General features: G+C 36.2%; 49 protein-coding genes. 45 read left to right on the forward strand and 4 right to left on the reverse strand.

What is annotated here, in order from left to right; genetic code table 11:
* Nucleotides 1-76: 76 nt before the first annotated feature.
* The 28 genes from map (at nt 77) to IGJ11_RS03845 (ending at nt 34,202) form a co-directional block, all read left to right on the forward strand.
* Nucleotides 77-841 (forward strand): type I methionyl aminopeptidase, encoded by a 765-nt coding sequence (gene map / locus IGJ11_RS03710; protein ID WP_010719751.1) that lies wholly within the window; start codon nt 77-79, stop codon nt 839-841.
* Nucleotides 842-867: 26 nt separating this feature from the next.
* Complete coding sequence (locus tag IGJ11_RS03715; RefSeq protein ID WP_010719750.1) at nt 868-1,791, forward strand: YihY/virulence factor BrkB family protein; 924 nt, start codon at nt 868-870, stop codon at nt 1,789-1,791.
* A 68-nt stretch (nt 1,792-1,859) separates the two neighbouring features.
* Entirely contained in the window at nt 1,860-2,990 is a 1,131-nt protein-coding gene (locus IGJ11_RS03720) for a glycosyltransferase family 4 protein (protein WP_010719749.1), read from the forward strand.
* The gene (locus tag IGJ11_RS03725) at nt 2,990-3,790 is read left to right on the forward strand and encodes a glycosyltransferase (protein WP_010719748.1); all 801 of its coding nucleotides are present in this window, start codon (nt 2,990-2,992) and stop codon (nt 3,788-3,790) included. The genes IGJ11_RS03720 and IGJ11_RS03725 overlap by 1 nt, the downstream gene beginning before the upstream one ends.
* The gene (locus tag IGJ11_RS03730) at nt 3,787-4,611 is read left to right on the forward strand and encodes a glycosyltransferase (protein ID WP_178306105.1); all 825 of its coding nucleotides are present in this window, start codon (nt 3,787-3,789) and stop codon (nt 4,609-4,611) included. Before IGJ11_RS03725 ends, IGJ11_RS03730 begins: the two co-directional genes overlap by 4 nt.
* Before the next feature lie 13 nt (nt 4,612-4,624).
* Nucleotides 4,625-5,341, forward strand: a complete 717-nt coding sequence (locus IGJ11_RS03735) for a glycosyltransferase family 2 protein (RefSeq protein ID WP_178286540.1) — start codon at nt 4,625-4,627, stop codon at nt 5,339-5,341.
* Between the two features lie 88 nt (nt 5,342-5,429).
* Nucleotides 5,430-6,296 carry a glucose-1-phosphate thymidylyltransferase RfbA gene (rfbA, locus tag IGJ11_RS03740; RefSeq protein WP_010719745.1) on the forward strand — a complete coding sequence of 289 codons (867 nt, stop codon included), beginning with the start codon at nt 5,430-5,432 and terminating at the stop codon, nt 6,294-6,296.
* A 14-nt stretch (nt 6,297-6,310) separates the two neighbouring features.
* Nucleotides 6,311-6,883: a dTDP-4-dehydrorhamnose 3,5-epimerase gene (gene rfbC, locus IGJ11_RS03745; RefSeq protein ID WP_010719744.1), complete on the forward strand. Its 573-nt coding sequence runs from the start codon at nt 6,311-6,313 to the stop codon at nt 6,881-6,883.
* Between the two features lie 21 nt (nt 6,884-6,904).
* Nucleotides 6,905-7,933, forward strand: coding sequence for a dTDP-glucose 4,6-dehydratase (rfbB, locus tag IGJ11_RS03750; RefSeq protein WP_010719743.1), 1,029 nt, complete (start codon nt 6,905-6,907; stop codon nt 7,931-7,933).
* 185 nt (nt 7,934-8,118) lie between these two features.
* Nucleotides 8,119-8,967: a dTDP-4-dehydrorhamnose reductase gene (rfbD, locus tag IGJ11_RS03755; RefSeq protein WP_053766096.1), complete on the forward strand. Its 849-nt coding sequence runs from the start codon at nt 8,119-8,121 to the stop codon at nt 8,965-8,967.
* 51 nt (nt 8,968-9,018) lie between these two features.
* A complete protein-coding gene (locus IGJ11_RS03760) occupies nt 9,019-11,070 on the forward strand; it encodes a DUF7657 domain-containing protein (protein ID WP_207433125.1) in 2,052 nt (683 codons plus the stop codon).
* A gap of 222 nt (nt 11,071-11,292) precedes the next feature.
* The gene (locus tag IGJ11_RS03765) at nt 11,293-12,546 is read left to right on the forward strand and encodes an EpaQ family protein (protein WP_034698855.1); all 1,254 of its coding nucleotides are present in this window, start codon (nt 11,293-11,295) and stop codon (nt 12,544-12,546) included.
* A gap of 213 nt (nt 12,547-12,759) precedes the next feature.
* Nucleotides 12,760-13,566: an ABC transporter permease gene (locus IGJ11_RS03770; protein WP_063626787.1), complete on the forward strand. Its 807-nt coding sequence runs from the start codon at nt 12,760-12,762 to the stop codon at nt 13,564-13,566.
* 11 nt (nt 13,567-13,577) lie between these two features.
* A complete protein-coding gene (locus IGJ11_RS03775) occupies nt 13,578-14,798 on the forward strand; it encodes an ABC transporter ATP-binding protein (protein ID WP_010719738.1) in 1,221 nt (406 codons plus the stop codon).
* Nucleotides 14,788-16,374, forward strand: a complete 1,587-nt coding sequence (locus tag IGJ11_RS03780; protein ID WP_207433127.1) for a class I SAM-dependent methyltransferase — start codon at nt 14,788-14,790, stop codon at nt 16,372-16,374. The genes IGJ11_RS03775 and IGJ11_RS03780 overlap by 11 nt, the downstream gene beginning before the upstream one ends.
* A 37-nt stretch (nt 16,375-16,411) precedes the next feature.
* A complete protein-coding gene (locus tag IGJ11_RS03785; RefSeq protein ID WP_063626791.1) occupies nt 16,412-18,550 on the forward strand; it encodes a glycosyltransferase family 2 protein in 2,139 nt (712 codons plus the stop codon).
* 206 nt (nt 18,551-18,756) lie between these two features.
* The gene (locus IGJ11_RS03790) at nt 18,757-20,148 is read left to right on the forward strand and encodes a sugar transferase (RefSeq protein WP_010738174.1); all 1,392 of its coding nucleotides are present in this window, start codon (nt 18,757-18,759) and stop codon (nt 20,146-20,148) included.
* Nucleotides 20,149-20,165: 17 nt separating this feature from the next.
* Nucleotides 20,166-21,206 carry a glycosyltransferase family 2 protein gene (locus IGJ11_RS03795; protein ID WP_010738173.1) on the forward strand — a complete coding sequence of 347 codons (1,041 nt, stop codon included), beginning with the start codon at nt 20,166-20,168 and terminating at the stop codon, nt 21,204-21,206.
* 252 nt (nt 21,207-21,458) lie between these two features.
* On the forward strand, nt 21,459-22,304 hold the full coding sequence (locus IGJ11_RS03800; RefSeq protein ID WP_207433129.1) for a LicD family protein: 846 nt from the start codon (nt 21,459-21,461) through the stop codon (nt 22,302-22,304).
* 12 nt (nt 22,305-22,316) lie between these two features.
* Nucleotides 22,317-25,034 (forward strand): DUF5776 domain-containing protein, encoded by a 2,718-nt coding sequence (locus IGJ11_RS03805; RefSeq protein ID WP_207433132.1) that lies wholly within the window; start codon nt 22,317-22,319, stop codon nt 25,032-25,034.
* Between the two features lie 234 nt (nt 25,035-25,268).
* Nucleotides 25,269-25,970 carry an IspD/TarI family cytidylyltransferase gene (locus IGJ11_RS03810; protein WP_010719731.1) on the forward strand — a complete coding sequence of 234 codons (702 nt, stop codon included), beginning with the start codon at nt 25,269-25,271 and terminating at the stop codon, nt 25,968-25,970.
* A gap of 9 nt (nt 25,971-25,979) precedes the next feature.
* Nucleotides 25,980-27,041, forward strand: coding sequence for an NAD-dependent epimerase/dehydratase family protein (locus tag IGJ11_RS03815; protein ID WP_010719730.1), 1,062 nt, complete (start codon nt 25,980-25,982; stop codon nt 27,039-27,041).
* Nucleotides 27,034-28,008, forward strand: a complete 975-nt coding sequence (locus IGJ11_RS03820) for a glycosyltransferase family 2 protein (RefSeq protein ID WP_010719729.1) — start codon at nt 27,034-27,036, stop codon at nt 28,006-28,008. Before IGJ11_RS03815 ends, IGJ11_RS03820 begins: the two co-directional genes overlap by 8 nt.
* A gap of 40 nt (nt 28,009-28,048) precedes the next feature.
* On the forward strand, nt 28,049-29,485 hold the full coding sequence (locus tag IGJ11_RS03825) for an O-antigen ligase family protein (RefSeq protein WP_094940979.1): 1,437 nt from the start codon (nt 28,049-28,051) through the stop codon (nt 29,483-29,485).
* A 138-nt stretch (nt 29,486-29,623) separates the two neighbouring features.
* Nucleotides 29,624-30,448, forward strand: coding sequence for a LicD family protein (locus tag IGJ11_RS03830; protein ID WP_034698873.1), 825 nt, complete (start codon nt 29,624-29,626; stop codon nt 30,446-30,448).
* Nucleotides 30,449-30,528: 80 nt separating this feature from the next.
* Nucleotides 30,529-31,500 carry a glycosyltransferase gene (locus IGJ11_RS03835; protein WP_096709483.1) on the forward strand — a complete coding sequence of 324 codons (972 nt, stop codon included), beginning with the start codon at nt 30,529-30,531 and terminating at the stop codon, nt 31,498-31,500.
* Nucleotides 31,501-31,509: 9 nt separating this feature from the next.
* Nucleotides 31,510-32,934, forward strand: a complete 1,425-nt coding sequence (locus tag IGJ11_RS03840; protein ID WP_010738167.1) for a lipopolysaccharide biosynthesis protein — start codon at nt 31,510-31,512, stop codon at nt 32,932-32,934.
* 323 nt (nt 32,935-33,257) lie between these two features.
* Nucleotides 33,258-34,202: an NAD-dependent epimerase/dehydratase family protein gene (locus tag IGJ11_RS03845; protein WP_010719724.1), complete on the forward strand. Its 945-nt coding sequence runs from the start codon at nt 33,258-33,260 to the stop codon at nt 34,200-34,202.
* 219 nt (nt 34,203-34,421) lie between these two features.
* Here IGJ11_RS03845 and IGJ11_RS03850 read toward each other — a convergent pair whose 3' ends face one another.
* Complete coding sequence (locus tag IGJ11_RS03850; RefSeq protein ID WP_411860197.1) at nt 34,422-35,591, reverse strand: serine hydrolase domain-containing protein; 1,170 nt, start codon at nt 35,589-35,591, stop codon at nt 34,422-34,424.
* Nucleotides 35,592-35,787: 196 nt separating this feature from the next.
* Between IGJ11_RS03850 and mltG the strand changes: the two genes are divergently transcribed.
* The 8 genes from mltG (at nt 35,788) to IGJ11_RS03890 (ending at nt 42,386) form a co-directional block, all read left to right on the forward strand.
* Nucleotides 35,788-36,966 (forward strand): endolytic transglycosylase MltG, encoded by a 1,179-nt coding sequence (gene mltG / locus IGJ11_RS03855; protein WP_010738164.1) that lies wholly within the window; start codon nt 35,788-35,790, stop codon nt 36,964-36,966.
* A 142-nt stretch (nt 36,967-37,108) separates the two neighbouring features.
* The gene (gene greA / locus IGJ11_RS03860; RefSeq protein ID WP_010719721.1) at nt 37,109-37,588 is read left to right on the forward strand and encodes a transcription elongation factor GreA; all 480 of its coding nucleotides are present in this window, start codon (nt 37,109-37,111) and stop codon (nt 37,586-37,588) included.
* Nucleotides 37,589-37,818: 230 nt separating this feature from the next.
* Nucleotides 37,819-38,550 carry a cell wall-active antibiotics response protein LiaF gene (gene liaF / locus IGJ11_RS03865; RefSeq protein WP_010719720.1) on the forward strand — a complete coding sequence of 244 codons (732 nt, stop codon included), beginning with the start codon at nt 37,819-37,821 and terminating at the stop codon, nt 38,548-38,550.
* Nucleotides 38,547-39,614, forward strand: coding sequence for a two-component system sensor histidine kinase LiaS (gene liaS, locus IGJ11_RS03870; RefSeq protein WP_010719719.1), 1,068 nt, complete (start codon nt 38,547-38,549; stop codon nt 39,612-39,614). Before liaF ends, liaS begins: the two co-directional genes overlap by 4 nt.
* A gap of 6 nt (nt 39,615-39,620) precedes the next feature.
* Nucleotides 39,621-40,253, forward strand: coding sequence for a response regulator transcription factor (locus tag IGJ11_RS03875; RefSeq protein WP_010719718.1), 633 nt, complete (start codon nt 39,621-39,623; stop codon nt 40,251-40,253).
* Nucleotides 40,254-40,338: 85 nt separating this feature from the next.
* Nucleotides 40,339-41,004 (forward strand): potassium channel family protein, encoded by a 666-nt coding sequence (locus IGJ11_RS03880; RefSeq protein ID WP_010719717.1) that lies wholly within the window; start codon nt 40,339-40,341, stop codon nt 41,002-41,004.
* A gap of 12 nt (nt 41,005-41,016) precedes the next feature.
* Nucleotides 41,017-41,310 (forward strand): HesB/YadR/YfhF family protein, encoded by a 294-nt coding sequence (locus IGJ11_RS03885; RefSeq protein WP_010719716.1) that lies wholly within the window; start codon nt 41,017-41,019, stop codon nt 41,308-41,310.
* Between the two features lie 128 nt (nt 41,311-41,438).
* Entirely contained in the window at nt 41,439-42,386 is a 948-nt protein-coding gene (locus IGJ11_RS03890; protein ID WP_207433134.1) for a phosphoglycerate dehydrogenase, read from the forward strand.
* Nucleotides 42,387-42,486: 100 nt separating this feature from the next.
* Here IGJ11_RS03890 and IGJ11_RS03895 read toward each other — a convergent pair whose 3' ends face one another.
* The gene (locus IGJ11_RS03895) at nt 42,487-43,284 is read right to left on the reverse strand and encodes a DUF1189 domain-containing protein (RefSeq protein ID WP_025480226.1); all 798 of its coding nucleotides are present in this window, start codon (nt 43,282-43,284) and stop codon (nt 42,487-42,489) included.
* Nucleotides 43,285-43,524: 240 nt separating this feature from the next.
* Between IGJ11_RS03895 and IGJ11_RS03900 the strand changes: the two genes are divergently transcribed.
* The 3 genes from IGJ11_RS03900 to IGJ11_RS03910 all read left to right on the forward strand — a co-directional run bounded on the left by IGJ11_RS03900 (nt 43,525) and on the right by IGJ11_RS03910 (nt 45,019).
* On the forward strand, nt 43,525-43,989 hold the full coding sequence (locus tag IGJ11_RS03900; RefSeq protein WP_010719713.1) for a GtrA family protein: 465 nt from the start codon (nt 43,525-43,527) through the stop codon (nt 43,987-43,989).
* 97 nt (nt 43,990-44,086) lie between these two features.
* A complete protein-coding gene (locus tag IGJ11_RS03905; protein ID WP_207433136.1) occupies nt 44,087-44,695 on the forward strand; it encodes a superoxide dismutase in 609 nt (202 codons plus the stop codon).
* A gap of 123 nt (nt 44,696-44,818) precedes the next feature.
* Nucleotides 44,819-45,019 carry a cold-shock protein gene (locus tag IGJ11_RS03910; RefSeq protein ID WP_010719711.1) on the forward strand — a complete coding sequence of 67 codons (201 nt, stop codon included), beginning with the start codon at nt 44,819-44,821 and terminating at the stop codon, nt 45,017-45,019.
* Nucleotides 45,020-45,117: 98 nt separating this feature from the next.
* On the opposite strand, the gene IGJ11_RS03915 is transcribed toward IGJ11_RS03910, so the two are convergent.
* Entirely contained in the window at nt 45,118-46,566 is a 1,449-nt protein-coding gene (locus IGJ11_RS03915; protein ID WP_207433138.1) for a helix-turn-helix domain-containing protein, read from the reverse strand.
* Between the two features lie 511 nt (nt 46,567-47,077).
* Here IGJ11_RS03915 and IGJ11_RS03920 point away from each other — a divergent pair.
* The 5 genes from IGJ11_RS03920 to IGJ11_RS03940 all read left to right on the forward strand — a co-directional run bounded on the left by IGJ11_RS03920 (nt 47,078) and on the right by IGJ11_RS03940 (nt 55,190).
* On the forward strand, nt 47,078-50,092 hold the full coding sequence (locus IGJ11_RS03920; RefSeq protein WP_438772347.1) for an adhesive domain-containing protein: 3,015 nt from the start codon (nt 47,078-47,080) through the stop codon (nt 50,090-50,092).
* A 91-nt stretch (nt 50,093-50,183) separates the two neighbouring features.
* A complete protein-coding gene (locus tag IGJ11_RS03925; protein WP_207433167.1) occupies nt 50,184-51,848 on the forward strand; it encodes a hypothetical protein in 1,665 nt (554 codons plus the stop codon).
* A gap of 22 nt (nt 51,849-51,870) precedes the next feature.
* A complete protein-coding gene (locus IGJ11_RS03930; protein ID WP_034698894.1) occupies nt 51,871-52,110 on the forward strand; it encodes a hypothetical protein in 240 nt (79 codons plus the stop codon).
* Nucleotides 52,111-52,141: 31 nt separating this feature from the next.
* A complete protein-coding gene (locus IGJ11_RS03935; RefSeq protein ID WP_207433177.1) occupies nt 52,142-53,626 on the forward strand; it encodes a Mur ligase family protein in 1,485 nt (494 codons plus the stop codon).
* Between the two features lie 346 nt (nt 53,627-53,972).
* Nucleotides 53,973-55,190 carry an LCP family glycopolymer transferase gene (locus IGJ11_RS03940; protein ID WP_010738153.1) on the forward strand — a complete coding sequence of 406 codons (1,218 nt, stop codon included), beginning with the start codon at nt 53,973-53,975 and terminating at the stop codon, nt 55,188-55,190.
* Nucleotides 55,191-55,244: 54 nt separating this feature from the next.
* Here the strand turns inward: IGJ11_RS03940 and IGJ11_RS03945 are convergent, their stop codons facing one another.
* Nucleotides 55,245-55,715 (reverse strand): TspO/MBR family protein, encoded by a 471-nt coding sequence (locus tag IGJ11_RS03945; protein ID WP_053765637.1) that lies wholly within the window; start codon nt 55,713-55,715, stop codon nt 55,245-55,247.
* Between the two features lie 329 nt (nt 55,716-56,044).
* On the opposite strand from IGJ11_RS03945, the gene IGJ11_RS03950 reads away from it, so the two are divergent.
* Nucleotides 56,045-57,598, forward strand: a complete 1,554-nt coding sequence (locus IGJ11_RS03950; protein ID WP_178286514.1) for a carbohydrate-binding protein — start codon at nt 56,045-56,047, stop codon at nt 57,596-57,598.
* The last annotated feature ends 73 nt before the right edge of the window (nt 57,599-57,671 follow it).

Genomic DNA, 57,671 nt, shown 5'->3' on the forward strand with positions numbered 1-57,671 from the left:
GTGAAGAGAATCTGATTTGGCGAACGACCGGACACTATGGTAAAATGAGGAAGATTTGTAAAAAGGAGACGAAAATATGATTACATTGAAATCAGCACGAGAAATTGAAACAATGGCTGAGTCTGGCGCGTTGTTAGCGGATGTACATAAAAATCTGCGAGATTTTATCAAACCAGGCGTGACGAGTTGGGATATTGAAGTTTTTGTTCGTAACTATATTGAAAGCCATGGTGGGATTGCGGCTCAAATTGGATTTGAAGGCTATGAGTATGCGACTTGTATTAGCATCAATGACGAAATTTGTCATGGATTTCCACGTAAAAAACCGCTGAAAAATGGCGATTTAGTGAAAGTGGATATGTGTATCGATTTAAAAGGCGGCATATCTGATTCTTGTTGGGCTTATGTAGTGGGAGAGTCAACACCGGAAATTGACCGCTTGATGGAAGTGACAAAAAAAGCTTTGTATCTAGGAATCGAACAAGCGCAAGTTGGGAACCGAATTGGCGACATTGGTCATGCTATCCAAACTTATGTTGAAAGTGAAAACTTAGCGGTTGTCCGTGACTTTATTGGTCATGGTGTGGGTCCAACGATCCATGAAGAACCTGCTGTCCCTCATTATGGTGAAGCAGGAAAAGGTCTACGGTTAAAAGAAGGGATGGTTATTACCATTGAGCCAATGGTTAATACTGGAACTTGGAAAATGAAAATGGATCCAAATGGCTGGACTGCTTATACAAGAGATGGTGGCTTGTCTTGCCAATATGAACATACACTGGCAATTACGAAAGATGGACCAAGAATCTTAACTTCTCAAGGTGAAGAAGGTACGTATTGAGAAGCTAGATCAATAAGGAGAATTTGATGAAATTATTAGGGAAAATAAAGCAAAACGAAAATTTAATGCGTTTTATTGCAACAACAAAAAAACGGATCACTGATTCAGAAATGGGTACCACGTCAGTTGTTGTGGCGTATTATTTATTATTGTCTTTATTTCCCCTAATTATTGCGTTTGGTAATATTTTGCCATTTCTAAAGATCGATCAAGAGACAGTATTGACTTATGTGCGGCAAATCATCCCTGAGACGGTCTATCAGTTTATCGGTCCTGCGATTCGAAATTTGTTAACGCAAAGTTCCGGTGGCTTGTTGTCGTTATCTGCTTTAGCTGCTTTGTGGTCTGCCAGTCAAAGTATCAACGCTTTACAAATTGCCATGAATAAGGCTTATGGTGTAGAAAATAGAAAGAATTTTTTGATCGTCCGTTTCTTTTCATTAGTAGTGATTTTGCTTTTCATGATTGCGATTAGTGGAGTAACGATTTTTTTAGGACTGGGTCAAATGATACTTGAAGCGCTCCAACCGATTTTTAATTTTTCTGGCAATGTGATCATCCAGTTCCAAACTTTGAAATGGCCGATTACCTTAGTTGTCTTATTTATCATTATGTTTTTGATTTATGTGATAGTACCGAATGCGCAATTAAAACTAAAAGCAGTGATTCCGGGAACGATTTTTGCTACTGTCGGCTGGATGTTGCTATCTCAGGTGTTTGGAATCTACGCAAAATACTTTGCAACAAGAGTCAGTGGATACCAAATCATCGGGAGTTTCATCGTCTTGATGCTATGGCTCAATTTTGCTGCTACAATCATTATATTTGGCGGAATCATCAATGCTGTTGTGCAAGAATACATAACAGGTAACGAAATCAAGAAAAGACGAGTTTCCACAAATAAATGGTGGATTCGTTTCAAAAATAAATTTTCTCATAAAAAAAAATAGAACTGCGAGTTTTTATTGCTTGAGTGTTTTATAATAATTCTAGACTCTTAATTAAAGTAGGTGCCAATATGCTTGTTTCATTTAGTATGGTTGTCAAATTTTTTTTAACAATCTTGTTATCTTTAGTACTAACGCCCATATTTAAAATTATTTCTGTCCAAACCGGAATGGTGGATAAACCGAATGCGCGACGTATTAATGAAATACCTATGCCTTCAGCTGGGGGACTACCCATTTTTATTTCATTTGTCGTATCCACCTTATTGTTTTTTCGTGACATCATTCCCAAATTTTATATCATTCCTATTTTACTAGCTTCCTTAGTGATCATTCTAACGGGAGTACTGGATGATAAATACGAGTTGACGCCTAAACAAAAGTCCGTCGGGATCTTATTAGCAGCGTTGATCGTCTATTTTGTGGCAGATATTCACATTGATTCAGTAACATTGCCCTTTTTTGGTTATATCGAATTGGGTTGGCTGAGTTTTCCTGTGACCATTTTTTGGATTTTCGGTATCACTAATGCAATTAATTTGATTGATGGATTAGACGGCTTGGCAACCGGAATCTCGTTGATCGGGTTGATTACAATTGGTATTATCGGATATTTTTTCCTACATGCTTCTACAGTATACATACCAATCGTCATATTCTGTTTAGTGGCAAGCATTATTGGCTTTTTTCCTTATAATTTTTATCCTGCCAAAATTTACTTAGGAGACACTGGGGCATTGTTCTTAGGATTTATGATGGCTGTTCTTTCTCTACAAGGTCTGAAGAATGTAACATTTGTTTCTTCTATCTCATTATTGATTGTGATGGGCGTTCCAGTAACAGATACATTTTTTGCGATTATTCGCAGAAAAGCGAACCGTGTCTCTTTTTCTACAGCAGATAAAAAACACCTACATCATCGATTATTGAGTCTAGGTTTTACGCATAAAGGAGCAGTTTTGACCATTTATGCTATGGCATTGATGTTTTCATTCACTGCCATGATCATGAACTATACTGGGCGTCTCGGTTCGATTGTTTTGATCGTTTCGATGCTATTTGCGGCTATTTTATTGTTTGAGTTGATTGGATTGATCAACGAGAAGCATCAGTACATTCTTAAAACTTTACGTTTTTTAGGCAATAAAGAATATCGAACACAAGTCATACAGAAATATAAAAGGAAATGGACTAGACACTAATGAAAATAAATCAAAAACAACCGATTTTAATTAGCATCGTAACGGCTAATAGTCAAAAGATTTTTCAAACGTTAGATACGCTTCTAGCCAGCATAAATGACCAAGCCATGGTTGAGATCTTGATTTTCGATAATGCTTCGTCGATTGACTACCAAGAACGATTGAAAGAATATCTAAAGTATCCGTTTGTCAAAATCTATTTTAATCAGGAAAATAAAGGATTTGGTTATGGACATAACCATAATTTATTAACGAGTGACTTTTCTTATGCTGTGATCTTTAACCCAGATATTCTGGTGGATCAGCAGACAGTCGTTGACTTGGTCAAACTTTTGCAGGAACATCCAGAATGTGCCATGTTAGCACCTAAAATATTGAATGAAGATGGAACGACACAACATTTGATTCGCCAAAAATTAGATGTATTCGATTATGTATTGCGGTTTATTCCGGCTCGTTTTGTCAAGCAGTTGTTTGCTCAACGTTTAGCAAAATTCGAATGCCATGATTTGTCAGAAACAACCAATAGCTACGTGCGTATGATCTCTGGTAGTTTTATGGTCGTTGATGTCAATAAATTTAAAAAAGTCAACGGGTTTGATAATCGCTATTTTATGTATTTTGAAGATAATGATCTTTGCTTAACTTTTGAAAAAGCAGGAGAAAAACTCCTTTATACGCCGTTATATACGATTGTTCATTTATATGGAAAAGGCGCTCATCGCAATTTTAAACTTTTTCGTATCTTTTTACAGTCAATGGTGAAATTTTTCAATAAGTGGGGGTGGACTTTCTTTTGACCATACCCAAAATAGTAGTCGTTATCGTATTATACCAGCAGCGTTTTAGTCAATCGCCTTCTTTTGATCTGCTCATGAAAGCTGTCAAAGAGAAGAAGATCCAACTGGTTGTTTATGATAATAGTCCCGTTATGCAATTGGAGCCATTATTAGAACAAAACGAAGATATAAGCTACTATCATGATCCATCAAATCCTGGTCTGGCTACGGCTTATAATTATGCGTTGAATCATGCACAGCAGAATATTCGCTATTTCGTTACACTCGATCATGATAGTCAATTGACTGCAACGTATTTTGATACGCTATTAACGATTGATTGGACAGATGAATTGGTTGCAGCAGTTCCGTTGGTTTATGCTGGAAGCAACCAAATATCGCCTGTTTTTGCGGATCGCTATATCAATCGTCAAGTTGAAAAGGTTGAGCGATCACAGCTCAGTCAAAGACGAATCATGGCGATTAATTCGGGCGCTGTTTTTTCTATCAAATTTTTAAAGGAAATTGGCGGTTTTAATTTAGATTTTCCCCTTGATTTCTTGGATCATTGGCTTTTTTGGACGATCTATCAGTTCAAAAAGACGGTTTTTATCTTACCTGAAAAAATGGAACATGATCTTTCAGTTCTTGATTATCAGAAAGTTTCTGTTACAAGGTATCAGTCGATACTGAAAGCTGAAAAAACTTTTTATCAAAATTATGATAAAGAAATGTTACCGCGTCATCGAAAACAATTATTGTTACGTACAGTAAAACAATTTTTAACAGTCAGAAATCGTAAAATATGGCGTTTGACATTACAATCATTTACTGAAAACTGAAGGGTGTGAATTTGTGCGATCAGTTTGTATGGCTACCTTTAATGGTGGCAGATATTTAAGAGAACAATTGGATAGTATTTTAAACCAACTGACACTTGAGGATGAATTGATTATTTCAGATGATGGATCGACAGATGAAACTTGTCAAATTATAAAGGAATACACGCAACTAGACAATCGAATCAAATTTGTTGAAGGACCAAGGCAAGGTGTCATTGCCAACTTCAACCATGCCATTCAACAATCTAAAGGTGACATCATTTTTTTAGCAGACCAAGATGATGTTTGGCTACCTAATAAGGTGGCTAAGATCACCGCATATTTTGAAGAAAATCCGCAACAATTAGTAGTAGTGAGTGATCTAGTGATTGTGGATGGTCAACTCAATGAGATACACGCGTCGTATTTTTCCTATCGGCATTCCCGAACAGGCTGGCTCAATAATTTGATTCGAAGTAATTATATCGGTGCCGGCATGGCTTTTCGATCTTCATTAAAGAAAAAAATAGTACCGATTCCTTCTGAAGTACCAATGCATGATATGTGGATTGGAATGTTAGGTGGAACTCGTGTTGGGTTTATTAGAGAAACATTGACACTTTATCGTAGACATGATTTTAATGTGAGTGAAATCAAAACAAACACTAAACTAACCCAAAAAATTACCTGGCGGTTGAATCTGATCAAGGCGCTTGTGAAGAGAAAATGGTTTGGAATTAATAAAAGATAGTTAAATCGTTAATAATTCCATGACAAATAACAAGTTTGATGAGATAATAACAAGGTGAATTTTAAATTGAAAAGGAGAATTTATACTCATGAAGGGAATCATTCTTGCTGGGGGAAGTGGTACACGCTTATACCCTCTAACTAAGGCAACTTCAAAACAGTTGATGCCAGTCTACGATAAACCAATGATCTACTATCCAATGTCTACACTAATGCTAGCGGGTATCAAAGAAATCCTGATTATCTCTACTCCTCAAGATACACCAAGATTTAAAGAACTGTTTGGTAATGGGGCAGAGTTAGGATTACAAATTGAGTATGCAGTGCAAGAAAGTCCAGATGGGCTAGCACAGGCTTTTATTATCGGTGAAGAATTTATCGGTGATGATAGTGTGTGCTTAGTTTTAGGAGATAACATCTATTACGGTGGTGGCTTATCTAAAATGCTTCAACGCGCTGCTTCTAAAGATACTGGAGCAACAGTGTTTGGTTACCACGTTAATGATCCAGAACGTTTTGGTGTTGTAGAATTTGATGAAAAGATGCAGGCTCTGTCAATCGAAGAAAAACCTGCACTACCAAAATCAAATTATGCAGTAACAGGGTTATATTTTTATGATAATGATGTTATTTCGATTGCGAAAAACATCAAACCTTCTGAACGTGGTGAATTAGAGATCACTGATGTAAACAAAGTCTATCTAGAAAAAGGAAAACTATCTGTTGAATTGATGGGTAGAGGTTTTGCTTGGTTAGACACTGGCACGCATGAATCTCTTCTAGAGGCATCCACATTTATTGAAACGATTGAAAAACGTCAAAATCTCAAGGTAGCTTGCTTAGAAGAAATCGCCTACCGAATGGGATATATCACTAAAGAGCAATTACTTGCATTAGCTCAACCGTTGAAAAAAAATCAATATGGTCAATATCTTTTACAGTTGGCCAACAATTAAGGGAGTCTGAAGTAATGAAAGTAACTGATACTAATTTAACAGATGTGAAGATCATTGAAATGGATGTTTTTGGTGATCATCGTGGCTTTTTTACCGAAAGTTATTCCAAAGCAAAATTTGTTGAACATGGTTTAGATTTTGATTTTGTTCAAGATAATCATTCATTATCGGCAGAAGCTGGTGTTATCCGCGGACTGCATTTCCAAAAAGGAGAAGCAGCACAAACGAAATTGATTCGGGTAACTTCTGGTGCTGTTTTAGATGTGATTGTCGATATTCGTAAAGGAAGTCCAACCTATGGTAAATGGGAAGGCTTTATCTTATCTGAACACAACCATCGACAACTTTTGGTGCCTAAAGGTTATGCTCATGGATTTGTGACATTGACACCAAATGTCAATTTTCTTTACAAATGTGATAATTACTACAATGCACAAGCTGATGGTGGGATTGCCTTTGATGATCCAGACTTAGCGATTGATTGGCCTATCGATCTTTCCAAAGCGATTATGTCTGAAAAGGATCAGCATCATCCAACTTTAAAAGAGTTTGAAGCAGAAAATCCATTTGTTTATGGTGAAATTTAGGATTGCAAGGAGAATTTTTATATGAAAAATATCATTGTTACTGGTGGTGCCGGATTTATCGGCTCAAATTTCGTCCACTATGTGGTCAATCATCATCCAGAGGTTCATGTTACGGTGTTAGATAAATTGACTTATGCTGGGAATAAAGAGAACTTAGCAGGGCTACCTAGTGACCGTGTAGAATTGGTCGTTGGTGATGTTGCGGATGCAGAATTAGTGGATCGTTTAGTCAAAGAAGCAGACGCCGTAGTCCACTATGCAGCAGAATCACATAACGATAATTCGCTAAAAGATCCATTTCCTTTTGTCCAAACCAATATTATTGGTACGTACACCCTGTTAGAAGCTTGTCGTAAATACAATGTTCGTTACCATCATGTATCCACCGATGAAGTGTATGGGGATTTACCTTTACGTGAAGATTTACCAGGTCATGGAGAAGGCGAAGGGGAAAAATTTACAGCTGAAACACCTTATAATCCATCAAGTCCATATTCTTCAACTAAAGCGGGCTCTGATCTATTAGTGAAAGCTTGGGTTCGTTCATTTGGGTTGCAAGCAACGATCTCAAATTGTTCAAACAACTATGGACCGTATCAACATATTGAGAAATTTATTCCTCGTCAAGTTACTAATATTTTAAGTGGTATACGTCCAAAACTATATGGTGAAGGAAAAAACGTTCGTGATTGGATCCATACGAATGACCATTCATCTGCGGTTTGGTTGATTTTGACTAAAGGAAAAATCGGTGAAACTTATTTGATCGGTGCCGATGGGGAAGAAGATAACAAAACAGTCATGGAATTGATTTTGGAACTTATGGGACAACCCAAAGATGCTTACGACCATGTCAACGATCGTGCAGGACATGATTTACGTTATGCAATTGATTCGACAAGGTTACGTGAGGAGCTAGGTTGGCAACCTGAATTTACCAACTTCCGTGATGGTTTAGCTGATACAATCAAATGGTATGAAGAACACCAAGATTGGTGGAAGAAAGAAAAAGAAGCTGTGGAAGCAGCCTATGCCAAAAATGGTCAATAAATGATGATAAATAAGCCGGATTTAATGAACTCTCAAAAAATTCGGGTAAAAAAGGCACGCATGAAGTTGTAAAACGTGCAGAAAAAAATTAGTATAAAAATAGGAATTGTTTATTGGCAATTGTAAGGGGAGCTGTGACAGATGTTGCAGACCCCTTTTTAAAACAAAAAAGAGGAGAGATCAGAATGTTCTTATTAACCGGAGGAAATGGTCAACTTGGAACGGAATTACGCCATTTATTAGATGAAAAAGGAATGGCTTATGTGTCAACTGATGCTGCTGAGCTGGATATTACTGATGCAGAAAAAACAATGGAGTATATTACAAACTTAAAGCCAGAAATTATTTTTCATTGTGCAGCGTATACAGCCGTTGATAAAGCAGAAGAAGAAGGCAAAGAATTAGATGAGAAGATTAACGTTGATGGAACTAAAAATGTGGCATTGGCTGCAAAAGCAGTGAATGCTAAATTAGTATATATCAGTACGGATTATGTCTTTGATGGCAAAAAGAAAGACCAAGAATACCGCGAAGACGATCCAACTAACCCATTGAATGAGTATGGTCGCACAAAATTACTAGGGGAACAAGCAGTTCAAGAAATCTTAGAAGACTATTATATTATCCGTACTTCATGGGTATTTGGTGTTTATGGACATAATTTTGTCTTTACAATGCAACGTTTAGCCGAAACGCATGATCGTTTAACTATTGTTAATGATCAATATGGTCGCCCAACTTGGACTCGAACACTTGCTGAATTTATGGTATATGTGATTGAAAAACAAGCACCTTATGGCGTATATCAGTTATCCAATGATAATAGCTGTTCATGGTATGAATTTGCCAAAGAAATCTTAAAAGATACGGATGTCGAAGTAGCACCAGTCACTTCAGCAGAGTATCCACAAAAAGCAGTTCGCCCACAATATTCTGTGATGAGTCTAAAGAAAGCAGAAGATCTAGGCTTTGTCATTCCGACATGGCAAGAAGCATTAGCAAAAATGTTGGAAGCAGCTGAAAGTTTGAAATAGCAAACTTGTTTTTCCGTAAAAAAAAGAACAAACTAGAAATTGGAGAATCGCATGGAAAAACAAACAAGACGCGCGCAACGAACAGCCGCGAAGCCTGAGCGCACAGATCATTCTGTTCTTGATGTCTTTCTAAAACTTCGTTACCTCATCGGATTGCTAGTCATTGTAGTTATTGTAACGTTTAATTTGAATGGTAGTTCATTGGGTGTATGGGATAAATATGTATCGCAACGAGATGACGGAAAGAAAACTGATGTCATCTTCGGGCAAAATAGGGAAGTTCGTTCAGATGAATGGCTCGTGCAAACACCTTTTTATCTTTCACAAGCTGAAAATGACTATCCTTTAGTAAATCCCGATTATTCCTTAAATGGACAAAATATGATCATTGCTTATAATTCTCCTGTTAAAGATATCACAGTTATTGGTAAACCATTCAATTGGGGATTCTTTTTCTTGGGAAGAGATCGTGGGCTTTCGTTTTATTGGGCAATGAAATTAGTGGTCATGGTTTTATTGGGATATGAAGTTTTAATGATTTTGACAAAAAGAAAAAAAGCTTTATCACTCATAGGCGCCTTTGCCTTAACTTTCTCACCAGCAGTCCAGTGGTGGTTCATGCAACACGTGGGAGATCTGATTTTCTTCACATTAGGACTAATGGTTGCTTTTTATCATTATTTTTACCAACATCAAAAAAAATGGGTACGAGCAATGATGATGAGTTTGATCGTCATATTTGGTCTAGGTTTTATCCTGGTGATTTATCCAGCCCATCAAGTTATGCTTGCTTATTTTCTTGTCTTTTATTTTGTTGGGTTATTGCTCTATTATGGGAAGCGAATCACTTGGGATTGGTTTGATGCAGTACTGATCATTGGGGCAATATTATTTATAGGTGGCGTACTGATCCACTTTTGGTTAACCTCTAAAGATGCGTTACTGGCTTCTTTAAATACCTTATATCCAGGAAAACGAGTAAGTACAGGAGGAAAATGGCATTTAGGAGAGTTCTTTTATTTTCTGACAAACTGGAAAATTTCGTTTAAAGATATCAATTTTTCTAATAATTCTGAAGTTGCTCTGTTTTATCATTTCTTCCCGACCGTCTTTTTAGCAAGCCCATTTGTTTTATTTGGTAAAAAAAATAGTGAACAAAAACTGTTTGGACGGATTTTAATGCTCTTTTGTCTGTTTTCAATTTATTGGATTACTTTAGGATTACCAAAATGGCTCGCTGAACTCACTTTATTATCTTACGTGCCACCTTTTAGAGCAATCTTAACCTTTAGTTTTGCAGCTTGCCTCTTAACCATATGGTTTATTGCCTATATTTGGCAAGAAGATGTGATCCCAACATGGTATAAATTTTTCCTATTGTTGGCGAACGCGGGAATCTTTGCGTATGCTTTGGTCAATTCCAAAATGACAAAATACTTTACCGAATTAGAGATCACCATGATTGTGATTGTTGGTACGTTAATCCTAGCATTTATTCTGTTCCGACGTTGTCGATTGTTCTATCTTTCGTTTATCGCTTTGATTGTAGCTTCAGGTTTCTTTGTGAACCCAGTTGTAGAAGGAACTGGTGCGATCTTTGAAAAGACTCTGGCAAAAGAGATAAAAGCAATTGATCAGGCAGATCCACAACAAGTATGGTTAACAGAAGATGAGCTGTATAACTTTACACCAACATTAGGCGTAAAAGCTTTTAATTCGGTACGCTTTTATCCAGACATGAAGGCATGGGCTAAAATTGATCCAGATAAAAAATATGAAAAATATTATAATCGATATGCCCACACACGTGCCTTTATTGCTAAGGAAAAAACTTCATTTGTTTTAGATCGTCCAGATATGTTTTCTGTGACCCTCAACTTTAAAGATGCTGAAAAGCTTGGAATCAAATACGTGGTCAGCAAACGCCCGTTAACTGATTATAATCAATTGTACCAAGCACAATTCACTCAACTATACGGTCCTGATAAAGATGGTTATATGATTTTTGAAGTAACCTATCCTGAAAACGATCCATCTACAGCCAATAATGCTGTGAATAATACGGATAACCAAGTAGATGAATGGTCGTATACAGGCGGTTGAGAAAGTAATTATTAGGTATTGAGTAATTGATATGGGAGTGTAAGGAAGTAAATTTCTTTACTGCTTCTTCTGAAATTGCTCAGTACCTATTTTTAGGTTCCATGTTTTTTCTTTTAAAAAGAATGGATGAAGCACTAAAAGTGAGTTTTTTATCAATTAATCTAAAAATAGCATTGCCGTTTGTTTTTAAAAAACAGTATAATAAAACAGTATGAAAGGAGGATGGAGATTATTCAGACGGTTATTGGAAAATTAATAAATAAAATGAGTGTTGGATTACTGATTCTATTTCTTTCTGCTATTTATTTTGTATGGACAGCAGGCCTAGGCAATGCTCAAGCGCTTTTTTTATATGACAACAGTGCGCAATTTGTTACGTTTGGCATTGTCATTTTATTTATTTTAAACGTATATAAAGGACGAAGAGCTGACTTTATTTTTTTAGCAGCGGCAATGCTTATTTATTTTCTGTTTGATCATTTCCGTGAAGTAAGAGCAAGTTCTATGAATGTAGATCTTTTGATCCCGCTAATCATAGTCTTTTGTTTGACGGTTAAATGGATTCAGTTTGATAAGTTAGATCGTTCGATTTTTATTTTAGTATGTTATGTCTTTCTTGGCATTACGTTATACCGCATTTTTACTGAAATAAAAATTCCTGATGGTGAAAGTATTTGGTTGCCTGATAATAAAGTTTCCGATATTTGGATCAACACGAATACGATTGGTAGTACTTTAATGACCCTCTCCTTACTGATCAGTGGGTTTGCCAGTTCATTTGAGCGCTGGTATGTTCGGGTATTCGTTGGATTTCCGAGTGTGATTGCTGGGATTATTGGTATCTGGGTCTGTCAATCAAAAGGTGCTTTAGTTGCGATGATCGTATTTGTTTTACTGGATATTTGGCCAAAGCAATTGTACAAAGTAATACGAGCGCCATTTTTAGCCTACATGATTGTCACGATTTTTGCGTTGCCAGTTTCTTACTTAGCAGCTCATTCCGAGCATCTAAATCTCTTTACTGGTCGTGAAGAAATTTGGTTGAAATTCTATGAGACTATTTCAGAAAAAAGTGAACAAGTCTGGGTTGGAATGAAACCGTTCATTTTTCAACGTGGAAATCAATTTTTAGGAAATCACAATAGTTATAATTCATTTTTAAATCTATATGGATTGCTGGGTGTCATCATCGCAGGGGTACTAGTATTAATCTATGTAGGTCGATTGACCTTAAAAGCAGATTTATCGAATGGACAAGTAACCTTTTTATGGGCATTCTTTGCAGTGATGATCCAATCCTTTATGGAAGATACTTTAACTTCTTTTCCGTGGGTACCTATCATCTATCTGTTATTGGGAATGGCAAGTCACCGGTATGATGATTTAAAAAACGTTGCAAACAAGCGGAAAATAGCGAATCAACAAACGAGGGAAACGACAGACGGCTCTCTATCAAGAGTGGCACGCCGACATTAAATATTTAGATAAGAGCTAGTTGAAACAAGTTATTCTTGGGTCAGCTAGCTTTTTGCTTCATTGCAATTAAATTATTTCTTATGTAAAATAAAAATGTTAGCGTAAAGTTGCTTAATAGAAAATTAAGAAACTAAGAATATCACAGTCCGTGAGTAAAAGTGTGGTAAAATGGCACATGACTGTAATTAACAGAATTTGCTTGGAGGAACACAAATGTTTAAAGATCTGTTTTTATTTATGAAGGATATCTACCAGAATAGAAAGCTCTTGCTTCAGTTTTCAGTGAATGACTTTAAGTCTCGCTATGCGGGCTCTTTTTTGGGAATTTTATGGGCATTCATTAATCCTGTCTTTACCGTATTGATTTATTGGCTGGTCTTTGGTTTTGGATTAAAGGCAGCGATGACAGATGGAAAATATCCTTTTATTGTTTATTTGATTACGGGAATGATCCCATGGTTCTTTTTTTCTGACGCGTTTACATCAACGACGTTAGTTTTCAGAGAATACACTTATTTAGTAAAAAAAGTTGTATTTAATATCCGCATTTTACCAACTACAAAAATTTTATCGAATCTATATGCACATCTTTTCTTTATTTTCGTTGGTTTAGTGGTGGTTATTGGACATGGAATCTATCCAACCTGGATGACGCTCCAACTGATTTATTATTTATTCTGTATGTGTGCTTTTTTAACCGGCTTGACATGGTTGACAGCATCGATTCAACCATTTCTACCAGATATCGTGCAATTGATTACGATTTCTCTACAATTGATTATGTGGACATTGCCGATCCTTTGGAGTCCGAGTCAGTTCAATCCAGTGATCGTTCAAATCTTAAAACTAAACCCACTTTATTATGTCGTGCAAGGATATCGTGAGTCTTTCTTAGGACAAGCTTGGTTCTGGGAACACGGAATGTATACTCTCTATTTCTGGGTATTTACGCTAGCTATCTTCGTTATTGGATCTGCTGTGTTCCGTAGATTGAAACCACATTTTTCAGATGTGCTGTAAGGAGTATGAATATGACTGAATATGCGATTAAATTAAAAAACATTACAAAATCTTATAATATGTACGCAAAACCATCTGACCGTTTTCGTGAAGCTTTGAATCCCTTCAAAAAATCTTACCATGACGTTTTTTATGCGTTGAAAAATATCAATGTGGAAATTAAAAAAGGGGAAATGATCGGCTTTGTCGGAGAAAATGGTTCAGGAAAATCCACCATGCTCAAAATCATTACTGGCGTTTTGACGCCCACATCTGGAACAATGGAGATTGAAGGGAAAATATCTGCACTATTAGAACTAGGTTCTGGGTTCAACCCCGAATATTCTGGCTATGACAATATTTATTTGAATGGCATGGTGTTAGGTTTTTCTCGTGAAGAAATCGATGGAATGGTCGGAGACATCATTGAATTTGCTGATATCGGCGAACATATTTACCAACCAGTAAAAACATATTCCAGTGGGATGTTTGTTCGTTTAGCCTTTGCGGTAGCTATTAATGTCAATCCAGATATCTTGATTGTCGATGAGGCTCTAGCTGTAGGGGACCTTGAGTTCCAGTTGAAATGTATGGAGAAATTTACTGAAATCAAGAACTCAGGTAAAACGATCTTATTCGTTTCCCATGACATCAGTTCGATCCGCCGTTTTTGTGATCGATCCTATTGGCTAAAAAATGGTGAAGTAGTTGAATATGGGGATACCATGGATGTCACAACAAACTATGAAAACTTTTTAAAGAAAAAATCAGTCAAAACAGTTGATCGAAATAAAAATCAAATGGAACGTTTTGCAGCGCCTGACATCGTTGATGTACTGAGTGCGGAATTATTGGATAAAGAAAAAAATCCTGTTGACGTGCTTGATCAAGGCGAAACACTGTATGTCAAAGTAACCTATGAAGTAAAAGATGATTCGATCAAGAATCCTGTTTTAGGGATTGCCTTACGGACCGTCGATAATTTTTACGTTTGTGGTTTAAATACACTGTTGGACGGCATCAAAATCCCTTGGAAAAAAGGCAAAAATGTTTTCTATTTAGAATATGAAAAACTAGGCCTGCTAGCTGGTGAATATTATTTTGATGTGGCAATTTTTGAAGAAAATGCCACCGTACCTTTAGTTTACAAAACAAAATATATGAATTTATTTGTTAATGGCTCATATATTGGGGAAGGAATCGTGGTCTTAGACCATAAATGGGAAGAAGGTTATCTAGCCGATGAAGTATGATTTTGAAATGGACTTAGATGAACAAAGTAGTGTAGGGAAAATTGCTGCCCAAATTAAACCAGGCAGCAAAGTCTTGGAATTTGGACCGGGAAACGGCCGATTGACCAAACATTTAATCGGAGCCAAAAATTGTCAAGTAAGTATCGTCGAATTAGATAAAGAATTATTCGATTTTGTCAGTGAATTTTCACAAGATGGTTTTTATGGAGATATTGAAAGTTTTGAGTGGGCAAACTATTATGCAGGGCAAACCTTTGATTATATCCTTTTTGCCGATGTTTTAGAACATTTAGTGAACCCAGCTGAAACATTAAAAAAAGTGAGAGAATTTCTCAATGAAGACGGAGAAATTTTAATCACATTTCCGAATTTAGTCCATAATTCTGTGCTGATCCATTTATTCAACAATGAGTTGCCATGGGCTTCTTATGGCTTATTAGATGAAACACATAATTCTTTTTACACACACGAAGGTTTTAAAAAAGTGTTTGAAAAAGCTGGTTTATCTATTAATATTGAGGATTACCTTTACTTAGCTGTCGGAGACACAGAATTAAATTCAACTTATGAAGAATTACCCGAAGCAGTTCGCTATGAGTTCAAAATGCGACCTTTCGGAGAAGTTTATCAATACTTCTTTTCTTTGAAAAAACACACTGAGAATAGTCACATCTCACAACCACAAAATTCGAATTTTGTTCGAATGGTGGAAGTGATTCAAAAGACTGCAAACAAAGAAGTCTCCCAAAAATATCCTTTCAACAATTATACGGGAGAAAACCAAACATTGACTTTTCCAATTGCCGGGGATGTCGAATCGGTCATTTTTAAATTTGCTGATCAACCAAGTTTTATCGAATTTAGCGGGGAGTTGGCGGGGAACAAAATTGATTTCATCCAATCTAATGCAGTAATCAAAACACAAAATGATTGCTATTTATTTGATGGTGAAGTAACGCCACAATTTACTCTATTTGATGTCGCAGGTCAAGAATTGACGATCCATTGTCATTATCGGTTTATCGGGGAATTGACACAAACCATGAAAGAACTACTTGAGGCAGTCAAACCTTTAGCGCAGATCGAGCAACGTCTAATGGCACAAATCACTTCGCTGAAAAAAGAAAATGAACAAGTGCGATTGACAAATGAAAAATTAGATAACGAATTACAGATGACGACTGACCGTTATTGTAAACTGATAACTGAGGAAGAATTCGCAATTAAACCAAGAAACCGCAAGCTTCGATCGAAAGAAACAGCAAAGAAAATTCAAGCAAAGGCGATTTCTCTATGCGTGGATAGCAAGCATTGGGATCCAGAAACGAAAATTTTGACAATCAATGGTTGGGGAATTTCTAACGCACAACGTCAGCCGTTATCCTATAAGTTATCTGTGAACCAAGCACCATTTTTTCAAGCCTTGCAGTTTGAACGACCAGAAGTAAATGAGGCGGAACAATTGCCAGCGGGAACAAAAGCTGGTTTTGAATTGCAAATAAGATGTGAACGAGAAAAATCTTTTTTAATTGAAGCTGTTGCTGAAAATGGCGAATCCTGGTTTATCGAGATATAAGAACGAACTTATTTTTAATAAAGGAGAACAAAAGCTCGTGCAAAAAAAAGAGATTGCTGTATTTATAGACCGAATTACTCGTGAAAGAGCAACTGGGGATTTATTGATTGTTGGCTGGGCGGTCGATGAGGTGACGAAAGAAATTCCGATCATCAAAGTCGATAAGGACAAAGTATCTGCCGAAGTCACCAATGTTGTTCGTTTGGATATCAATCATTTATACAATCTGGATGTGAAAACACCAAGTGGTTTCAACATCCGATTATCTGGAAGAATGAAAGGTAAAGCGATTTTAGATTTCCAAACAAAATCCCATCAAAATGGGATCGCGGTGAAATTGAATGGTCGTTATCCGTATGACGATGGCCTTGAAACAAACTGGGAAAAGAAAAAAAGATTGCTTCAAAAAGGATTCAATTATGCACGGACACACGGAGTGAAAAAAGCGATCCGACGTGTCAAGTTTGAAATGAAACCAGCTTCTGTGGATTATACCGAATGGATCAAACGTCATGAACAGTTTGATCTCCAAAAGCAACGTCAAGATGCTAAAGGATTTGAATATCGTCCCTTAATCTCAGTACTTATGCCAGTCTACAATGTCGAAATCAAATGGCTGGAAAAATGTATTGATTCTGTTTTAAAACAAACGTATGATCACTGGGAACTATGTATCAGTGATGATGCATCAACTGATCCTAAAATCAGAAAATGTTTAGAAAAGTATCAAGCTAAAGATCAACGAATCAAAGTCGTTTTTAGAGAAAAAAATGGGCATATCAGTCTAGCGACCAATTCTGCTTTGGAAATGGCAACAGGGGAGTTCATGGCGTTGTTAGATAATGATGATGAACTACCGCCTTATGCGTTGTTTGAAGTCGCAAGCGTCTTGAATCAGCGTCCTGAACTTGATGTCATTTATAGCGATGAAGATAAGATCGATGCAGAAGGTCAGCGTTTTGATCCTCATTTTAAAGCGGATTGGTCACCAGATACTTTAATGGGCAATAATTATATTTCACATTTAGGGGTTTATCGTACCAGCTTAGTTAAAGAAATCGGTGGATTTAGAAAAGGATATGAAGGTTCTCAAGATTATGACTTGGTACTACGAATCACTGAGCAGATCCCAGCTGATCACATTTATCACATTGATAAAGTACTGTATCACTGGCGCACGATTCCGGGATCTACTGCCAGCAATGGTGAAGCGAAGAGCTATATTTATGATTCTGGAGTCAAGGCATTGACTGATGCACTCGATCGTAGAGGAATTAAAGGAAAAGTTCGTCCTGGACGAATCTCTGGTTTCTACGAGGTCAATTATGAAGTGCTGCAAGAAGACTTAGTTAGTGTCATTATTCCCACTAAAAACGGATATGATGACTTAAAATTATGTATCGACTCAATTATTGACAAAACAACCTATTCCAACTATGAGATCATTGTTGCTGATAACGGTAGTACCGATCCTAAGATGCAGGAACTATTTAAGGAATACCAGCAACGACTAAATGAACGTTTTATAGTGGAATTGATCGATATACCTTTCAATTATTCTAGGATCAACAATCTAGCGGCAGAAAAAGCAAGTGGCAAATATTTATTGTTCTTAAACAATGATACGGAAGTTATTGAGCCTGAGTGGATGACCAATATGGTTGCCTATGCGCAATTTGATCGAATTGGCTGTGTCGGTGCCAAACTTTACTACCCAGATGATACGACACAACATGCTGGTGTGTTAGTTGGTATTGGTGGCGTTGCTGGTCATGCGTTGAACAACTATGACCAAACACACTGTGGTTACTTTGGTCGGTTAGTCATCGATGTCAATTACTTAGCGGTAACAGCTGCCTGTATGATGGTCAAAGCCAGTGATTTTCATGCGGTCCATGGCTTTGATGAAACATTAGCAGTCGCTTTCAATGATGTGGATTTATGCCTGAAAATTTATGAGCTAGGTCGATATAACGTTTATGCCCATCAAGTTGAACTTTATCATTTTGAATCAAAATCAAGAGGCTATGAAGATACGCCTGAGAAGCAAAAACGTTTTGCAGGTGAGATAAAGAAAATGCAAGTGAAATGGCCAGGATATATCAACCATGATCCTTTTTATAACGATAATCTGACAAAAGAAGGAATTGGAGATTTTTCATTAAGACCAGATTAATTAAGAAATGAAAATAGAAACTATCATGCAATCAGTTAAGAAAGCATGGTAGTTTTTTTTTCGTAAAATGAGATATTAAAAGCAAGCGTTATAATTGTAGAGCAGTAGTTTTTTGTAATTCTGTTACAATTTGTTTATTCACTAGGCTTTTAAACCCTGCTATGGTAAGATAATAGGTGCATTATTTTGTGATTAGGAGTGTATATATGAATAAAAATGGGGAATGGAGTGCTGCAAGACGAATATTCATTATTTTAATGGATGTTTTGATGTACAATGTAGCCATATATAGCAGTTTCTTACTGAAATTTCATGGGGAAATACCCATGCGGAATTTTGAAACTTTTCAACATTCAGCAATCTTTATTTCTGTTATATTTATTGCCTTGAATATCTTATTGGGCGTATATGTTTTTTATAATCGAACGGTCAGCGATATCGTGTTTGTCACGGTTATTGGTCAAGTCTTAATGACATTGGGGATCATGGTCGTCACCTTTGCTGGACGCTGGTTTGCTTTCCCACGAGGCGTAATTTTATTGTCATTTGTGCTAGCGACCATTTTATTGAGTCTTTACAGAATATTAATTTATAAGTTGTACTTGAAAGTCAGTCGTGATAAGAAAGTCGTGATCGTTGGATCAGAAAAAGATGTGGCACCGGCCATACAAAATTTCAGTTCTAAAAAAAATAATAAGCATAAAGTAGAAGCGGTTGTCATCGATCACTACTATGAAAATGTGAAAAAAATGATTGATCAAATGGATATCGTCTATCTGGCTTCACATATTGAAGAAGCAGAAAAAGTAAAAATCTATCAACTAGTGACAAAAAATGAGAAGAAATTATTTCTCAATACGACATTTGAAAACTTAACGATGATCAATCCAAACATCATGAACTTTGAAGATGAAAGTATTATTGAAGCTTCAGGATTCAGGATTCCACCAGAATATGAATTATTCAAGCGGTTGTTTGATATTATCGTTTCGTTGATTTTACTGATCATAGCCTCACCTTTCATGTTATTAACTGCTATTTTAGTAAAAGTTACTTCACCGGGTCCGGTTATTTATAAACAAATTCGGATCACTAAAAATCAAAAAGAATTTTCAATCTATAAATTTCGCTCGATGACTGCGACTGCAGAAGCCAAATCAGGACCTGTTTTGGCTAAGAGCAACGATGCTCGTGTCACTCCAGTGGGTAAATTTATCCGAGCAGTTCGTTTTGATGAATTACCACAAATCTTTAATGTATTAAAGGGAGACATGTCGATCGTTGGTCCTCGACCAGAACGTCCTTTCTTTGTTGATCAATTTAATGCGGAAAATCCTTATTACTATTTGAGACACAATGTACGTGCTGGGATAACGGGTTATGCGCAAGTTTATGGGAAATACGTATCAGATTACAACAGTAAATTACGGTTTGATTTACTTTACATCAAGAAATATTCTTTATTGCTCGATTTAAAAATATTATTACAAACCATTAAAATTCTTTTTGATAAGATGTCTTCTCAAGGCTTGGAAGAAGATGAGAATGTTCATTCATTGGCAGAGATTGCTTTTCCAAAAGAGAAAATCTTTCGCTAGTTGAGAGGTAGTGAAAAATGAGTAACCCAAAATTTAGTATCGTCATACCCATTTATAATGCTGAAAGCACGATTGCTCGTACGATCGCATCTTTAAAAGAATTTGATTTTACTGATTATGAAGTTTTGTTAATCAATGATGGTTCGACAGATCAAACGGAAGCAATCATTACGAGACTTATTGAGAACGACCCTAAATTTCGACTGATCACAACGGCTAATCAAGGGCCTGGTTTAGCAAGAAATGAAGGGATTATGCAAGCCCAAGGAACTTACATCTTATTTTTTGATGCGGATGATACGCCGAAAAAAGAAGTTTTATCTGATTATGACAAGCTTTTAGCTAAACATCCAGACACCGATTTGATCGTTAGTTCGTTTATCTTTCGAACGATGGACGGAGAACAGATTATTTCAGAAAAAGAAAATTTAGTGACGGAGCATCATTATCAAAGTCATGATAGTTTTATAAAAGACATGTATCGATTAATGAACGATCAGTTGATGTATGTAGTTTGGAATAAATGTTATCGAAGGGATATTTTAAAACAGAATCAGCTTCTTTTTAAAGGATACAATAGCTGTGAAGACCGTATTTTTAATTTGCATTATTATAAATATTGTCAAAATGTCCTGATGAACCCGAAAATTTCTTATATCTATGAATTTGAAGGTGGCAAAGGAATCACGAATCAGTACCGTCCCAATAAATTTAGTACCTTCAAAGAGTTCTACCAATTAGCAAATGAAGTGACGAATGAAGTCGATAAGCCAGGAATGGCAGCTCTCCATTTAAAAGGAACGACGTCGGTCATCTTTTCTATCTATGGCACTTCGACACGGACAGCAAAAGAAAAAAAAGCTGAAGCAAAGCAAATATTAACGGATCCAACTATTGTTGAGGCGAAAAAAATTGCTTGCACCGACTCTACAGTAAAAAAAGTAACGAAGCAATTGTATAACCTGCCTTGTTCATTCTTTTTAACTGCTGTACGCATCGGAAGTTTTGTTGAAATAAAGATGCCAGGATTGATGGCAACACTAAAACGAGTGTATTAAATAAGCGACCGGAATAGCAGGGTGATATCATTTGCTTTTCAATCGAAATAAAAAAGCAGTGACAGCTGTCATGGCTTTATTCTCACATTTATAAAAGTGTTAGGATAAAAGTTTCTTCTAACACACTATTTATTCGAGTTTGGGTCTTTAGGTTTTCCTTTTGACCCACACTCTTTTTTTGCAAATTTAGACAGATTCTATTTCGGATAAAAAAATAGTTATGATAAAATAAAAATAGAGGGAGCTGTAAGTATGTATAGTAATGATCCTGAATTAAGAAATGTCCAGCAGGTAGTGTTAGAGATCGCTCAATATTTTGTCGATTTTTGTAATAAACACGACCTACTTTGTTATTTTTGTGGCGGTGGCTGTATTGGCTCTATCCGTCATCAAGGTTTTATTCCTTGGGATGATGACTTGGATTTTTTTATGCCTAGACAAGATTATGAAAAAATAAAAGAACTATGGCCAAAATATGCTGATGTTGAACGTTATCCGCTATTGGTTGCTTCTGAGAATTACAATGATCATAATTCATTTATGACCATCCGAGATGCAAATACCACATTTGTCAAAACGTATCAAGAAGGAATGGCTATTCCTCATGGTATACCGATTGATATTTTTCCTTTGGACGGTGCGCCTGAAAAAAGTGCGCAACGGAAAATCCAAAAAATGTGGGCGCTCGTTTATGCATTGTTTTGTTCTCAGGTTGTACCCGAAAAACATGGGGGAATGATGGCAACAGGTAGCAAGGTGCTTTTAAGTACGTTCTCTTCGCCCAAAATCCGCTATAAGATTTGGCGTTTTGCAGAAAAACAAATGAGTAAGTACTCATTCGGATCGACACCTTATGTCACAGAATTATGTGTCGGACCTAAATATATGGGAAATATTTACCATTTGGAAGATTTTAAATCAGCGATTGTTGTTCCCTTTGAAGAGACAAAAATGCCAATTCCTGTTGGGTATGACCGCTATTTGAAACAGGTCTTTGGTGACTACATGCAATTGCCCCCTGAAGAAGAACAACAGCCTCATCATGAAGCTGTTATTGTTGATACTAAAAAAGCTTACAAAGTAAACGATACAGTATGAAGGAGAAAAGAGATGAAACGGATTTTTTCTGGTGTACTTTTATGTACATTATTATTAAATAGTTCTATTTCCAATACTTATGCAATTGAAAATATAGCTAAAACTTCTCAATCTAGTCAAGAACAGAAGGCTATGAATGAAGTGGGAACTGAAGAAAAGCAAATGAACGACTCGTCTGATTCAGCAACACTTACCACAACTAACGATACAAAACAATCGGATAGTTCGACAACTACGGAAACATCTACGGCTGAGACTTCTTCGACAGAATCCAGTATGACCAGCAGCTCGACAATCCCCACTCAAGAAAGTACCAGCACTTCGGGTTCCGAGACCACCAATTCTACGAGTGATTCTATCCAGGACCAGACAGATGCCAATCAAGTTGATCCAAGAGAAGATGCTGAACTCGGGAAAAGAGGGACAAATCATAAAAAAGGTACTTATGCCATGCAACCGTCTGGAAATCAGTATGGGATTATGTCGAGAACGCTGCATCCTGATAATGTATATGCAGATAATCCCAATTTACCAAGAAAAGACTTCATTGATGTCGCTAGTTGGAATGGGACAATCTCTGTTGCTGAGTATCAAAAAATTAAAAGTTACGGGGTTACGGGAGTAACCGTCAAGCTCACCGAAGGAACATCATATACTAACCCGTATGCGCAAAGCCAAATCAACAATGCTAAAGCTGCGGGGCTCAGTGTGTCTGCTTATCATTACAGCGTGTATACATCTGTTCAAACAGCTCAGGCAGAGGCAAAATATTTTGCACAAGCAGCGTCAAAATTAGGTTTGCCCAAAAATACGATCATGTTTGATGATGCAGAAGATCCGCACTTGATTTCCGAAGGACGTGATACACAAAAAAATGCTTTGGCTTTCAATCAACAACTAAAAAATCTTGGGTATTCTAATGCTGCACTATATCTTAGTAGAGGTTGGCTAGATAGTGGGTACATCAATCCTGCTCCCTTTAATAAAGAACGTATATGGGTCGCACAATATCCTTATACACCAACACAATCGATGCAGTGGAACAATGATTATGGTGCTTGGCAGTGGTCGTCTCAAATGTTTTTCCCAGGTTTGGCAAATTATCAATCTCGTCCTTTTGACATGTCGATGATTTACAGTTCTTTTTTTGGAACACCAAATACAGGAACCGGACCTGACCTAAATAAATATTATACGACAAATCCTGGAAGAGTCATCGTCAAGAAGGATGATTGTTTTTACAATGATGTGAATTTTACCAGTCCTGGAATGACTGTTAAGGAAAATACTTTAGTTACTGTGAAAAGTATTCAAACAACCGCTAGTGGGATTCCACGCTTATTTACAGATCACGGTTATTTAACAGCAAATAAATCATATGTTGTAGCGGCTCAAAGCAATATTGATTCTTATTTTACAACGAATCCTAAAAAAGTCCGTTTGAAGACAGATGATTATTTTTATGCAGATACAGCTTTTACCCAGCGTTTGAATAAAGTCACGAAAGGTACAGTGGTGGAAGTAGAAAGCTTAGCTTACACGGACTCTGGTATTTTCCGATTAAAAACAAAAAATGGCTATTTGACTGCGAATAAAAATTTGGTCGAACAGTATCGTGATATCTCTGATATGTACTATATGACAAATCCAGGACAAGTCATTGCTCAGACAAATGATCGTTTTTACCAAGATGTCGAGTTTACAAAACCAGGAGAATCAGTCTCAGCTGGTACGGTCATCAAAGTAACGGGAATTGAAAAAACAAAGAGTGGGATACCTCGATTAAAAACAAATAAAGGCTTTTATACAGCAAATAGAGACTACGTGATCGCAACTGTAGCATCAATTGATAATTACTATACGAAAAACCCTGTTCGAATCGTCATGAAAGCCAATGATACTTACTATCGAGACACAGACTTTCTCCATAAAGGAAAAGCAGTGACGAAAGGGTCGCTTGTATCTGTTACAGGTGTCGTATACCGTGAAGGTCAAGTACCACGATTGCTTACGCCCGATGGCTATTTGACGGCTAATAAAGAGTATGTGCAAGAAGTGCCAGATAATATCTCAAACTATTATTATAGTAATCCAGGATATGTGGTCATGAAGACAAATGATACGTATTATCATGATGTCAATTTCAGTCAAAAAGGGGATGCAGTCTCTAAAAATGAATTGATTGAAGTGCAAAATGTGGTATTTACAAGTGGTGGAATCCCACGGTTAAAAACGGCAAAAGGCTATTTGACAGCTAATAGAGGTTATGTAACACAATTAGTGAGTGACAGTGATAATTACTTTATCGAAAATCCAAGAAAAATTGTTATGTTGAGGGATGATCGCTATTATTCTGACATAGACTTTAAACAACCAAGTACCGCAATTGCGAAAGGTACGGTGATCGATGTCTTAGGTATCGAGTATACAGCTGGCGGAATCCCACGATTAAAAACCAATAAGGGATATGTTACAGCTAATAAAGGGTATGTTACAGCTGCTGCGAATGCAAATGATAATTATTTTGTGACGAATCCTAAAAGAGTTCAACTGTTGATGAATGATTACTACTATAAAGATCTCAGTTTTACGCAAAAAGGAGCAGCAATTAGCAAAGGAACGATCGTAGAGATCCAATCAATCGAATATACTCCATCAGGACTTCCACGATTAAAAACAGCTGATGGTTATGTGACTGCAAATAAAAAGTATGTTCAAAAAGTAAACTAAAAATAAATAAATCAACACATCAATCGAATGTTCTATCATTCTTTTGATGTGTTGTTTTTTTGTATAATACTTATATTTCACCGAGGCTCAGTGGAAAACATTGAAAGTTATTGGCAGTTGTGAGAAAATGTAAAAGGTTAAATATGGTTTTTATTGAACGGATAGTGAAATAATAGGCAAGTTTTCAATACCTATTTAGTATAAATACACATAAAAGAAAGGAATTTATCTCATATGATTACAGCTATAATTATTGCCGGTGGCGTTGGCAAACGAATGGGGCAGGATATACCAAAACAATTTATTAATATCGAGGGGAAGCCCATCATTATTTATACATTGGAGTCATTCCAACACCATCCACAGATTGATCGAATTCTTGTTGTATGTAAATCAGGTTGGGAAGAAACCATGTGGGCTTATATCAAAGAGTTCAATATCAGTAAAGTCCAATGGGTGATTACTGGCGGATCTAAAGGACAAGAATCAATCAATAACGGTGTACAATTTTTAAAAGATTATTCAGAGGATGATGACACAATTATCATTCATGACGGTATCCGTCCATTGGTGGATGAACTCGTCCTATCAGATGTGATTGTGAAATGTAAGGAATATGGAAATGGTGTGACTTCATTACCGTATAATGAACAGATTTTTATTAAGAAAACCGAAGAAACGACACAACAATATGTGGATCGTAATACGTTACGACGTGTTTCAACTCCACAAGCATACCAATATGGTAAATTACTTTCTGCTTATAATCGGGCGGTCAAAGAAAATATTGGAATGACAGACTCATCTTATACCAATACGATGATGGTGGACTTAGGTGAAACCTTGTATTTTGCGGCTGGTTCTGATAAAAATATCAAATTGACCACAACCGATGATTTAGAGCTTTTCAAAGCATATTTAAAAATGAAAGATTAGGTGAAGAGGATGTCTTTAATAAATAATCCACTATATAAAGATGATTTGCTGAAGGTAGTCGAACATACTCCTGATTTAAAAAGTTTGGATGGTCAATCTTTACTCATGATTGGTGCCTCAGGTATGATTGGTTCTTTTTTAGTCGATACGTTAATGTTAGCAAACCAGTATTTAGGGGTTAATATTAAAGTATATGCAATGGGAAGAAATCGTCAAAGATTGGAAGAACGATTCTCTCCGTATATCTCTGATCAAAATTTTGAGATCATCGAAGGAGACGTGACAGATCCGTTGCCTTTTTCTATTAAGGCTGACTATATCATCCACGGTGCAAGCAATACCCATCCAAAAGCTTATGCAACCGATCCAATTGGCACGATTATGACGAATCTTGCTGGTACAGAACAAGTATTGAAACATGCTGTAGCAACAGAACCGAAAAGAGTGCTTTTCCTTTCAACTGTAGAGATCTATGGCGAAAATCGTGGAGACGTTGAAAAGTTTTCGGAAGATTATTGTGGTTATATTGATTGCAATACTTTACGTGCCGGCTATCCGGAAGGTAAGAGAGTCAGTGAGTCCCTTTGTCAGGCATATATTGCGAAGCATCAATTAGATATTGTGATTCCAAGATTATGCCGTACATTTGGCCCAACGATGTTGTTATCTGACTCTAAGGCTTCTTCTCAATTTATCTTGAATGCAGTGCATGAAGAAGATATTGTATTAAAGAGTGAAGGAAACCAGTATTTTTCCTATATTTATGTAGGTGATGCTGTTTCAGCGATGCTTCATCTCCTTATTCACGGTCAGATTGGAGAAGCTTATAATATCTCTAATGACAGTTTTGATTTGCATCTAAAAGAGCTTGCTCAAAAACTTGCTGAAATTAGTGGGAAGCAAGTCATTTTTGAATTACCTGATGCAATTGAACAACAAGGCTTTTCTAAAGCAAATACGGCTATTTTAAATAATGAAAAAATTAAAGATACTGGCTGGTTCCCGATCTTTAGTCTAGAAGAATCACTGAAGCATACAGTACAGTTAGTTAAGGATGAAATACATGTGTGAAATTAGTATCATCGTACCTGTTTATAAAGTTGAAAAATATTTAAAAAAATGTGTAGATTCCATTCTCGCTCAGACTTTTTCCGATTTTGAACTGATTTTAGTGGATGACGGTTCACCTGATAATAGTGGACGTATTTGTGATGACTATGCAAAGAAGGATGCTCGTGTACGGGTCGTCCACAAACAAAATGGTGGATTGAGTAGCGCAAGAAACGCGGGAATCGAAGTAGCCAAAGGAAAATATTTGGGCTTTGTTGACAGTGACGACTATATCGCAGAAGATATGTATGAACTTTTATATAAAGCAATCATCAAGGAAGAGGCAGACTTATCGATCTGTGGTATTTATGATGTCTACGAGGGAAAAGATCCGATAATCAAACCCACAATCAAAAAAACAGTAACCGCTGAAGAAGCGTTATTATTAATTTTACAAGGAAATATCATCTCTGTTCATGCAGTGAACAAACTCTATAAGCGAGAACTGTTTTCAACTATCCGCTATCCAGAGGGAAAATATCATGAAGATTCTTTTATTATTGTAGATTTATTGAATCAATGCCACAAAGTAGCCATTGACTCTGAACAAAAGTACTATTATTATCATCGTCTTGGAAGTATCAATACAGAAAGTTTTTCAGAAAAACAATTTGAATTTATTGAAGCTTGGGAAAACAATGAAATAAAGCTCAAAGACCGAAGTCAAGAAATCAAAAAAGCAGCACATCAACGTGTTTGTTTTGCTAACTTTTTAGTTCTCGATAAGATTATAGTAGCAAACGTAACGGATCGTCCGGAAACAAAAGAAATCGTAAGTTATTTAAGACATAACTTTCGATTCATTATGGAGAATGAGATATTTACCAAGAGTCGTAAGTTTTCTACATTACTCTTAATGATTAGCTTACATTTATATAAGTTTCCAGTAGAATTTAGAAGGAAACATATAACTAAAACTAAAGATTAACCGTTACGGTGATTGATCTTTTATACTAATGGAGGATAAAATGTTTACTAAATTTTCAAAGCAATTCCATAGTATAGGACAAAAAATAGCATTGCCCTATATTGTTTTTTTTGAGCTTGTCTTAATCTGTCGGATGGTTAGTGTTTATTCCACACTACCACCAAAAATCGATTCCATCTTTTCGATGATTATCATGTTATTATCAGGAATCATTTTCCTTAGCCACTTTTTACCAATGATTCTCGAAAAAAAGAAAATAAAAATTGAATATTGGTTAATTGTTTTTATAGTGATTCTAGCAATCAGTACATTGTTGAATCGAGAATATGCTTTCACGGAAAACATCAAACTGATTATTTGGCAATGTATCTTTTTCTTTTGTGTATTTGAAGTGGGAAGAGAAAATAATAAAAAACTATTTACTGTGTTTGAAACGATTCTTTTAGTTGTTTGGTCTGCACTTGTCCTATTTTCTCTTTATTTGTTTTTTGCTCGTGTAAGTTTTTCTACGCCAGTTAAATCATTGTATTATGGCATGCGAATCGGTTTTTTTGAAAATCGTCTTTATGGGATTTTTGTTGATCCAAACTATGCGACAACTATTTCATTGGTTTGTATTATTTTTGCCCTTAGAAAAGCTATTTTTAATCAAAAGCTATGGGTGAAAGTTCTTTCTATTTTTGTTATGTTTGTTCAATTTAGCTATATTTCTCTCTCAGGTTCAAGATCTGGTATGATCCAATTGGTAGTTGCGGCCTTTTTTGGTGTTTTCTTCTTTTACTTATTTTATCAGTCGAAAAAAAATCAATCGTTAGTATTGAAAGTAGTAGGAGCAACAGTCCTAGCTGCGATTAGTTCAGCCGTTGTTTTTGGTGGCGTATCATTGATGAAAACAGGTTACGTCAATGTAGCAAACCGTGTGGAAATCACAAGTCCTAAGGTCGTTGACTTTTTTGAAAAAGATTCAGAGAAAAAAATTCCTGACGAAAAATTGGTCACTACCGAAAGACCGGATGTTGTTGAAAATAAAGATATTTCTAACAGTCGTTTTGCTTTATGGAAAAGTGCAACTGAATTGATGCGACTTGAACCCATTTTCGGAACAACACCAAAAGGTTTTGTGGCAATTGCCAAAGCTAAAATCCCAGAGACTCATATTGCTAAAACTGGGCAAACACCTCACAGTGCCTTTTTCTATCTATTAGCAGCAACTGGTATCTCTGGAACAATTGTTTTTGTCCTGTTTTTACTATCAAAAATGTGGCAGTCTTTGCGGATTCTATTTGCTACAAAGCAAAAAAATTATCTAGAATTTCTGATAGATAATCAAATTGTGTTGATCATCTTAGTCTCTAGTTTATTGATTACTGAAATTATACTAACTAGACGTTCTGCAACATTTATTTTCTGGTTGTATTTAGGAAAACTGCAATATGATTTCGATCAACAAAAACAATTGAACAGACTGGAAAAATAATTAAGGTAATAGGAAAAATCCTTGCAGAGAAACAAAGGATGCAAGGATATTTTCTATTATTGGTCAATTTGATGATCAAAGGCAAATAAATATTCCCGTTCGTTAGTAAAAAATTTAATTGGATATAGGAGACTTCTTATGAGAGAATTAACAATGGCAGAGGTACAAAAAAAAGCAGTTGATATTTTAGTTTATATTGATAAAATCTGTCGTGAAAACAACCTAAAATATACCATATTTTATGGAAGTCTGATTGGTGTTGAACGCCATCAAGGTTTTATCCCTTGGGATGATGATATTGATATCGTGATGCCCCGACCAGATTATGAAGAATTGCTTTTGATCTTAAAAAATGATACAAATTACAAGTTGTTGTCCTTTGAAACAAGAGAAAATTTTAGATATCCATTTGCAAAAGTGATTGACCCAAAAACTGTAGCTAAAACAAAGCAGTTTTTTAGTGGGGAAGAACCTGATTTAGGCGTTTTTGTTGATATTTTTCCTATTGATGGCATTCCAGATTCTGCTACAGAACGTCAAGCTCTAAGAGAGACAACAGAGAATTATCGTCTAAACTTAATGGACACTTTGGGATTAGCTTATGCTCGAAGCTTTGATTTTTTGAAAGCAGTCGTAAAATTAGTAGTGCGTTATCCTCATCATAAAAAATTATTGAAAATCGGCGATAATGTCTATTGGCAAAAAAAATACCAAGAAGCTGCTAAAAAAATCCGATTTGGAGATACGGACACATGTGGTTATTTAGAATGGATTCATATTGATTGGGGTGTTTTTCCAACGCAATGGTTTACTGAATATGAAGACGTCGAATTTGAAGGACACAAAGTAATGGCTATCAAAAATAGAGGAGATTTTCTTACATTGCGTTACGGAGATTACATGACAATGCCACCGGAAAATGAACGCGTGACACACCATCCGTATAACTTTTACGAAAAATAGCCTCTCGAAATGGTTACAAAAAGTAAGACGAAACAACAAAGTAGCATCTTTAATACTATATCTTAGAAGGAGTGAAGTAAATGCGTGAAAAACTGCAAACAACTGTTGTAATGGCTACATATAATGGCGAAAAAAATATTATAGAACAGCTCAATTCTTTGAAAAATCAATCTCAAAAAATTGATGAAGTTATCATAAAAGATGATTGCTCAACTGATCAGACAGTCAATATTGTACGAAAATTCATTGAAGAAAATCAGTTACAGGCTACCTGGCAATTGATTGTTAATGAAGAAAACGTTGGATGGCGAAAAAACTTTTTTAAACTGCTGGATTTAGCAAGTAAAGATGTTGTGTTTACTTGTGACCAAGATGATATTTGGCATGAAAAAAAGATTGAAGAAATGAGTCGTACTTTTGCGAATCAACAAGTTCAAGTTTTAGTATCAGATTATCATGAATTAGTAGAGCCAGGTGGTTTAGCCGAAGAGTTAAAACGGGTTGATACAGAAAAAATAGATGGACAATCAGAAGAACGAGTGGTTTTTAATGAAAACAACTTATTCCTAAGACGTCCAGGCTGTGTCTATGCTATTCGCCAAAGCTTTATTGCGAATGTGATGCTTTATGCTTCAAGAATGGAGAATGCAGTCCATGATATGTCCATGTGGGGAAGTGCTGTTTTAAGCAATGGGTTATTTCTCTTAAGAAAACCGTTGATTGAATGGCGTAAACATGGTCAAAGCTCTTTTAAAAAAGAAATTGACCAAGCAAACAAAGTAACAGCCTACCAAAAAAGACTAAATACGTTACGACGAAGATTGCAACGTGTACATGCAGCGAATAACTATTTAGCTAATTTAACTGATATAGATGATTTTGAGAAGAAACAAAAAATGCTCTTGTCAATGATTGATGAACTAGAAATGCGTATTGCTATATTAGAAAAGGAACAGTTATCAACAATTCTTGCTTCTTTCTTCCGCTATAAGCGTAAATTTTATTTTGGTACTGATATCTATCATCTTATAAAATATAAGTCAGGAAAGTGAGGTATCAGCATGAACCATAAAGCAAAAGCTGTCGCAAAAAATCTATATTATACCGTAGCAGCTAACTTTGCTACATTAGGTATTTCTGTCCTTTTAAATTTATTTGTTCCAAAATTATTAGGAGTGACTGAATATAGTTATTGGCAACTCTATGTCTTTTATTCTTCTTATGTAGGATTCTTACATTTTGGTTGGATTGATGGTATTTACTTGAAAATCGGTGGAGAAGAGTACAAAGACATTGATAAACGTTCTTTAGGATCACAGTTTTGGTATTTAGCGATATTTGAATTTTTTGTTTCGATTTTCGTTATTTTATGGGCTTACTTCTTTATGCCTGGAGAATACCAAGCACTGATCTTGATTTTGACAGCTGTTGTTTCTGTAGTGACTATCGTTAAAACATTTATTCTCTATATTTTCCAATCAACAAATAGGATTAAAGAGTATGCACAGTTATCAAGAAATGATCGCTATTTATATGTTGTCTTAATTGGTATATATTTTGCCACAGGTGGGCGGGAATTTTACTGGTTGATCATTATGGATATCATTTCAAAATTAGTGATTACAATTTGGGGAATGACCCGAATAAAAGATATGCTGCAAGTTAAAATGATTGGTCTAAAAGAACTAGTACCTGAAATCTTAGATAACATTAATATTGGTAGCAAATTAATGTTGAGTAGTATTGCTAGTATGTTAATTATGGGTACGATCCGTTTCTTTGTTCAACAACAATGGTCAATCCAGACTTTTGGTAAATTATCTTTTACTTTAAGTATCTCTAATATGTTTTTGACCTTTATCAATGCGGTGGGGATCGTCATGTTCCCGCTTTTAAGAAGAACAAATCGAGATCGTCTCTCTTCTTTGTTTCAAACACTAAGAGGTGTATTTGTTCCTTTGACGTATGCTATTTTGATTTTTTATATTCCAGCAAAAATCGTTTTAGGCATGTGGCTACCTGAATATGAAGTTAGTTTAAGATTCATGGGGATCTTATTTCCAATCGTTATCTATGAAGGAAGAATGTCCTTATTAATCAATACCTATTTGAAGACATTGCGTAAAGAAAAAACGATTCTAATGGTAAACGTCTTGACGTTGACCTTATCCTTACTTCTTTCTCTATTCGTCATTTTCATCATAGGGAATTTAAACTTAACTGTCGGATTAATACTTGCTAGTTTAGCATTCCGTTGTAATTTAGCTGAATTTTTCTTGTGTAGAGATATGAATATTAAAATTGGTGCTAAAATGTTTTTAGAAACCTGTCTAACTTTATTATTCATTTTTAGTAATCTTTGGTTTGATGGCACTTATATGAGTATGGTTGCCTATATTGTGATATATATCATTTATTTAGTGATTGTCCATCGTGGTTTTTTGAGCGACTTAAAAGATTTGCGATACTTAGTCAAAGATCATTAATATAAAGAAGACAGTGAGGGACTGTGACAAAAGACTTGTCACAGTCCCTTATTCTTGCAAAAGGTGATAGAGAAATACATTCTTGACCAACTTCTGCCAAGGCAATAACAAAGAAGCAGCGTTTAAATAAGAAAAATATTATCTACTATTAGAATATTTTATGCATGGTATGGTTTTCTTGTTAGACAGGAGATAACTATTGGAAAGGGAACAATTAGTCTATGATCGCTCTATTTAGGGCATATATATAAGATAGTATTCTCAGAATAAACGTGTTACACTAAACTTATCTTTTATGTAAATCAATAATTGGAGTGAAAATAGTGGAAAAAATATTGATTACCGGTGGGGCTGGTTTTATCGGTTCTACCTTAGCCAATCACTTAGGTAAAGAAAATGTAGTGATTGTTGTTGATGATTTATCAATGGGAAAAGTAGAAAATCTTGAGATGGATAGAAACATCACGTTCATCGAAGGTGATGTAGCGGATTCAGTATTGATGGAAGAAATCATCCGTGCCAATCAATTTGACTACATTTTCCATTTAGCGGCAGTTGCTAGTGTGGCAGATTCGGTTGCCCGACCAGTAGAAACACATCGAGTTAATTTTGAAAGTGTGCTGATGCTGTTAGAATTGATCCGGAAATATCAACCAAACTTAAAACGAATCGTATTTAGTTCTTCAGCAGCAGTTTATGGGGATGAACCAACTTTACCAAAAAAAGAGGAATCCATTATTCGTCCATTAACCCCTTATGCAATCGATAAGTTTGCAGCTGAACAATATGTTTTGGATTACTGTCATTTATATGATGTTCCAGGAAGTGCAGTTCGTTTCTTCAATGTTTACGGACCAAACCAAAACCCAAATTCACCTTACAGTGGTGTGATTTCAATCTTAGTTGATCGTTATAAAAAACAATTAGCGGGAGAAAAAACGTCATTTACTTTATATGGAGACGGTAGCCAATCAAGAGACTTTGTCTATATCGATGATGTGATCCAAGCTTTACTTCTGGTAGCTAACAAAGAATCGGCTTTAGGCCAACAATTTAATGTCGGAACGGGAAAAGCAACTACATTATTAACATTGATCCAGACGATTGATCAAATTTTAGAGACGGAATTAGCTTTAGAATATCAGCCAGAACGTTCAGGAGATATTCACGATTCATTAGCAGATATTTCTAAGATTCAGTCTATTGGTTATCTACCAAAATATGATGTATTAAGTGGTATGAAAAGCTATTTAAAAACTGAAATATAGTGAATAATAAGAGTCGACAGTTCTTATTCGTACACTTGAAAAGTGGATGGAACGAAATCTTAAACTTTGAGAAATAGAACTATGATAGTCGGCTAAATACAGTCGCCATGCAAAAGTCAGATAACATTCTAACTTTTGCATGGCGATTTTTTTAATAAAAAAATTTTTGAACTATGACGTACTTAATTTTTGGGACGATAATCTTTTTCGTTTTCAGGATTAATTTTCTTCTAATATCTTGGACCCTTCAATTAAATTATAAATTCGATTTCGCAAGTCTAGAGCAGTTAATTTTATTTTTTTATCTGATTGGTCGTTGCTTTCCATGACAACCGCATCTTTCAAATCACGTTTGAAAACAGCGACTGAATGGAAACGATTGATGTTTCCTTGTGCCAAAACATAATCATTACCACAATAGACACCACCACGATATGGGTGGCCAGTAGGACTGGGTTTCCATAATGTAAAAAGTAATTTCTGTGGGATCATTTTACCTGATAGAACTTTAGTGAAAAACGTATTTAAATCAAGCACCGACATACTGATATTTCCAGTTCCTAATTCATTATGGATCGCTGTTTGCGATTCAGTTAATGGCTTCCAGTAATCATCACTAGCAGACATTTGATAGGAAAGGGCATGATGCGGAGAGTTTTTGACTTGATCATAAAAAGCGGTCTGTTTCAAATCCAAAGGTTTGATAATCTCATTCTCTACTAATTTTTCATAAGGTTGGTGAGTTAAGTTGATTAAAATACCCGCTAAAATTGTAAAGTTTAATGGTTCATAACGATAAGTATGGTAGTCAACTAATTTTAGATGTTGAACCGCAAATTGAACGACTTCTGTATCTGATAATGGGGTAGTAGGTTTAGCTGTAGGTTTCAACCCAGATCTCATATAAAGTAGATCTTCAATGGAAATCTTTTGACTATTCGGAATTTGAGGATAAAACTTAGCCAATTTCGTATTCAAAGAAAGGTGTCCTAATTCTACTTGTTTGAGAATTAACAGAGCTGTCATCGCTTTTTGAATCGAACCAATTTGATAGTAAAGATAAGGGCTGTTTAACTGATCATTTTCTTTGTTCGCATAACCATAGCCACGCTCAAAAATCACATGATTATTTTTCTTTACATAAATTGAGCCAATGTAATCATGTTTGATTAACAGGTGGTTGATTTTTTCTGATAATTTTTTTTCTTCAGGTGTAAGCGATAATGTCTGTTTAGGTTTTAGTGAATCGAAATCATTTCTAGCTTGTTCTTTCGTATAAATACTCCATCCTATAATCATACCGGTGGAAAGTACGCTGATACTGAGCAATACTAGAATGATAGAGAAAAAAGGAAATGCCCCTTTTTTTGCATGTTTGCCTTTTTTTATCATTGTGTCATAAGGTCCTTTCATTTTCGCTAATAGTTAAAATAACTATTGTATTTATTGATATTAATTTTAATCTGTTTTTATTTGATTTACTACTTACAATTTTGATAGAATATTTAAATAAATTAATTCACGTCAATCAAAATATCATGTATAATAGATGAAGTTACGAAGTTGATAGTAAGGAGGAGTTGTTTTGTCAGAAAACAAACAACGTCCAGAAGAGAAAAAAAACAGATCAGACCAATCTGCTGAAAAGAATGCAGTCATTAATCAGAGAAAAAATTTGCGAAAAAAAGAAGAAAAAATCGTTGGTAAAATCATTTTAGTGATCGTTTTGACGTTGCTAATCATTGGAGGCGTCCTTGGATTCACTATTTACCGCTATGTGGATAGCGGGTTGAAACCATTGGATCCTAAAAATGATCAACTTGTTCAAATTGAAATACCTAGCGGTTCATCAAATAAACAAATAGGTGAGATACTCGAACAAGATCAAGTGATTAAAAGCGGCATCGTGTTCAATTACTATACTAAATTTAAAAATATGACTGGCTTTCAAGCTGGATATTATCAAATGGCACCAAATATGACTTTGGATGAGATCGGAAAACAATTGCAAGAAGGTGGCACCTCAGAGCCAACTAAAGTAGCAGATGGCAAAGTCGTGATACCGGAAGGATACGACATTGAACAAATCGCTGCTAGAGTAGCGAAAGTCACTGGAAAAGATAAACAAGAATTTTTAGATTTGATGAAAGATGAAACGTTTTTCAATGAGCTTTATAAAAAATTCCCAGATTTATTGGACAGTGCGAGCAAAGCTCAAAATGTCAAATATCGCTTAGAAGGTTATTTGTTCCCGGCTACTTATGATTACTACAAAAAAATGTCGTTGAAAGATTTAGTCGTTCAGATGGTAAACAAGACAAATAGCGTGTTACAGCCTTATTTTACAACCATCAAACAAAAAAATATGACGGTTCAAGAAGTCCTGACGTTGGCTTCATTAGTTGAAAAAGAAGGGATTAAAGAAAACGATCGTAAAAACATCGCCCAAGTATTTTTCAACCGTATCAAGGCAGATATGCCTTTACAATCAGATATCTCTGTTTTATATGCCTTGGGAGAACACAAAGAAACGGTATCTTATAAAGATACGGCTGTTGACTCTCCATATAATCTATATACGAACACAGGTTATGGTCCTGGACCATTTGATAACCCTAGTGAAGCAGCTATCGAAGCCGTATTAGAGCCGACTCAAAATGATTACTACTATTTTGTGGCAGATATCAAAAAAGGCGATGTTTATTTTGCAAAAACTTACGAAGAACATTTGGAATTAGTTGATAAATATGTCAATAATTCGTAGAATAGTATTTGTATCATCGACTATTTATTTAAAATAGAAAAACATTTACATTTTAGGAAAAGCGTGGTAATCTTTTTTGGATTATATTCCTCAAAAGATTACTTTTTGCGGTATTCCATAGATCAAGAAGGAGACGTTATACATGGTTGAGAAAGTTTACCCGATGACTCTAGAAGGCAAAGCCAAACTAGAAGAAGAATTAGAACAATTAAAAACAGTTAAACGCGGAGAAATCATTGAACGCATTAAAATCGCTCGTGGATTTGGTGATCTATCTGAAAACTCAGAGTATGAATCTGCTAAAGATGAACAAGCGTTTGTTGAAGGACGAATCACAACAATCGAAAATATGATTCGTTTTGCTCAAATCATTGACAATGACGGTGTTGATGCAGATGAAGTATCAATTGGTAAGACAGTGACATTTATTGAATTACCGGATGGTGAAGAAGAAGAATACACAATCGTAGGAAGTGCAGAAGCTGATCCATTTTCTGGTAAAATTTCTAATGATTCACCAATTGCTCAAGCTTTGATTGGTAAATTAGTCAATGATGAAGTAACGATTGCTACCCCTGGTGGCGATATGTTAGTTAAAATCGTTAAAGTAGAGCAAGCATAAGAAATACTTGAACAAAAATGAAGTTGTGACATCTACAACTTTGAGCAATAAGCCGAAGAATCAGAAAATCGTTTCTCCGATTTTTGGGATTCTTCGGCTTATTTATTTTTCTAAGGAATGAGTGTCCAGAACCATTTGACTTAGGACAAACTTTACATCTCAAGTCCTATAGTATATTTCTAAAAAAATAGCTATGATAGAATGAGAATGTGCATGAAAGGAGAATAAAGATGAATAGTTCTTGGCGTTTTTTTATCGTAGTCGAGGCTTTATTATTACTATTTGCAGTTTGGCAAATTGTGAACAACGTAGAATTACTTCTTCTCGTATTGTTTGGTGCATTGAACATATATTTAGCATTAAGAAAATATCCACGATCTGGATTTCGAAATTTTCAATTGATTATAGGGAGTTTGATCGTTTTCTTTAGTTTAGTCAATAGCCCTGCACTATGGTTGATGGCAGTATTTGCGATCTTGTTTATCGGACTAAAAGGGGTTGAAATTTCTGGGATTGATCTAACAAAAAATACCTTTTGGCGAAAGAAACAGATGATCATGGTACAAACCGATCAATTAAAAACACATAATAATGAACGAAAAAAACAACAATTATTTGGAAATCAACGTATTGGTAATGATGTTTATGAATGGGATGACATCAATATTGCTTTAATTTCAGGGGATACGATCATTGATCTTGGCAATACATTGTTACCAAAGGATGATAATATCGTTATTGTGCGAAAAGGAATTGGCAGAACGAGAATTTTGGTACCTTTAGGGATTGCCATCAGTTTAGAGCATGCGACACTTGTTGGAAATGTTTTATTTGAAGAGGAACAATTTTCATTAAAAAATGAATCCATCAAAATTTATAGTAACGATTATGATGAAAACCCAAGACGGTTAAAAATCATCACGAATACATTACTTGGTGACGTTGAGGTGATACGTGTATGATGAGCAGATTATCAAAATTAATGATGGCAATCTATGCCTCAGCGGCTTCTTTTTTAATCATCTTGTTTTCGTTGTTCACTTATTTTTATGCAAGTAACCAAACGAATTGGTGGCGTGCCATTTTAAGTGCAAGACTATTGTATGTGCCGCTGATTTTTCATTTGTTTGCTATTGCCTTAGGTGTCGGATTAGTGGTTTTTTTGATAGTATCACTTATCCAAAAAGCAAAGTATGGTAAAATTGAAGAAAAATTAAGAGCATTATCTTCTGGTAATTATGAGTCTAGTCATTTGAATGAACCCATTCCCAGTGCAAATGATGATATTTATGTACAAGATATTGATAAAGAAATAACCAAAATAAAAGAAAAAATGATTGAAGTTTCTAGTGAACTACAAATTATCACTAGCAGACCCCAGTATGTGGATGGACAGACAAGAGAGGAAATCTTAGAACTAGAAAGGCATCGTTTAGCCCGGGAACTCCATGATTCTGTCTCACAACAATTATTTGCAGCGATGATGATGATGTCTGCTTTAACAGAACAAGCCGAAAAAACAGATAGTTCAGAAATATTTCGCAAACAATTACGTATGGTTGCTGATATCATCAATGCTTCTCAATCTGAAATGCGCGCGCTCCTACTTCATCTTCGCCCAGTGAATCTGGAGGAGAAGAGTTTGAAACAAGGAATTGAGCAATTATTAAAAGAACTACAAAATAAAATTCAAATTTCATTGAAATGGGAGATCGAAGACGTAAAATTGTCCAATTCGATTGAAGATCATCTTTTTCGTATCGTGCAAGAATTATTATCCAATACCTTACGTCACGCTAAAGCAAATGAATTAGAAGTTTATTTACACAAAATCAATAATAACTTATTGTTACGAGTGATTGATGATGGTACCGGGTTTAATATGAACGAAACGAAAACAGGTAGTTATGGATTAAATAATATTAGGGAACGAGTAGCAGGTATTGGTGGAACAGTTAAAATTATTAGTTTTAAAGGACAAGGCACCAGTATTGAGATCAAAGTTCCTTTGATCAAGGAGGCATAATTGAAAATGATACAAGTATTACTCGTAGATGATCATGAAATGGTTCGCTTAGGAGTTTCCTCTTATTTATCGATTCAAGAAGACATTCAAGTGATCGGTGAAGCAGAAAATGGTCGAGAAGGCTATGAAAAAGCAATGGAATTACGACCTGATGTGATTTTGATGGATCTTGTTATGGAAGAAATGGATGGGATTGAATCAACTAAAGCTATTTTAAAAGACTGGCCTGAAGCAAAAATAATTATTGTGACCAGCTTTATCGATGATGAAAAAGTTTATCCAGCCATTGAAGCTGGTGCAGCGGGATATCTATTAAAAACTTCTACCGCTCATGAAATTGCAGATGCGATCAGAGCAACTCAAAGAGGGGAACGAGTGTTAGAACCTGAAGTAACAACAAAAATGATGGAAAAAATAAGTAAGAGAAACGAGCCAATTCTTCATGAAGAATTGACAAAACGCGAAAATGAAATCCTGATGCTGATAGCAGAAGGAAAAAGCAATCAAGAGATCGCAGATGAATTATTTATTACTTTAAAAACAGTCAAAACCCATGTCTCAAATATATTAGCAAAATTAGAAGTAGAAGATCGAACGCAAGCAGCTATTTATGCTTTCAAACATGGATTAGTTAAATAAATTGTTTATTCTACAAAAGAAAGCTTACTTTCGTTTTTAGAAAGCCTTTGCTATACTTAAATAAAATAGGTAAGGGAGGAAGCAAGTGAAACAAAATTTTGCAATTGTCGGGCTTGGACGATTTGGTGGCAGTATTTGCCGAACCTTAGTTGAAGCAGGACAAGAAGTATTAGCTATTGATAGCAATGAAGATCGAGTCAATGAATATATGAATATCGCTACTCATGCAGTTGTAGCAAATGCACAAGATGAAATGACATTGCGTTCACTAGGAATCAGAAATTTTGATCATGTGATCATTGCAATCGGTGAAGATATCCAAGCAAGTATCCTCGTTACATTAATGGTCAAAGAGATGGGAGTTCCCAACATCTTAGCTAAAGCTCAAAATGAATATCATGCAAGAGTGTTAGAAAAAATCGGAGCAGATCGTGTGGTTCACCCGGAAAGAGATATGGGGATTCGTATTGCTCATAATCTTGTTTCAAAAAATATATTGGATTACTTAGAACTATCGGATCAATTTTCTCTTGCAGAAATTCGAGTTTCTAATCCCAAATTTTTTAATAAAACATTAGCGGAGCTGAATTTTAGGCAACGTTATGATCTAACAGTTGTAGCAATTCGACGCTTTGATCGTTCGGTCGTTGTTTCACCTTCAGCAGATGAATATGTCAGAGAAAATGATAATTTATTAGTAATTGGGGAAACCGAAGATGTAGATATATTAGACGATAAAATGAATCAATAAGGAGATGCAGGAATGAAATTATCAGTAACAGATAATGCACGTAAATGGTTCGAAGAGGAAGTAACTATCCCTGAAAATTATGGGATTCGTTTTTTTGGGAAAGTCTACGGCAAGACAGAAGTACATGATGGTTTTTCTATCGGAATGTCTGTCGAACAGCCTGAACGACCAATCAAAGAAGAAACCATTGACGGGATGCTGTTTTTTATTGAAGAAGCAGATGACTGGTTTTTCAAGGGGTATGATCTTGTTGTTGATTATGATGCATCTTTAAATGAGCCAACTTATCATTTCAAAGAACAATAAAACAAAGGAGCGTTTCTTTAGCTACCATTAGCTTGGAAAACTCCTTTTTTATATTTACCTCTTTTTTCATAAGACTGAGTCACGAAACACTTGATTACAATTAGTAATAGAAGGGATGCGTAACTAAGATGGCAGAAAAAATTATTTATTTAGATCGAGGATTTAGACAAGAATTTATTGATAAAATGACTGAATTAGCGCCTAATTATGTCATAAAAACTGAGCTTGAACCTACAGATTTGATGAATGTTGAAATTAGTTTAGGGTGGAATCGCCAATACGAAAGAGAGCTATTAGCATCTCCAGGGTTAAAATGGGTACATTCGATCTCGGCAGGGGTAGACACTTTACCACTAACGGCATTTTCTGAAAAAGGGATCTTACTTTCAAATGGTAGTGGTATTCATAGTGAATCAATAGCTGAACACATCATGGGAGTGATTTTAGGCTATTCTCGAGGGCTGTTCCAAGCACAAAAAGCACAAGCAAAGAAAGAATGGTTAGGAACTCATGTCCATTATCAGCCATTAGAAAAACAAAAATTATTGATCATCGGAACGGGGCAAATCGGCAAGATGGTTGCTGAGAAAGCAGACAGCTTTTCTATGGTCAGTTATGGGATAAATACTACCGGGCATCCAGTAGAAGGATTCAGTCAAACGTATTCCTTAAACGAAGTGGAAAAAGTAGTAGCTGATATGAATATCATTGTAAATATTTTGCCTCTGACAGAGCAGACTAAGGGCTTCTTTAATTATGAATTATTCAAAAAATTCGCTTCCCATGCGTTATTCATCAACGTTGGACGTGGGGCTTCTTTAAAAACAGCTGATTTAGTTCAGGCATTAAATGAAGAACAACTCGCCTTTGCAGCATTGGATGTTTTTGAAGAAGAACCATTACCTGAAAAAAGCCCATTGTGGGAAATGGATCAAGTATTGATTACGCCGCATATCGCTGGCTTAACCTCAGATTTTCAAAATAAGTTAATGACAATCTTTCTAGCCAATCTTAAAAGCTATGTCACAAATCAAGAGCTTAAGATAAATGAAGTGGCATTACAAAAAGGATATTGATCCTTACTTAGAAAAATAGTTGACATTAAAAAACGACTTTCTTTGACTAGCGTTGCCGCCTAATCGAAGAAAGTCGTTTCCTATGTTTGACATTCGTGAACTACATCATTTGGCTTTTTGGCCAGCCTTTTACCGCCTGTGCAAAAATAAAAAGTCCTGCTATTGCGATAAAAGCACTTGTGTCAAAAGCCGGTAAGAAAATCATTAAGATCGTGGCTAAGACTGTTGGTAGGGTGATTGAATAGATCATCGTTTTTAAACAATCAAGAAATGAAGCGCCAGTCAAACGTAAGCGTGCATAAATATAAGCTGCAAAATTAGCTAAAAGTAAAGTAACGATTAAATTCAAAAAGCTTGGATAAATAGAAATTAAGAAAGTCACTATCTTGATCCAAAATGGAATTGTTGCTTCACTTAAGGTTGTACGCAATTGTTTTCCTGTTAGATTTTTTAAGGCATCATTTTTATAGTCAAGTTCAAGTGAGTTATTGTTTAGAAAAGTAGTACCGGTATTAGGCAAAGCTACGACGAGTTTATTTTTTAGTAGTCCAACACTAAGAAAATTTCCGACTAAGTCAGAAGTAATATCTTTTTCAGATCGTTTGCCTTCCGGATCAAAAGTAAAGATGATAGAATTTGTTTGATAGATGAAACCTTCATGATCTGCTGCATCAATTTTCCCGTTTTTTATGGAAAAATCTGGAATCTTGGTGGCAATTTTCTGACCATCTTGTTTGATGTTTTCTAGCACTTGAAACACTTGATAGGAAATAGGCAAAGCCATGATGATGCTAAGGACCAAAAGATAAAGAACCGATTTAGCAAACGGGGTTTTTCTAGCATTTTTGAGCTCTTTAAATTGCGTGAATGAGCTGATAATTAATTGTTTTGTTGTCATAGTTACTCCTTCTATACATAATGTCATCATTAGCAATTCTAGCGAAGTCTTAGAAGAAATACAAGGGGAAATACCAATTGGCAATCTTCCTTTAAGGTTCATGTGAGAACCTGCTTTTATAAAAAATAACGAGAATGTTAAAATTTGCTAGTTACAAAGATGAATTTAAGGAATAAAGATGAAAACCAGAGACAAATAAGGTATGATGAATAAGAATTGATTAGTAAGGTAGGATGAACGATGAATTTTTATTATCGAGTGAGACAATTTTTAGAAGAAAAAGGTTACTGGGAAATATTTATTTACCTATTTTTTGGTGGTTTAGCAACAGTCGTGAATATCGTTACTTTTGCAATTGCATTACAGATGCTCCATCTAAGTATGCCGATAGCGAATACTATTTCTTGGATTTGTTCTGTTTTATTTGCTTTTGTAACGAACAAATTATGGGTATTTCATTCCAAGTCACCTAATTTTTTTCATTTAGTTATTGAATTTAGTAAATTTTTGTTCTATCGGATTCTTTCTTATGGTATGGATATGGGTTCCATGTTGCTGCTGATTCAGGTGATGCACACAAATGATTATGTGGCTAAGATTATTACCCAAGTCATCGTGGTAGTCGCCAATTATGTCTTTAGTAAATTGTTTATTTTTAAAGGGACAACCATTATTGAGGAAGAACTTCCTGAAAAAGAGAAGTAAAATCCACAGTAGGCATAATTTTTGAAGAATTCCTTGCTCTTTGTTACTCTTTGTAGTGTAGACACTATGAACAAACACATTGAGGAGGAATTTTTTTATGACTTACACATTACCAGATTTACCATATGCATTCGATGCGTTAGAACCTTATATCGATGAAGAAACGATGCACTTGCATCATGACAAACACCATAATACTTATGTAACAAATTTAAATGCAGCGATTGAAAAACATCCAGAACTAGGTGAAAAAACAATCGAAGAACTACTTTCTGATATGGATGCTGTCCCTACAGATATCAAGACTGCTGTACGTAATAATGGTGGCGGACATGCAAACCATTCTTTCTTCTGGAAAATCATGGCACCAAATGCTGGTGGCGAACCAACTGGTGCAATTAAAGAAGCGATTGATGAAGCCTTTGGTGATTTTGCAACATTTAAGGAAGAATTTAAAAAAGCTGCAGCTGGCCGTTTTGGTTCAGGTTGGGCTTGGTTAGTGATGGAAAATGGTAAATTAGCGATCACTTCAACAGCCAATCAAGATTCACCATTAATGGAAGGCAAAACACCTATTTTAGGTTTAGATGTTTGGGAACATGCGTATTATTTGAAATATAAGAATGTACGACCTGATTACATTGAATCTTTCTGGAACGTTGTGAACTGGGAAGAAGTAAACAATCAATTATCAACTGCCAAATAATCATTTTCAAGCCTAAAAAAAAGAATGAAAAATAAATTGAGCAAGTCTTGCGAGCGTTTTCTAAATTCGGTATAATATTTATGCAAGGTTTCTTGCAAGAACTTTTTTGGAGGCTATACATTTATGGAACATGGAACAGTTAAATGGTTCAACAATGAAAAAGGATTTGGGTTTATTACAGTAGACGGCGGAGACGATGTGTTCGTACATTTTTCAGCAATTCAAGGAGACGGCTTCAAGAGCTTAGAAGAAGGTCAAGAAGTTGAATTTGCAATTGTTGAAGGCGCACGTGGCCCTCAAGCTGCTGAAGTGACTAAATTATAATAACTTGTTGAAGAAAAGCCCGCTTAGCGGTCTATTCAAATAATAAAAAGAAGATGGCGTCTGCCATCTTTTTTTTATTTTATAAAAACCCAAGTTAGTTATTCGTTGACTAGTTTCTTGATTTTTTGGCTTAATAGATAAATCTGCTCACTAGACATATCAGTCGGAGCGACTAAACACGGGATTGTTTCTTCATAGGTCAGGATCTTTAACGGCATATCGGTTGTTCGAATGATTAAGTCTGGCTCAAACAAAAGATCATTTGTAAAAACCACATTTAAGTAAACTCGTAATTGTTCTTGCAACATACTCATATAACTCAGTTCAATACTTAATGGCAAGTCACTTTCGTACTTTATCTTTATTTCTTTATCAAAGTATGTTGGAGAAGTAATGATCATAAAAGCTTCGATCAAATGACAGGATTGTACCCAATACAGCTCTTGTTGCTGTTTTTGGAATTGGGAAGCTAATTGATTGATTTCTCGATTGAATGCTGGGTAATTTTCTTCTACAAAGACTGATAAGTCATGTTTAATGGTGGAAAATCGGTGGAACAACAGCCCGCTCATCCCGTTGGCAAAGATCGTACTATTTAGTAATTTTTTCTTTAGGTTGATTTGTGTAGATTTAAACCCAATTTCATAAATATAGCTATAGAAACTATTTTGAAATTGTTTGATCGCTGTGGCTTTTTTTAGATGGAATTTCATGGCTCGTTCTAAGTGATCATCTTTTAAATAAAAAGCTGGGCGTGCTTGTAACCAAAGAAATAAAAATTGGACTTCCAAAAGATCGAGCTTGGCTTTCACGCTCATTCGTTTAAGGAAATGGGTAATCTCTTCAAAGCTATCCCAAATCTCTTCTGTAAAATCAGGAAGTTCTCTCTGATTCATCTGATTTCCTTGTGCTGATCGGACGAAAGTGATAGCAATAATAAAGCACCATTCAATCATTTTCAGTTTATTTGGTTTTTGTTTTGTCAGCTGAAAAGCATACTCAATCCCTGCAAAGGTTTCATGAAAATCAACGGTTGGAAAGGGCCAAACGACCCCTTGATAGTATTGCCACAAAAATAAATAAATAAGATAACGGACTTGTGGTTCACTACCTTTGAGATACACGAAGCCTTTTGAAGTCTTTAATTGTAATTGATAGGTAGTAAGCAACTGATTGATTCGAGTAAGATGTCTTCTTAAGGAGGGAATACTAATCTTTTGCTCTGTGGCAAAGGAAACCAGATCAACTCTAGGTTGAAGACAAAGGTCTTTTAACAATTGAAAGATGGCGGAATGTTCCAAGATTTTTAGTAGTAATAGTTGATACTCACTGATCGTTCCAGAAAAAGTGAAGCCTTTTGTACTTTTTGTGATGTGATCGTCAGATAAAACCTTAAGATAGTCACATTGATGAAGCACAGAACGTTTGTCACAATGAGCTGTTTTCGATAATTCCTCTAACGTACAAGTAACTTGTGAGCGATATAAGTTGTCCAAGATCGTTAATTGGACTTGGATATTCCTTTCTAACATGACAGAGAAATTCATTTATTTTTCCCTCCTATATTTTTATACTCGAAATTTTCCGAATGACAAATTATTAAATTTTGTCATTTTTTTTTACGAAAAATGAGAAAAAAATTTATTATAATCATTTTTTATAAAAAATAGCCAAAAAAATAAGTGAAAAATACGTTATTTTAATTTGGGCTGTTAGTTTTTTTCATGAATGTACAGATAGAGAAATTCCTTAATGACATTATAATTTATCCAAGCATAAAAACGAAATGTTATGCAATATTTTTACATATTTGCTACAGTTCCTTTTTATTTTTAAAATAATAAAGTTATTTTAAAAAGATTAAAACTTAATAATAGATTTTTAATTTAACGATTGCTAAAATCTTTGTAACTTAAGTTAACTGAAGTTTTTTCAGAAAGATATCTTTTTGACAAAAAGAAAGGAGGCCAGTTCCTAGCGGAAATAATTGTTGTTAGTGATTGATTAAGTGGGGGATAAAGCATAAGTAAATAATGGAAGCATCTAAGGGGGAAAAAAATGAAAAAGGATTATAAAAAAAGTATGGATCAAAAAGCTAGAGCTAAACGTCGATCCAAAAAATACTTATTAGTAGGAACGTCTATTGCTGCAGGGATGCTGTTGGGGACAGCACCTATTTCAATTGCTACACCGTTGTTTACTGTGGGTTCACAACAAGTATATGCTGACTTGATTAGTGGCCAGTTGTTCAATAATCTAACGACGTCTAATACCAGTGGAACAACAGCAAGTGCACCTTTTCCATTGGCTGGAACGACTCGTAATGTTGATTTTGTTATTTCAGCTAATAATGGGATTGATCTAAGTGTTCTAAATGGCTCGAGACGAGCAGTTTTAGCAATCCCAACTGAAATGCAAGGTTTAGTTAATCCAAATGGGACGGGTACTTTCCAAACAGATATTTTGTTACCAGGAGAAGAACTACAACCACTATTGTCGATTGTAGATGGGGCGGTAACTACCCTAGTGTCTGCTGTTGAAAACATTGTTAACCTTAACCCGTTGGCATCAGTCAATTTAGATGAAGTGTATGCTCAACTAGCATTATTAGAGAACCTTAGTACATTGACGTCAGCTGAAGTAGCTTTGAATCTTCAAATGCAAGGGGACGAATATATCTATGGTGAATTAGATGGCTCATTAGAAACAATTATTCGAGAAGGGCTGACTGAAATTTTAGATGGAATCAATGATGCTGTCCAAGCAATCCAAGCGACACCGAATGCAGGAAGCGGTGCTCTTGGTACGATAGCAGCAGGTACGATCAATACAGCGTTGTCCGCAACGATTAAACCAGCGTTTAATCTTACTTTTGCTACTGCAACAGGTTTAGTTGGTGTGGGGTCATCATTGATTGGAACATTAGCTGATGCGAGCGTATTAGGTGAAACGACGGTCACGATTCCGACATTGATTCAGGATCCTAATTATAGTGATTTAGCGGCAGCCGGAGTAGATATGTCTGTTCCTTATGAAGCTGGCTTCGTTGGAAATATTGTAAAAGCAGATGTTTTATCTATCGATATCGCCTCTAGCTCTGATGGCTATTCGCCAGTTTTTTATCAAGCTGCTGAAGTAACACCACCATATAATGTTGTTGTTACAGGGAACTCAACTGATGGTTATGAAGTAACTGGGATGGCAGATCCTAATGCAACAGTTCGTATTTATGATCAAGAGAATAATTTGATTGCAGAAGGACAGGCTGATGAAAATGGAAACTTTACGATTCCAATTGCAGCCACAGATGTGTCACCTTTAGAAGACATCCAATTAATCGCGTATGATGAAAATGACAATCCAAGTTTACCAGCTGCTGCTGTGATCCCAGACGATGAAGAAGCCGACGCCGATGCTGACGCTGATGCGGATGCGGATGCAGACGCCGATGCTGATGCAGACGCCGATGCAGATGCAGATGCAGATGCCGATGCTGATGCTGATGCAGACGCCGACGCCGATGCTGATGCTGATGCGGACGCCGATGCCGATGCCGATGCGGACGCCGATGCCGATGCCGATGCAGACGCCGACGCTGATGCAGACGCCGATGCCGATGCAGACGCCGATGCAGACGCCGATGCGGATGCAGACGCTGATGCAGATGCCGATGCCGATGCCGATGCTGACGCCGATGCCGATGCCGATGCCGATGCCGATGCGGATGCGGACGCCGATGCGGATGCCGATGCTGACGCTGACGCTGATGCCGATGCCGATGCGGATGCCGACGCCGACGCTGATGCGGATGCGGATGCCGATGCTGATGCTGATGCGGACGCCGATGCCGACGCCGATGCCGATGCGGATGCCGATGCGGATGCGGACGCCGATGCGGATGCGGATGCAGATGCTGACGCTGATGCAGATGCAGACGCCGATGCCGATGCGGATGCCGACGCCGATGCGGATGCTGACGCCGATGCGGATGCAGATGCTGACGCTGATGCTGATGCTGACGCCGACGCTGACGCTGATGCCGACGCTGATGCTGACGCCGATGCGGACGCCGATGCCGATGCAGATGCCGACGCTGATGCGGATGCAGATGCAGATGCAGATGCAGATGCAGATGCTGACGCCGATGCCGATGCTGATGCTGATGCTGATGCAGATGCCGATGCGGATGCCGACGCTGATGCGGATGCAGATGCTGACGCCGATGCCGATGCCGACGCTGACGCCGACGCCGACGCTGATGCAGATGCGGACGCCGATGCGGATGCCGATGCTGACGCCGACGCTGATGCAGATGCTGACGCCGATGCCGATGCGGATGCTGACGCCGATGCTGACGCTGACGCCGACGCCGACGCCGATGCCGACGCCGATGCCGACGCTGATGCCGACGCTGATGCAGATGCAGATGCCGACGCTGATGCCGATGCGGATGCAGATGCAGATGCTGACGCCGATGCGGATGCGGATGCTGACGCTGACGCCGACGCTGATGCAGATGCTGACGCTGATGCCGACGCCGACGCTGATGCCGATGCCGACGCCGATGCCGACGCTGACGCTGATGCCGACGCCGATGCCGACGCCGATGCCGATGCTGACGCTGATGCGGATGCGGATGCCGACGCTGATGCGGATGCCGATGCAGATGCCGACGCTGATGCAGATGCTGACGCCGACGCCGATGCTGACGCCGATGCGGATGCCGATGCTGACGCTGATGCCGATGCCGATGCCGACGCTGATGCGGATGCCGATGCAGATGCCGGCATGGGAAGTGCAGGAAATGGTACAGATACGGATCAGAACGGCGACCCAGGAATGGTGCCAATCAATACTTCTGGTGGATCAGGTTCAAATCCACCACAATTACCTTTGCACTATGGTGGGACAAGTCATACAAAACCATTGAATTACCATGACGGCTCAACACTAAAAATGTATCCTAAAACCTCTGATACGGTAAGTTCATCTGTTTCTTGGTTAGGTGGCTTAGTATCGTTGATTTCGGGAATGGGTATTTGGAAAATGAAAAGAAATAAAAAGAATAACTAATAATTAACGGAGAGGTTATAACTATAGAAATAGATTTAAAAATCATAATGGATGTAGTTATAACCTCTTTATTCTTGATAGGGGTGAGTCTATGCCAGTTCAAACAGATAAAAATGATTTAGCAACCATCCAAGAAGTACTTGAAAAAGTAGTCATTCATACGGAGAAAAAATTATTAATCGTATCCGTAGGAGATTTTAGTAAGCGTGGTAAGACTTATGAATTTTACGGAAACAATCTAAAAACAATTTGGAATAATTTTCTAACAGCTTATCGAACCTATCATTTTGAGACAGAAACGTATCTGAGGTTGGATGTAGTGACGAAAGAAGAGCAAGTTGATATTCAACAAGTCAAAGAACGGTTAAACAAAATAAAAAGGAATAATTACATCGATTTTAATTTGCGAATAGATGGAATCAGAAAAAGAAGTTTTTTAAAAGAAGAATTAGTAGCAAATGCAATCATTAAACCAAGTAAAGCACATATAGTTGGAAAAAATCATCCTGAGTTACACATTGATTCCCAAAATTACCGTGGCTATGTCAAGCGTAAATATGGACGTGAAGAAAGTGATTTAAGCTACTTAGAGCGTTCAAAGTGTTATTTTTTTGAAACAGCCTCCTTCTATTTTGAAAATGGTGAAGTATTCCCTTTGAAAGATTATGGCAATGGCAATCAAGTCAGAGAAGTGACTACAGAAAATCTTGATGATATTACGGAACTAGTGATTGAACAAGGAACGAATTATTTAACCAAACAGTTGACTCCTACTGGTAAATTCATTTATGGCTATTATCCTTGCTATGATCAGTTACTAAAAGGGTATAATTCGGTTCGCCATTTTTCATCTTTGTACGCATTAGCTGAATCGGCAGAATATTTATCCGACCAGGAATTGATGCAACGAGTCAAAGAAGGATTACTATGGGGATTGGAAAATCTTACTTCTGAAGTCAATGGTCAGCTGTTGATTAAAGATTACTTGAATAAAAAAGTAGAGTATAAGTTAGGAGCCCAGGCGACAGCAATCTTGGCTTTAGCAAAATATTCAGAAGTGACTAAAGAGACCATCTTTCATAGTTCCCTTAGTCGTTTAATCACGACTGTTTCAGAAAAATTTATCACTCCAGATGATCAGACGATCCATGTGTTGAATGCCGAATTAATGACAAAAGAGCGTTTTAGAATTATTTATTATGATGGTGAAATTCTGTTTTCCCTCTTAAGAGCACATGCGATTTTAAAACAAATTGAGATTTTTGAGATTTGTGAAGGATTGATGGAACAATTTGTCGCAAATAATTATCAAAAATACCATGACCACTGGTTAAGTTATGCAACGAATGAGATGCTTAAATATCAAGAAAAAGATACTTACTATGAATTTGGTATTAAGAATGCAATGGTCAACATCAACTTTATCGATCAACGAGATACAGCTTATCCAACCATGCTTGAGTTACTAGTAGCAGCCTCAAAAATGATCAGCAAATTAGAAAGAAGTCCCTTAAAAGATAAGCTTTTTCCGATAGAAAAAGAATTTTTTGAAACGAAAGCACGAATCAATACGGTAATGAAAAAAAGAGTGTTACATGAAATCACAACAGGAGTCATGTTTCCAGAGTTTGCACAGTTTTTCAAACAACCGCAAGTGATCAAATATGGTTTTTTTGCGCGTCATGATCGTTTCCGTATGAGAATAGATGATGCAGAGCATTTTCTATCTGGTTTGATCAATTACTTATGCCTTTAAAAAGAGAAGAGGAGTGAAGATAATGGTTGGTTATATTCGATTTGCTGCTTTAGCATTGATTGGTCTTTCCTATTTAGGGTTTCGGCTGAAAAAGAAAAAAGACCATCAATCAGAAACTTTAGAAAATGATTGGAGTCAGTATCAAAAAAATGAAGAGGGGTTGTATCCTTGGGAAGAAGATCAAGATGACTCGCCACAGAGAATTGAAAAAACAGCAACAAGGTATGTGAATCAAGCAAGACCAAGACGAGGAAAATGGTAGAGAGAATCTAGAACAAAGTAGGTGTAAAAGAATGTGGAAGATCCAAGAATTATTGGCTGATATCGATGGTGCGTATTTACAAAAGTACGACCATCTTGATCAAATAATTAACAACTTTGAGTACTTTTCTGGACATTTAAACAAAAGAACCAATTATAATACCACAGCATTTGTTTGTTTGACACCAGAAAGAAGAAGTTACATCAATCGAAAGACAGTGGCTTGGCGAGATGGGAACGAGCAAATCAAAGGAAGGGAAAATGAGTTTGGTTTAATCATTACTGAAATCCCCATTGATGACCCAGCTGTGAGAACGCCTCAATTTATTGTTAAAAATAGTTGGGAATTTTTACTACAAATTTCAGAGAAAATCCGAAGCAATTATTTACAACCAATTGTAGCAATCACTGGTTCGGCAGGAAAAACATCCACACGAATGATGATCTCACATTTATTCCAAAATGAAAAAGTGTTAGAAAATCGTGGGAACCACAATGTACGTTTTGCGATTCCTCTATATCTAAGCAAGCTAATAAGTGAGCCAGATATGTTGAACTTAGAAGTCTCTGTCAATGCGTTGAACTCTTATGACACTGGATCAATGTCTAATTTAGTGCAACCAGAGATTGCGATTGTAACCTCAATTGGAGAAGCACACCTTAGTTCATTAAAAGATACTATCGGAGTGGCACGACATAAGGCAAAAATTTTTGAAGGACTGAAGCAAGATGGCACTGCAATCATCAATACAGATATTGGTGAGGAAGAACTAGCGATTCTAATGACAGCAGCCAAAAAAAGAACAGCAGAGATTCTCACGTATTCTTTGTATGATCAAACAAAGGATGTCTTCTTAATTGAAACGAGACAAGAAAGAGAGTATTGTGAAATTTTATTTTCTTTTTTAGGACAAGAATTTTCGATGAACTTGTCAGTTGCTTCTGCAGGTATGATTTCTAATGCTTTTGCTGCTTTATTGACAGTCTGGAAAATAAAAGGCGACATTCGATCGTATCTGCCAGCATTTACTACATTTAAGCCATTGTCTAAGATTCTCGATAAAACGAATTATGCTTCCTTGAATGGAACGAATTTCACATTTATTGACGACACCCATAATGCTTCTTTGCCTGCGATGAAAAATGCTATCGATTATTTTGATGAAGTTCGAACCTTTTATCAAGGAAAAAGTATTTTGGTACTTGGACAGATTGCTGACTTAGGAAGTACTGCACAAGTAATCCATGAATCACTGAAAGATTCGATGGAACATTGTGGAGCAGATCATATCTTAGGTTATGGTGAGCATTTTAAAAAGATTTTTGAGGAAGAACAAATACAAGATCAACGATTCAAATGGGTCGCTACTTTACAAGAGTTAAGTGATTATCTAGAGGAATTACTAATCGAAGACAGTCTAATTTTAGCGAAGGGGTCTGTAACAGGGAGTGATTTTCATGATATAGATCGTTACATCCGTAAAATCGCTAATAAAAAACAGTTAAAAGCTGTATAAAATAGGTGGTATCAATTTGTAAAAAAGAGACAATGTCTGCTGAATGGCATCGTTTCTTTTTTTGCAAATAAAACGACAGATCCAAGATGACCATTGTAATTAAGAAAGAGAACGAGTAAGAGGCATTTCAGTACTTCAAAATAAAAGCGTTTTGAAATACTTAGATTCAAGCTTTTCTCTGTAATGATGCTATGGTATGATAATTAAGAATTCAAAAAATTACATATTAATTAGTTTTTTATTCACGACTATTTTTTTAAAGTTTTATTATGATTAAATAGGTAGTTTGCTGATTTATTAGTTGTATGAGAAAATATTTTAAGAAAATGTGAGATAGAGGTGCATTATGAAGCGGTGGCAAAAAGTCGTAATAGCTTTACTGGGAATTCTCGTTGTTTTTATTGGCGGAGTCTCAGCTTATGGAATTAAACTCATGGGTGAAGCAAACCAAACAGTCAATCAAATATCCAAGGGATCGAATCGTCAGTCAACAAAGCGTAAAGATAAAGTGAGTATTGACGATAAAGAACCTTTTTCTGTCCTTTTGTTAGGACTGGATACTGGCGGATTAGGTAGAACCGAACAAGGAAGATCGGATACAATGATGGTGGTAACGGTGAATCCCCAACAAAAAAAATCAACGATCGTCAGCTTAGACCGTGATATCTATACCAATATCGTTGGTCATGGTACTGTTGATAAGTTGAATCACGCCTATGCTTTTGGAGGCGTTGAAATGGCCATGGACTCAATCGAACAGTTACTCGATATCCCCATTGACCATTATGTAACCATTAATTTAGATGGAATGGAAGATTTGATCAATGCTGTCGGAGGTGTGGAAGTCAATAATAAAATTGATTTTACATTAGATGGTGTTCATGTTCCTGTAGGTAAACAAGTATTAGATGGTAAGAAAGGCCTTGCTTATTCACGGATGCGTCACGAAGATCCTAAGGGGGATATCGGACGTCAAGCACGACAGCGTGAAGTCGTTACCAAAATTGTTAATAAAGTATTGAGTTTAGATGGTGTCAGCAATTATCGGAAAATTTTAAAAGCGGTCGAAAAAAATGTCACAACTGACCTAGATTGGGATGATATGCTAGATGTAGCAACCAATTACACACCAGCATTTGAAACGATCAAACAAGATCAATTGCAAGGTAAAGATGCAACCATTGATAGTATTTACTATCAAATTTTAGGTGAAAATGATTTATTAAGTATCCAAAACGAATTGAAAAAACAATTAAACATCAAACCAAGTAAGACATTACCTAATTTAAAAAATGACAATGCTTCTATCATGTTCTACAATGACTCGCAATCCGCTGAAGATTCGAACGAGACTGCGACAAGTGAGAATAACTCAACTTATTCAGGAAATTCGCAAACAACAAATCAGTACAACGAGTATAATCAAGAATACAATCAAAGCGCCGATCAAAATTATGATCAGTACGGCAATCAGAACTACAATCAGAATTACAACCAAAACAATGAACAAACTTACCAACAAGAAAATAATGAACAAGGATATAATTATGGAAATGGGTATTAAGTAAAAAAAGCATTCGCAACAGTCATAACCGACTGTGCGGATGCTTTTTTTTTACTAGTTTAAAAATAAAATAGAATAGTTGAGAAGCGTAGCAAATAATACCCAGAGATAATATGGTACCAGTAACCACATCACTAAGCGATAGTGGTTCCATAGTTGATAAAGCAGTATGGAGAGAAGGACCACTAATAAAGTAATATCTAGTGCAGCAATCAAGGTGTTTTGCAAGTTGAAAAACAAAGCAGACCAGATAAAATTACATACAAATTGAATAACAAATAATGTAATTAATTTTTGTTTGACTCTTTTGTTTTTCATTACCAATAGTAAATATAACGAAATTCCCATTAAAATGTACAGCACTGTCCACATAGGACCAAAGATCCAACTAGGTGGTGCAAAAGGAGGTAGCTCAAGTGAATAATAATAACTACCTGGATTACCACTTAGTATCCCCGATAAGAAACCTAAAATCACTATGCCAACAGTACAAACCCAAAAACGATAATCTTTCAGTATAGCCATATTGTTTTAACTCCTTTCTATAATTCTAGTTTACCATGAACGTTTTAAACATACTTGAATTTGATTTGGAAGGTTATACTTTTGGTTTAGTTATTTTAAATCAGTTATTATATTAGAATATTAACCCCTATCTCTTATTGAATAAAGAAAAGCATTGTCGTTGTAATGTTGTAACTCCGAACATTATTAAAGAAAATAGTCAATTAGATTAAATAACGTTAATTGTTAAATTTATTGTTATTTTTGATGTTATTTATCTGATAAGATAATATATGTAATCGATTACAAAACAGATGATAATAGCACTGATCACGAGAGGAGAAGAAGATATGGGAAATAAAAGAATCAAAAAAATGTTAGCGGGAGCAGCTCTTTGTAGTCTGATGATTGCGCCATTATTATTGAATATGGAAGAGGCGTTTGCGACAGAACAAAGTACGAACAAGCAAGCTGGTTTTGGCGTTGGTCAAGGGATCAAATGGGCGGATCAAGTAGTAGCACCATTTGTCGATATGACGGCATATGTTTCAGGCAGCAATCTATCAAATAACGGAGCGCTTAATTTAGCTGCAGTGGCAAAAAGCACTGGACAAAAATTCTTCAATTTAGGATTCATGCAATCAAGAGGTATTAAAAATGGCAAGATCGACTGGGCCTGGGGTGGATTTGGAGGCTTAAGCGAAAGTGATAGCGATCAATGGCAATATGAAGGAATCAAAAAATCCATTCGTGAATTAAGAGAAGTTGGTGGCGATGTTGCTGTATCATTTGGTGGTCTAAATTCTGGCGCATTTTGGGAAACAACACAAGATTCAACCATTTTAGCAAATGCTTATAAAGAAATTATTGATGGTTATGGATTAACTCGTGTTGATTTCGACGTAGAAGCTGGGGCAATGAATTATGCGCATAATTTAGCTAATGCTAAAGCGATTAAAAAAGTCCAAGATGAAACAGGTGTTAGTGTGACCCTTACATTACCAGTGATGGACTTTGGATTGGTATCTACAGGTTTATCTGTCTTGCAAGCCTATCTTGAGGCAGGTGTTGATCTAACTACCGTTAATATCATGACGATGTGTTACGGTAGCGTTGTTCCCGATTATGCGCAAGGTTCACTAGATGCAGTGGACAATACGAAAAAACAATTACAAGATTACTACAAACGTTATGCGAACAAAACGTTAACTGATGCTCAAGCTTATGCTAAATTAGGAACAACCCCTTCCGTTGGATTTGAAGGAGACACACATCCATACTTTACAACTGATATGTTCAATAAAATCGTCCAACATGCAAAATCAAGAAAACTCGGGATGGTTTCTTATTGGTCAATGAACCGTGATGCCATGGTCGATGGTGGTCAAGGTCAAGTCAAAAATCAATATGAGTTCTTAACTGTTGCCCAACAATTCACTGATGGAACGACTGGTGGAGAAAATGACCCAGTAGAAACGCTAACTAAACCATCAATTCCGGTAAATTTAACTAGTAGTAATGTTACGCAAAATTCAGTGACTTTAAACTGGACTAATAATGCTTCAAAAGAAAAAGTCACTCATTATGAAGTTTATCGAAACAATATTCGCATCGCTACAAGTGCAACGAATACATTTAAAGATCAAAATTTACAAGCAAATACAACCTACAGCTATAAAATTAAAGCAGTTAACGCTGCAGGAACCTCTGACTTTAGCCAAGCAATCTCAGTGAAAACCACAAGTGAAAGTACGCAAGGTGATACTTGGGTTATCGGAAAATCATATAAAATAGGCGATATCGTTACTTATAAAGGACATCGTTATCGCTGTATCCAAGCACATGTATCAAATAGTGGCTGGCAACCAGATATTACAGAAGCTTTATGGGTAAGAATCTATTAAAAGTTATAAAAGCATAATGTTTGATTCTTTTCTTAAAAGCGCTTACAATGAACCTATCAATGAATGGGAGGTT

It is taken from the genome of Enterococcus sp. DIV0691 (genome assembly GCF_051711145.1).
In the GTDB taxonomy this organism is placed as follows: Bacteria; Bacillota; Bacilli; order Lactobacillales; family Enterococcaceae; genus Enterococcus_B; species Enterococcus_B hirae.

Excerpts from the sequence above, each read along its gene's own strand:
- IGJ11_RS03895 (WP_025480226.1), bottom strand. The coding sequence starts at position 43,284 with ATGACAACAAAACAATTAATTATCAGCTCATTCACGCAATTTAAAGAG.
- IGJ11_RS03920 (WP_438772347.1), top strand. The coding sequence starts at position 47,078 with ATGAAAAAGGATTATAAAAAAAGTATGGATCAAAAAGCTAGAGCTAAA.
- IGJ11_RS03810 (WP_010719731.1), top strand. The coding sequence starts at position 25,269 with ATGATTACAGCTATAATTATTGCCGGTGGCGTTGGCAAACGAATGGGG.
- IGJ11_RS03925 (WP_207433167.1), top strand. The coding sequence starts at position 50,184 with ATGCCAGTTCAAACAGATAAAAATGATTTAGCAACCATCCAAGAAGTA.
- greA (WP_010719721.1), top strand. The coding sequence starts at position 37,109 with ATGGTTGAGAAAGTTTACCCGATGACTCTAGAAGGCAAAGCCAAACTA.
- IGJ11_RS03715 (WP_010719750.1), top strand. The coding sequence starts at position 868 with ATGAAATTATTAGGGAAAATAAAGCAAAACGAAAATTTAATGCGTTTT.
- IGJ11_RS03885 (WP_010719716.1), top strand. The coding sequence starts at position 41,017 with ATGAAATTATCAGTAACAGATAATGCACGTAAATGGTTCGAAGAGGAA.
- rfbC (WP_010719744.1), top strand. The coding sequence starts at position 6,311 with ATGAAAGTAACTGATACTAATTTAACAGATGTGAAGATCATTGAAATG.
- IGJ11_RS03905 (WP_207433136.1), top strand. The coding sequence starts at position 44,087 with ATGACTTACACATTACCAGATTTACCATATGCATTCGATGCGTTAGAA.
- IGJ11_RS03805 (WP_207433132.1), top strand. The coding sequence starts at position 22,317 with ATGAAACGGATTTTTTCTGGTGTACTTTTATGTACATTATTATTAAAT.
- rfbD (WP_053766096.1), top strand. The coding sequence starts at position 8,119 with ATGTTCTTATTAACCGGAGGAAATGGTCAACTTGGAACGGAATTACGC.
- rfbB (WP_010719743.1), top strand. The coding sequence starts at position 6,905 with ATGAAAAATATCATTGTTACTGGTGGTGCCGGATTTATCGGCTCAAAT.
- IGJ11_RS03765 (WP_034698855.1), top strand. The coding sequence starts at position 11,293 with ATGGAGATTATTCAGACGGTTATTGGAAAATTAATAAATAAAATGAGT.
- IGJ11_RS03815 (WP_010719730.1), top strand. The coding sequence starts at position 25,980 with ATGTCTTTAATAAATAATCCACTATATAAAGATGATTTGCTGAAGGTA.
- IGJ11_RS03830 (WP_034698873.1), top strand. The coding sequence starts at position 29,624 with ATGAGAGAATTAACAATGGCAGAGGTACAAAAAAAAGCAGTTGATATT.
- IGJ11_RS03935 (WP_207433177.1), top strand. The coding sequence starts at position 52,142 with ATGTGGAAGATCCAAGAATTATTGGCTGATATCGATGGTGCGTATTTA.
- IGJ11_RS03930 (WP_034698894.1), top strand. The coding sequence starts at position 51,871 with ATGGTTGGTTATATTCGATTTGCTGCTTTAGCATTGATTGGTCTTTCC.
- IGJ11_RS03840 (WP_010738167.1), top strand. The coding sequence starts at position 31,510 with ATGAACCATAAAGCAAAAGCTGTCGCAAAAAATCTATATTATACCGTA.
- IGJ11_RS03760 (WP_207433125.1), top strand. The coding sequence starts at position 9,019 with ATGGAAAAACAAACAAGACGCGCGCAACGAACAGCCGCGAAGCCTGAG.
- rfbA (WP_010719745.1), top strand. The coding sequence starts at position 5,430 with ATGAAGGGAATCATTCTTGCTGGGGGAAGTGGTACACGCTTATACCCT.
- IGJ11_RS03720 (WP_010719749.1), top strand. The coding sequence starts at position 1,860 with ATGCTTGTTTCATTTAGTATGGTTGTCAAATTTTTTTTAACAATCTTG.
- liaF (WP_010719720.1), top strand. The coding sequence starts at position 37,819 with ATGAATAGTTCTTGGCGTTTTTTTATCGTAGTCGAGGCTTTATTATTA.
- liaS (WP_010719719.1), top strand. The coding sequence starts at position 38,547 with ATGATGAGCAGATTATCAAAATTAATGATGGCAATCTATGCCTCAGCG.
- IGJ11_RS03770 (WP_063626787.1), top strand. The coding sequence starts at position 12,760 with ATGTTTAAAGATCTGTTTTTATTTATGAAGGATATCTACCAGAATAGA.
- IGJ11_RS03725 (WP_010719748.1), top strand. The coding sequence starts at position 2,990 with ATGAAAATAAATCAAAAACAACCGATTTTAATTAGCATCGTAACGGCT.
- map (WP_010719751.1), top strand. The coding sequence starts at position 77 with ATGATTACATTGAAATCAGCACGAGAAATTGAAACAATGGCTGAGTCT.
- IGJ11_RS03915 (WP_207433138.1), bottom strand. The coding sequence starts at position 46,566 with ATGAATTTCTCTGTCATGTTAGAAAGGAATATCCAAGTCCAATTAACG.
- IGJ11_RS03900 (WP_010719713.1), top strand. The coding sequence starts at position 43,525 with ATGAATTTTTATTATCGAGTGAGACAATTTTTAGAAGAAAAAGGTTAC.
- IGJ11_RS03795 (WP_010738173.1), top strand. The coding sequence starts at position 20,166 with ATGAGTAACCCAAAATTTAGTATCGTCATACCCATTTATAATGCTGAA.
- IGJ11_RS03950 (WP_178286514.1), top strand. The coding sequence starts at position 56,045 with ATGGGAAATAAAAGAATCAAAAAAATGTTAGCGGGAGCAGCTCTTTGT.
- IGJ11_RS03820 (WP_010719729.1), top strand. The coding sequence starts at position 27,034 with ATGTGTGAAATTAGTATCATCGTACCTGTTTATAAAGTTGAAAAATAT.
- IGJ11_RS03780 (WP_207433127.1), top strand. The coding sequence starts at position 14,788 with ATGAAGTATGATTTTGAAATGGACTTAGATGAACAAAGTAGTGTAGGG.
- IGJ11_RS03835 (WP_096709483.1), top strand. The coding sequence starts at position 30,529 with ATGCGTGAAAAACTGCAAACAACTGTTGTAATGGCTACATATAATGGC.
- IGJ11_RS03775 (WP_010719738.1), top strand. The coding sequence starts at position 13,578 with ATGACTGAATATGCGATTAAATTAAAAAACATTACAAAATCTTATAAT.
- IGJ11_RS03890 (WP_207433134.1), top strand. The coding sequence starts at position 41,439 with ATGGCAGAAAAAATTATTTATTTAGATCGAGGATTTAGACAAGAATTT.
- IGJ11_RS03800 (WP_207433129.1), top strand. The coding sequence starts at position 21,459 with ATGTATAGTAATGATCCTGAATTAAGAAATGTCCAGCAGGTAGTGTTA.
- IGJ11_RS03825 (WP_094940979.1), top strand. The coding sequence starts at position 28,049 with ATGTTTACTAAATTTTCAAAGCAATTCCATAGTATAGGACAAAAAATA.
- IGJ11_RS03875 (WP_010719718.1), top strand. The coding sequence starts at position 39,621 with ATGATACAAGTATTACTCGTAGATGATCATGAAATGGTTCGCTTAGGA.
- IGJ11_RS03940 (WP_010738153.1), top strand. The coding sequence starts at position 53,973 with ATGAAGCGGTGGCAAAAAGTCGTAATAGCTTTACTGGGAATTCTCGTT.
- IGJ11_RS03790 (WP_010738174.1), top strand. The coding sequence starts at position 18,757 with ATGAATAAAAATGGGGAATGGAGTGCTGCAAGACGAATATTCATTATT.
- IGJ11_RS03945 (WP_053765637.1), bottom strand. The coding sequence starts at position 55,715 with ATGGCTATACTGAAAGATTATCGTTTTTGGGTTTGTACTGTTGGCATA.
- IGJ11_RS03910 (WP_010719711.1), top strand. The coding sequence starts at position 44,819 with ATGGAACATGGAACAGTTAAATGGTTCAACAATGAAAAAGGATTTGGG.